43 protein-coding genes and 1 pseudogene are annotated in these 52267 nt (G+C 71.3%); 25 read left to right on the plus strand and 19 right to left on the minus strand.

Translation table 11 applies throughout. The annotated features are described in order from the left end of the window. Nucleotides 1-1128 (plus strand): annotated as a pseudogene (locus OM076_RS38100) (hypothetical protein); the annotation flags it as partial. Here OM076_RS38100 and OM076_RS38105 read toward each other — a convergent pair. Next, nucleotides 1119-1706 (minus strand): FHA domain-containing protein, encoded by a 588-nt coding sequence (locus tag OM076_RS38105; RefSeq protein ID WP_270045425.1) that lies wholly within the window; start codon nucleotides 1704-1706, stop codon nucleotides 1119-1121. The pseudogene OM076_RS38100 and the gene OM076_RS38105 overlap by 10 nt on opposite strands. 74 nt (nucleotides 1707-1780) lie before the next feature. On the opposite strand from OM076_RS38105, the gene OM076_RS38110 reads away from it, so the two are divergent. From OM076_RS38110 to OM076_RS38130, 5 genes are all read left to right on the plus strand, one after another. Then, a complete protein-coding gene (locus OM076_RS38110; protein WP_270045426.1) occupies nucleotides 1781-3352 on the plus strand; it encodes an HDOD domain-containing protein in 1572 nt (523 codons plus the stop codon). Beyond that, on the plus strand, nucleotides 3349-4689 hold the full coding sequence (locus tag OM076_RS38115; protein WP_270045427.1) for a sensor histidine kinase: 1341 nt from the start codon (nucleotides 3349-3351) through the stop codon (nucleotides 4687-4689). Before OM076_RS38110 ends, OM076_RS38115 begins: the two co-directional genes overlap by 4 nt. A 91-nt stretch (nucleotides 4690-4780) precedes the next feature. After that, nucleotides 4781-5449 (plus strand): response regulator transcription factor, encoded by a 669-nt coding sequence (locus OM076_RS38120; protein WP_028062315.1) that lies wholly within the window; start codon nucleotides 4781-4783, stop codon nucleotides 5447-5449. A gap of 73 nt (nucleotides 5450-5522) precedes the next feature. Further along, nucleotides 5523-6059: an RNA polymerase sigma factor gene (locus tag OM076_RS38125; protein WP_270045428.1), complete on the plus strand. Its 537-nt coding sequence runs from the start codon at nucleotides 5523-5525 to the stop codon at nucleotides 6057-6059. Then, nucleotides 6056-6730, plus strand: a complete 675-nt coding sequence (locus tag OM076_RS38130; protein ID WP_270045429.1) for a hypothetical protein — start codon at nucleotides 6056-6058, stop codon at nucleotides 6728-6730. Before OM076_RS38125 ends, OM076_RS38130 begins: the two co-directional genes overlap by 4 nt. Here OM076_RS38130 and OM076_RS38135 read toward each other — a convergent pair. From OM076_RS38135 to OM076_RS38145, 3 genes are read right to left on the minus strand one after another with little or no spacing between them, the layout of a single operon-like run. Then, a complete protein-coding gene (locus OM076_RS38135) occupies nucleotides 6719-7270 on the minus strand; it encodes a YqgE/AlgH family protein (protein ID WP_270045430.1) in 552 nt (183 codons plus the stop codon). The genes OM076_RS38130 and OM076_RS38135 overlap by 12 nt on opposite strands. A 13-nt stretch (nucleotides 7271-7283) precedes the next feature. Then, complete coding sequence (locus OM076_RS38140; RefSeq protein ID WP_270045431.1) at nucleotides 7284-8804, minus strand: hypothetical protein; 1521 nt, start codon at nucleotides 8802-8804, stop codon at nucleotides 7284-7286. A 34-nt stretch (nucleotides 8805-8838) separates the two neighbouring features. Next, the gene (locus tag OM076_RS38145; protein ID WP_270045432.1) at nucleotides 8839-10005 is read right to left on the minus strand and encodes an aldo/keto reductase; all 1167 of its coding nucleotides are present in this window, start codon (nucleotides 10003-10005) and stop codon (nucleotides 8839-8841) included. Between the two features lie 231 nt (nucleotides 10006-10236). Between OM076_RS38145 and OM076_RS38150 the strand changes: the two genes are divergently transcribed. Then, a complete protein-coding gene (locus OM076_RS38150; RefSeq protein ID WP_270045467.1) occupies nucleotides 10237-11796 on the plus strand; it encodes a S8 family serine peptidase in 1560 nt (519 codons plus the stop codon). Then, nucleotides 11793-12545, plus strand: coding sequence for a GDSL-type esterase/lipase family protein (locus tag OM076_RS38155; RefSeq protein WP_270045433.1), 753 nt, complete (start codon nucleotides 11793-11795; stop codon nucleotides 12543-12545). The genes OM076_RS38150 and OM076_RS38155 overlap by 4 nt, the downstream gene beginning before the upstream one ends. Here the strand turns inward: OM076_RS38155 and OM076_RS38160 are convergent. The 3 genes from OM076_RS38160 to OM076_RS38170 are packed head-to-tail and all read right to left on the minus strand — an operon-like array spanning nucleotide 12451 to nucleotide 15627. Then, nucleotides 12451-13104, minus strand: a complete 654-nt coding sequence (locus OM076_RS38160; RefSeq protein ID WP_270045434.1) for a DUF3159 domain-containing protein — start codon at nucleotides 13102-13104, stop codon at nucleotides 12451-12453. The genes OM076_RS38155 and OM076_RS38160 overlap by 95 nt on opposite strands. Before the next feature lie 3 nt (nucleotides 13105-13107). Next, nucleotides 13108-14019, minus strand: coding sequence for a class I SAM-dependent methyltransferase (locus OM076_RS38165; RefSeq protein ID WP_270045435.1), 912 nt, complete (start codon nucleotides 14017-14019; stop codon nucleotides 13108-13110). A gap of 21 nt (nucleotides 14020-14040) precedes the next feature. Beyond that, nucleotides 14041-15627 (minus strand): S8 family serine peptidase, encoded by a 1587-nt coding sequence (locus tag OM076_RS38170; RefSeq protein WP_270045436.1) that lies wholly within the window; start codon nucleotides 15625-15627, stop codon nucleotides 14041-14043. Between the two features lie 107 nt (nucleotides 15628-15734). Between OM076_RS38170 and OM076_RS38175 the strand changes: the two genes are divergently transcribed. Further along, nucleotides 15735-16103 (plus strand): MmcQ/YjbR family DNA-binding protein, encoded by a 369-nt coding sequence (locus OM076_RS38175; RefSeq protein WP_270045437.1) that lies wholly within the window; start codon nucleotides 15735-15737, stop codon nucleotides 16101-16103. A gap of 49 nt (nucleotides 16104-16152) precedes the next feature. On the opposite strand, the gene OM076_RS38180 is transcribed toward OM076_RS38175, so the two are convergent. Continuing rightward, entirely contained in the window at nucleotides 16153-17367 is a 1215-nt protein-coding gene (locus OM076_RS38180; protein WP_270045439.1) for a 4-alpha-glucanotransferase, read from the minus strand. Nucleotides 17368-17398: 31 nt separating this feature from the next. Between OM076_RS38180 and OM076_RS38185 the strand changes: the two genes are divergently transcribed. The 5 genes from OM076_RS38185 to OM076_RS38205 are packed head-to-tail and all read left to right on the plus strand — an operon-like array spanning nucleotide 17399 to nucleotide 25603. Then, nucleotides 17399-19336 (plus strand): alpha-1,4-glucan--maltose-1-phosphate maltosyltransferase, encoded by a 1938-nt coding sequence (locus tag OM076_RS38185; protein WP_270045440.1) that lies wholly within the window; start codon nucleotides 17399-17401, stop codon nucleotides 19334-19336. Nucleotides 19337-19341: 5 nt separating this feature from the next. Further along, nucleotides 19342-21021, plus strand: coding sequence for a maltose alpha-D-glucosyltransferase (gene treS, locus OM076_RS38190; protein WP_270045441.1), 1680 nt, complete (start codon nucleotides 19342-19344; stop codon nucleotides 21019-21021). Continuing rightward, the gene (locus tag OM076_RS38195) at nucleotides 21018-22397 is read left to right on the plus strand and encodes a maltokinase N-terminal cap-like domain-containing protein (RefSeq protein WP_270045442.1); all 1380 of its coding nucleotides are present in this window, start codon (nucleotides 21018-21020) and stop codon (nucleotides 22395-22397) included. Before treS ends, OM076_RS38195 begins: the two co-directional genes overlap by 4 nt. A gap of 8 nt (nucleotides 22398-22405) precedes the next feature. Then, entirely contained in the window at nucleotides 22406-24601 is a 2196-nt protein-coding gene (gene glgB / locus OM076_RS38200) for a 1,4-alpha-glucan branching protein GlgB (protein WP_270045443.1), read from the plus strand. 39 nt (nucleotides 24602-24640) lie between these two features. Further along, a complete protein-coding gene (locus OM076_RS38205; protein WP_270045444.1) occupies nucleotides 24641-25603 on the plus strand; it encodes a GGDEF domain-containing protein in 963 nt (320 codons plus the stop codon). A gap of 111 nt (nucleotides 25604-25714) precedes the next feature. Here OM076_RS38205 and OM076_RS38210 read toward each other — a convergent pair whose 3' ends face one another. Then, nucleotides 25715-26929 (minus strand): phage tail protein, encoded by a 1215-nt coding sequence (locus tag OM076_RS38210; protein WP_270045445.1) that lies wholly within the window; start codon nucleotides 26927-26929, stop codon nucleotides 25715-25717. 39 nt (nucleotides 26930-26968) lie between these two features. Here OM076_RS38210 and OM076_RS38215 point away from each other — a divergent pair, with 39 nt between their 5' ends. Then, nucleotides 26969-27892 carry a nucleoside hydrolase gene (locus OM076_RS38215; RefSeq protein ID WP_270045446.1) on the plus strand — a complete coding sequence of 308 codons (924 nt, stop codon included), beginning with the start codon at nucleotides 26969-26971 and terminating at the stop codon, nucleotides 27890-27892. 19 nt (nucleotides 27893-27911) lie between these two features. Here OM076_RS38215 and OM076_RS38220 read toward each other — a convergent pair whose 3' ends face one another. Continuing rightward, nucleotides 27912-29870, minus strand: a complete 1959-nt coding sequence (locus OM076_RS38220) for a choice-of-anchor D domain-containing protein (protein WP_270045447.1) — start codon at nucleotides 29868-29870, stop codon at nucleotides 27912-27914. A 58-nt stretch (nucleotides 29871-29928) separates the two neighbouring features. Here OM076_RS38220 and treZ point away from each other — a divergent pair, with 58 nt between their 5' ends. From treZ to OM076_RS38235, 3 genes are read left to right on the plus strand one after another with little or no spacing between them, the layout of a single operon-like run. Beyond that, nucleotides 29929-31656, plus strand: a complete 1728-nt coding sequence (treZ, locus tag OM076_RS38225; protein WP_270045448.1) for a malto-oligosyltrehalose trehalohydrolase — start codon at nucleotides 29929-29931, stop codon at nucleotides 31654-31656. Beyond that, a complete protein-coding gene (gene glgX, locus OM076_RS38230; protein ID WP_270045449.1) occupies nucleotides 31656-33773 on the plus strand; it encodes a glycogen debranching protein GlgX in 2118 nt (705 codons plus the stop codon). Before treZ ends, glgX begins: the two co-directional genes overlap by 1 nt. Further along, nucleotides 33770-35740, plus strand: coding sequence for an alpha-amylase family glycosyl hydrolase (locus OM076_RS38235; protein ID WP_270045450.1), 1971 nt, complete (start codon nucleotides 33770-33772; stop codon nucleotides 35738-35740). The genes glgX and OM076_RS38235 overlap by 4 nt, the downstream gene beginning before the upstream one ends. On the opposite strand, the gene OM076_RS38240 is transcribed toward OM076_RS38235, so the two are convergent. Both OM076_RS38240 and OM076_RS38245 read right to left on the minus strand, forming a co-directional pair. Then, nucleotides 35726-37774 carry an FG-GAP repeat domain-containing protein gene (locus OM076_RS38240; RefSeq protein ID WP_270045451.1) on the minus strand — a complete coding sequence of 683 codons (2049 nt, stop codon included), beginning with the start codon at nucleotides 37772-37774 and terminating at the stop codon, nucleotides 35726-35728. The genes OM076_RS38235 and OM076_RS38240 overlap by 15 nt on opposite strands. Before the next feature lie 55 nt (nucleotides 37775-37829). Continuing rightward, nucleotides 37830-38960: a branched-chain amino acid ABC transporter substrate-binding protein gene (locus tag OM076_RS38245; protein WP_270045452.1), complete on the minus strand. Its 1131-nt coding sequence runs from the start codon at nucleotides 38958-38960 to the stop codon at nucleotides 37830-37832. A 40-nt stretch (nucleotides 38961-39000) separates the two neighbouring features. Between OM076_RS38245 and OM076_RS38250 the strand changes: the two genes are divergently transcribed. After that, nucleotides 39001-39453 carry a hypothetical protein gene (locus OM076_RS38250; RefSeq protein WP_270045453.1) on the plus strand — a complete coding sequence of 151 codons (453 nt, stop codon included), beginning with the start codon at nucleotides 39001-39003 and terminating at the stop codon, nucleotides 39451-39453. On the opposite strand, the gene OM076_RS38255 is transcribed toward OM076_RS38250, so the two are convergent. Then, a complete protein-coding gene (locus OM076_RS38255) occupies nucleotides 39413-40870 on the minus strand; it encodes a GGDEF domain-containing protein (RefSeq protein WP_270045454.1) in 1458 nt (485 codons plus the stop codon). The genes OM076_RS38250 and OM076_RS38255 overlap by 41 nt on opposite strands. Nucleotides 40871-40880: 10 nt before the next feature. Next, a complete protein-coding gene (locus tag OM076_RS38260; protein WP_270045455.1) occupies nucleotides 40881-41318 on the minus strand; it encodes a GNAT family N-acetyltransferase in 438 nt (145 codons plus the stop codon). An 18-nt stretch (nucleotides 41319-41336) separates the two neighbouring features. On the opposite strand from OM076_RS38260, the gene OM076_RS38265 reads away from it, so the two are divergent. Beyond that, nucleotides 41337-42539: a glycosyltransferase family 4 protein gene (locus OM076_RS38265; protein WP_270045456.1), complete on the plus strand. Its 1203-nt coding sequence runs from the start codon at nucleotides 41337-41339 to the stop codon at nucleotides 42537-42539. On the opposite strand, the gene OM076_RS38270 is transcribed toward OM076_RS38265, so the two are convergent. Further along, nucleotides 42496-42996, minus strand: coding sequence for an acyltransferase (locus OM076_RS38270; protein ID WP_270045457.1), 501 nt, complete (start codon nucleotides 42994-42996; stop codon nucleotides 42496-42498). The two genes, OM076_RS38265 and OM076_RS38270, sit on opposite strands and share 44 nt — an antisense overlap. 38 nt (nucleotides 42997-43034) lie before the next feature. Between OM076_RS38270 and OM076_RS38275 the strand changes: the two genes are divergently transcribed. Further along, on the plus strand, nucleotides 43035-43364 hold the full coding sequence (locus tag OM076_RS38275; protein WP_270045458.1) for an STAS domain-containing protein: 330 nt from the start codon (nucleotides 43035-43037) through the stop codon (nucleotides 43362-43364). On the opposite strand, the gene OM076_RS38280 is transcribed toward OM076_RS38275, so the two are convergent. Next, nucleotides 43337-44581, minus strand: a complete 1245-nt coding sequence (locus tag OM076_RS38280; RefSeq protein WP_270045459.1) for a clostripain-related cysteine peptidase — start codon at nucleotides 44579-44581, stop codon at nucleotides 43337-43339. The genes OM076_RS38275 and OM076_RS38280 overlap by 28 nt on opposite strands. A 155-nt stretch (nucleotides 44582-44736) precedes the next feature. On the opposite strand from OM076_RS38280, the gene OM076_RS38285 reads away from it, so the two are divergent. Then, nucleotides 44737-47163, plus strand: a complete 2427-nt coding sequence (locus tag OM076_RS38285) for a M6 family metalloprotease domain-containing protein (protein WP_270045460.1) — start codon at nucleotides 44737-44739, stop codon at nucleotides 47161-47163. A gap of 51 nt (nucleotides 47164-47214) precedes the next feature. On the opposite strand, the gene OM076_RS38290 is transcribed toward OM076_RS38285, so the two are convergent. Further along, nucleotides 47215-48114 (minus strand): thioredoxin domain-containing protein, encoded by a 900-nt coding sequence (locus OM076_RS38290; protein WP_270045461.1) that lies wholly within the window; start codon nucleotides 48112-48114, stop codon nucleotides 47215-47217. A 2-nt stretch (nucleotides 48115-48116) separates the two neighbouring features. After that, nucleotides 48117-49019, minus strand: coding sequence for a Dyp-type peroxidase (locus OM076_RS38295; protein WP_270045462.1), 903 nt, complete (start codon nucleotides 49017-49019; stop codon nucleotides 48117-48119). A 60-nt stretch (nucleotides 49020-49079) separates the two neighbouring features. Here OM076_RS38295 and OM076_RS38300 point away from each other — a divergent pair, with 60 nt between their 5' ends. From OM076_RS38300 to OM076_RS38310, 3 genes are all read left to right on the plus strand, one after another. Continuing rightward, on the plus strand, nucleotides 49080-50747 hold the full coding sequence (locus OM076_RS38300) for a DEAD/DEAH box helicase (RefSeq protein ID WP_270045463.1): 1668 nt from the start codon (nucleotides 49080-49082) through the stop codon (nucleotides 50745-50747). A 78-nt stretch (nucleotides 50748-50825) separates the two neighbouring features. Next, entirely contained in the window at nucleotides 50826-51224 is a 399-nt protein-coding gene (locus OM076_RS38305; RefSeq protein WP_270045464.1) for a hypothetical protein, read from the plus strand. Next, on the plus strand, nucleotides 51221-51889 hold the full coding sequence (locus tag OM076_RS38310; protein WP_270045465.1) for an HAD family hydrolase: 669 nt from the start codon (nucleotides 51221-51223) through the stop codon (nucleotides 51887-51889). Before OM076_RS38305 ends, OM076_RS38310 begins: the two co-directional genes overlap by 4 nt. Before the next feature lie 103 nt (nucleotides 51890-51992). Here OM076_RS38310 and OM076_RS38315 read toward each other — a convergent pair. Then, nucleotides 51993-52267 (minus strand): hypothetical protein (locus OM076_RS38315; RefSeq protein ID WP_270045466.1); only part of this gene is annotated, 275 nt, incomplete at its 5' end.

The raw sequence follows: 52267 nt of genomic DNA on the forward strand, positions 1-52267 counted from the left end.
GCCGGGGGCCGCCCGGCGGGGTTGTGGCCCGCGGGCGAGGCGGCGCCGCCGGCCGGGACCGATGCGCCCGCGGACGAGTGGCCCGCCGCCGGCGCGGCGCCACCCACCGGAACTCGTCGCCGCCGGCCGGCGGCCGCCGTGCGCTGGGCGTTGGCCGGCACCGCCGCGGTAGCCGCGGTGGTCGTCGCGGTCGTGCTGCTGGGCGGGGGCGGCAACCCCGTCGCGCGCCCCACCCCGACGCCGACCACGACCGCGACGCCCGCCGCGCCCGCCGTCGCGCGGGTCGCGAAGACCATCACCGGGGTCAGCGATCGTCCCAACGGCGTGGTGCTCGCAGGCGGCGACCTGTGGGTCTCCAGTGCGCGCCAGCCGCGGCTCACCCGCATCGAGGCGGCGACCGGCACCGAGCGCGACGACCATCCGAAAGTCGGCGACGACGTGACGGCGATCACCGCGTTCGACGACGACGTGTGGGTCACCGTCGGGTCGACGCGTGAGGTGCTCAAACTCGACGGGCGGACCGGGAAGGTCCGCACGCGCTGGACGGTCGAGGGCACGCCCGTGCGGCTGGCGGTCGACGAGAGCGGCGCGTGGGTCGGTACGCAGGCTCAGGACGACGGTCCAGGCGTCCTGCGCCACTACGACCTCGCGGGCCATCCGATCCAGACGCTCACCGTCAACGAGGGGATCGGCGGGCTGGTCGTGGGCGGCGGGGCGACGTGGGTCATCAAGGCGCGCACGAACAAGGTCGCGCGCCTGCTGCCCGGTCAGACCGTGCTCTCCGACTGGGCCGCGCTGCCCGCCCCGGCGGCCGCGATGGGCTACGACGACGGCGCGCTCTGGGTGACGCTCGACGAGGACGCGATCGCACGGATCATCGCCGCCGGCGGCAACCTGCGGACCGCTGCGGCCGGCCGCAGTCCCGCGCAGTCGGTGCTCGCGGGCGGGCACCTGTTCGTCGCCAGCCGCAACGACGACACGGTCGTGGTGCTCAACCCGGCCACGCTGAAGCTGGTCGGCGAGCCGATCGGCGTCGGCGCCAACCCCTACGCGATGGTCGCCGACGAGCGCTCGGTGTGGGTCACCGGCCTGGGCGACAATACCCTCACTCGCCTCGACTACCGGTAGACAAGGTCCAGCGCGCGGGCGGCGAGCGCGGTGCGCTTGGCGTTCTGCGGCAGATCGGTCAGCTCGAAGCGCTCGAACAGCGCCGCCAGCGTGCCCTTGACCGTGTCCACGGAGATCCCGAGCTCGTCCGCGATCTCGCGGTTGGTCGCCGGAGCGGAGCCCGGGCGCTCGAACACGGGGCGGCACAGCGCCTTCAGCAGCCGCCGCTGCGCCGGGGTCACCCGCACGGCATCGGTGCCGGGACGCACCGGGCGGGTCGCGGGAGCCGTCGCCGGGCGCTCCTCCTCACAGACCGTCAGGGCGCAGGAGCCGACCTGCACGACGTCCCCCACCGCGAGTCGCTTGCGCCCCCGCACCCGCACGCCGTTGACGAACGTGCCGTTGTGGGAGAGGCCCTCATCGCAGATGACCCAGTCGTCGCCCATGTACACGAGCTCGGCGTGCAGCCGCGAGACCTCATCGTCCCAGGACAGCGCGACGTCGCTGCTGGGCCGCCGCCCGACGGTCTTGCGGGGAGCGTCGGCGGTCAGTTCGTGGCGGTGGCGGCGGCCGTCGGGATCGTGGAACTCGAGGAACACTGAAAGCGATGGTCGCGTGCCCCGCCGCACGGGTCGTCCCACCAAGGTGTGAAGCGGGTGACACCATTGCTCGGATGATCGCGGCGCTCGTGCTCGCAGTGGTCCTGATCGCGGTCGTGGCCATCGCGGTCACTCGCGTGCGCGCACTGGAGGGCGAGCGCCGAACGCTCGAGTCCGAACGCGCCCGGCTCGCCGCCGAAGGAGAGCAGCTGCGCGCCCAGCTCGCCGAGCGCCGGCGCGACGTCGACGAGCTGATTCCGTACCGCGACGCCGTGGATGCCGCGGAGGACTGGATCTGGGCCACCGACGAGGACGGCACGGTGCGCTTCTCGAGCCCGGCGGCAGGGGCGCTGCTCGGCCGCGACGAGCTCCTCGGCGTCGCGCTGAGCGAGCTCACGCACCCCGACGACCAGGCCGTCGGCTGGTCCGGCGTGCTGCGGCGCAAGCACGCCGACGGGAGCTGGCGCACGGTCGATTCGCGGTCTGTCCGCGCCGGCCGCGGCTGGCAGGGGATCGATCGCGACCTGACCGCGGCGCCGCCCGCCAGCGCGACGCCCGGCGTGGCGGTCGTGCGGTTGCCGGTGGTCGACGGTCGCCGCGAGGTCATCGCCTACGAGCTGATCGGCGACGGCGACGTGCTCGGCGGGTTCTCGCCTGCGGCGTTGCTCGAGCTCGGGGCCGGCCGGCCGGTGTGGGTGGGGCTGGACACGGCCGCTCCGCCGGAGCTGGACCGCTCCCGCACCGTGCTCCAGGTCACCCCGTCGACCCCCGTCGAGCAGGCCGTCGCGCTCACCGCGCAGGGGTTCGCGCTCGCGCTGGACGGGTTCGACGGGGCGGCGGAACTGCTCGACCACTGCGGCATCGTGAAGGTGGGCGTGGCGGGGCGGGAGGATGAGGATCTCCGTGCACTGCTGGCTGAGCCGGCCTCCCGCGGGCTCACCCTGGTGGCCACGGGCGTCGCCGGCGCGGAGGAGTTCACCCGCTGCCGCCTGCTCGGGTTCTCGCACTTCCAGGGCGAGTTCTTCGCCCGTCCCGCGGGTGAGCAGGGCGGCGGCGGGGCGATCGGCTCGCTCCAGGCGCTGGGCGAGCTCACCACTTCCGACGCCTCGTTCGAGCAGCTGGAGCGGATCATCTCGGCCGACGTCGGCCTCTCGGTCGGCCTGCTGCGCCACGTCAACAGCGCGTTCTTCGCGCTCCCGCGCAAGATCGACACCGTCCGCGAGGCGCTGACGCTGCTCGGCCCGCGCGCGGTCCGCCGCTGGGCGACGGTCGTCGCGCTCTCCTCGGTGCCCGAGGCGCCCGACCAGCTCGTGGCCCTGGCGCTCCTGCGCGGGCGCATGTGCGAGCTGCTCGGCCGCGGGATGAGCGAGGAAGAACGTGACCGCCTCTTCACCGTTGGACTTTTCTCGGTCGCGGACGCCCTCCTTGACGCCAGCATGGAGCACGTGCTCGAAACGCTCCCGTTCTCCGACGAGATCACCGGCGCGCTGCTGCGCCTCGAAGGCCCACTCGGTCGTACCCTCGGCACCGTGCTGCGCTATGAGCAGGGCCACTTCCCGGAGACGGGCGATCCGGCGGAGTTGGCCGAGGCGTATCTCGGCGCCCTGAAATGGGCGGACGATGCTGGACGCTGGGTTGCGCAATGAGTCGCATGCCGCTGCGGTTCAAGCTCACGCTGGCGTTCACCGGCGTGATGGCGGTGCTGCTGACGGGGGCCGGGATCGCGCTCAGCCTGCTGGTCGCCGAGAACCTCGACTCGACGATCGACGACGGGCTCGCCGCGCGGGCCGGGGACGCCGCGGCGGTCGTGGGCGCGCGCACGGGCCAGGCGAAGCTCGCCAACACGGGTGAGACGTTCGCCCAGGTGCTCGATGGCACCGGGAAGGTCGTCGATACGACCCCCAGCGCGGGTGAGGCGTCGCTGCTGGATCGGGCATCGCTCGCCAAGGCGCGCGAGGGCATCGTGACCGTGGAGCGCCGGACGGACGACGGCGCGGCGATCCGCCTGCTCGCGCGGCCGGTGACGGCGGAGAACACGCAGGAGATCGTGGTCGTCGGCGAGCCGCTGGCGCAGCGCGAGCGAGCGCTCGGCGCGCTGCACGCGCTGCTGGCGATCGGCGGGCCGATCGCGCTCCTGATCGCGTCGTTCGTCGGCTACATCCTCGCCGCGGCCGCGTTGCGACCGGTCGAGCGGATGCGACGACACGCCGCCGCGGTGACGGCGGCGGGGACGAGCGAGCGCCTTCCCGTCCCGCCCACCAACGACGAGATCGGCCGCCTCGGGCGCACGCTGAACGAGATGCTGGCGCGGCTGGAGGTCGCCTTCAAGCGCGAGCGGGCGTTCGTGTCGGACGCCTCGCACGAGCTGCGCACGCCGCTGGCGATCCTGCGCACCGAGCTCGAGCTGGCACTGCGGGGCAAGCACACGCAGGAGGAGCTCGAGGACGCGCTGCGCTCGGCCGCCGAGGAGTCCGAGCGGCTGTCGGGGCTAGCGGACGACCTGCTCGTCATCGCCCGGTCCGACCAGGGGCGGTTGCCCGTCCGGCCCGAGCCGCTCGAGGCGGGCGAGGTCCTGGCGCGCGTCGCCGGGCGCTTCCAGACGCGTGCGCGCGCCGAAGGGCGCCCGCTGACGGCCGATCCGTCGCCCGGCGTGACGGTCAACGCCGACCTCGCGCGGATCGAGCAGGCGCTCGCGAACCTCGTCGACAACGCGCTCACCTACGGCCACGGGACGGTGCAGCTGAGCGCTCGCACCGAGAACGGGCACGTCGAGCTGCACGTCTACGACGAGGGGCGAGGGTTCCCGCCGGACTTCCTCCCGCGCGCCTTCGAGCGCTTCACGCGCGCCGACGAGGCACGGACGCGTGGCGGCACCGGTCTCGGGCTCGCGATCGCCGCCGCGGTCGCCGGCGCGCATGGGGGCAGCGCACATGCGGAGAACATCGAGGGCGGCGCGGATGTGTGGATCGCGTTGCCTTCATAAGAAGCAACTCATGAGAACCCTCTCATAATTCTCATCTTCAACTCATGACGGTTGCGCATGATGCTTTCACCCCTACTCTGAGGAACCGTTCATGCGCGTGCTGGTGGTCGAGGACGAGATCAAGATGGCGAGCCTGATCCGGCGGGGTCTGCGCTCGGAAGGACTTGCGGCTGACGTGGCCATCAAGGGCGAGGATGCCCTGTGGATGGCGGGTTCAACGGGCTACGACGCCATCGTGCTCGATGTGATGCTCCCGGGCATCGACGGCTTCGAGACGTGTCGCCGTCTGCGTGAAGAGGGCATCTGGTCGCCGGTGATCATGCTCACCGCCCGCGACACCGTCGAGGACCGCGTCGCGGGCCTGGACGGCGGCGCCGACGACTACCTCGCGAAGCCCTTCTCCTTCGCGGAGCTCCTGGCGCGCCTGCGGGCGCTCGCCCGGCGCGGCCCGGTGGAGCGCCCCGCGGTGCTCGAGGTCGGCACGCTCAAGCTCGACCCGGCCGGCCGTCGCGTGTGGCGCGGCGACACCGAGGTCAGCCTGTCGGCCAAGGAGTTCCAGCTCCTGGAGACGTTCATGCGGCACCCGGGCGAGGTGCTCTCGCGCTACCAGCTGCTCGAGCACGCGTGGGACTACGACTATGAGAACCGCTCGAACATCGTCGACGTCTACGTCCGCTACCTGCGCGACAAGATCGATCGCCCGTTCGGCGTGAACCAGCTCGAGACCGTTCGCGGCGCGGGCTACCGTCTTCGGGACTAGGTCCCGATGTCGCCCCGCGGCCTGGTCTGAGGCCGCGGGAACCTCCTGACGGGAGGCGGTGTATTAGGAGGCGGTGGCTCGAGCGCTGACCGAGGGCGAATTGGTCGCCCTCGCCCGCCGTGGAGATGGCGACGCGTACGCGTCGCTCGTCCGCGCGCACTCGGACATCGCCTTCCGCACCGCCATGCTGATCACCCAGGACGCCGCCGAGGCCGAAGAAGCTGCCCAGGACGCGTTCGTCAAGGCGTGGCGGGCACTCGGGCGCTTCCGGGACGGTGAGCCGCTCCGGCCGTGGCTGCTGACGATCGTCGCCAACGAGGCGCGCAATCGCAAGCGCTCCGCCGGCCGGCGCCAGGCACTGGCGCTGCGCCTGATCCCGCACGCCGACACCGACTCGGCCGAAGCCGCGGTGCTCGCCGGCGAGACCCGTGCGACCCTGCTCGCCGCGCTCGGCCGGCTGCGTGACGACGACCGTCTGGTCCTCGGCTGCCGCTACCTGCTCGAGCTCAGTGAGGCCGAGACCGCCGCCGCGCTCGGCGTTCGCAAGGGCACGGTCAAGTCCCGCACGTCACGCGCGCTCGAACGCCTCCGCGGGGAGGTGACCCCGTGAGCGACCTCGAGACCGCCCTGCGCGAGCTGGACGTGGAGTGGCCGGACACCCCCGACCTCTCCCATGCCGTTCAGGCTCGGATAGCCGAACGACGGAGGAAGGTCTCATGGCGCGCCCGCATCGCCTACTTCGCCGCCGCCCTCGTCCTGCTCGGCGGCGGCACGCTCGCGGTCTCACCCGCCGCGCGGTCCTCCGTGCTCGAGTGGCTCGGGTTGAAGTCGGTCGAGATCAAGCGCGAGGCGCCGAAGCCGGTCATCGGGCGCGAGCTCGACCTCGGGACGCCGCTCGCGGCGCCACCGAAGGGCACCCGCATCCCGCAAGCACTCGGCGCGCCCGACACCGCGTACGACACGATCCTCCCGGACGGGACCCACACCGTCTCGCTGGTCTACACAGGCCCGCCGAAGCTGCTCATCCAGGTCTTCCGCGCGCGGGCGACGCCGTTCATCGAGAAGACGCTCGGCCAGGGAGCGACCGCCGAGCGGGTCGCGAACGGCTACTGGATCACCGGCGCGCACGGCTTCGCCTACCAGTCCGCGAAGGGGTTCGGCTACGAGCAGCAGCGGCTCGCCGACCGCACGCTGCTGATCGAGCGCGACGGGCTGCTCATCCGCGTCGAAGGCAACACGACGAAGGCGCGCGCCCTCGCGATCGCGGCGTCAATTCACTGACGGGTCCGGCGGCATCGTGGCCAGCAACGCGTAGCGCTGGCCCTTGCGGCGCAGGACCGCGGCCCACAGGTCGCCCGGCTCGAGCGTGAAGATCTCCTCGCGCTTGGGGGGCTCGATGATCCACGCCTCCTCGGCGAGCTCGTCCTCGAGCTGGCCCGGGCCCCAGCCGGCGTGCCCGGCGAACACCCGGGCGCGGCGGATCGCGCCGCCGAGCGCCTCCGGGTCGTCGGCGTCTGAGCCGATGAACCCGAGGTCGTCGTCCACCAGCGCGCCGGCCAGCTCCGGCCGGTCGAACTCCGCGAGCACGATCACGGCCGTCTCCGCCACCGGTCCGCCGACGTAGACGGGCTCCTCGTCGCCGGCCAGCCATGACAGGTCCGGCACGGCCTCGCCGACCGTCGACGCGGCGGGGCGATTGAGCACGAGGCCCATGGCGCCCTCGTCGGTGTGCTCGGCGATCAGGACGACGGTGCGGACGAAGTTCGGGTCGCGCAGGACGGGCGATGCGAGGATGAGCTTGCCACGCAGCGACTCGGCCATCCCTGCATTGTGCCTAGTGGCGCACGGTCTTGGGCTTCTTCTTGGCCGCGGCCCGCCGCTTGGCGGCCGCCTTACGCTTCGCCGCCGCGGCCTTGCGCTTCTTGCTGGCCTTCGCTTTGACCGCGGCCCGCTTGCCCTTCTTGGACGTCGAGGTCGCCGCGCGGTTGAGGCCGGAGGCGCCGACGGTGGAGCTCGGGGCGGACGCGGCGCTCGCGCTGCCGTCCTCGTTGGAGGCGACCACGGCGACCCGCAGGCGCCGGCCGAGGTCCTCGCTGGAGACGACGTAGCTCGCGCCGGTCGCGGAGTCGATGTCCTCCCAGCCGGAGGCGATTAGGCGCTGCCACTGGTACGTGTAGGCCGTCGGCGAGTTGGTCCACACGCCGACACGCGCGGTCAGGGTCTGGCCACGGCGCGTGGTGCCGGCGACGGACGGGGCGGTCGTCGCGGCCGGCGGCTCAGGCACCCACAGGGAGCCGCCGCCACAGGCCGGCGCGACCTCGCCGCACCCGGCCAGGAACGCCGAGTCGTACGTGTTCCAGTGCGTCGCCAGGTAGGAACCGGGAGCCGGCGCCGGGTTGAAGTAGTCGTCGTGGCCGCAGTCGTAGTTCTGCGGGATGGCGCCAGGAAGGCCGGCGCAGTCCTGCTGCATCGGGTGCGCGGCACCGCCGTCCTCGACGTAACACATGACGTCCGCGCCCTGCCAGCAATGGCCGTACTGCGGCGAGCTGCCGCCGGCCGGCTGCGTCGAGTGCGGCGCGCCCCACTGGACCGCGCCCAGGTTGTGCGTCATCTCGTGCAGGAAGCCTTCAGGCCACCAGCCCCAGCGCGCGCTGCCGGGGGCCGCCGCGCCGTCGCGGCTGAAGAGGATCGAGGTGAGCCCGCCGCGGTTGTGGATGTTCGCGGCGCCCTGGCGCTCGCCGGTCGGGCCCATGACGGTCTCGCCCAAGCCGTACTCCTGCGTGGAGCCGGAGAGGCCGTCGGCGATCACGATCGCGTTGCGCGGCCCGGCGGCGGCGCCGAGCGCGCGCTGGACGGCGCCGGAGATCGCCGAGAAGTTGTCGGCATAGGAGGCGCGGGACCCTGGCAGCTGGACCGTTTGGATGTCCACGAACTGGGGCCCGCAGCCGGTGCCCATGTCGAAGCGGAGGCCCTTCGTGCCGCCGTCCTGGGCGGAGAGGAACCGCTGGACGATCGCGACGTTGGCCTGGATCGCGTCCTTCCAACCCGCGAACCGGTCAGGCCGGTCGGCCGCATAGGCGTAGACCACCTTGAACTGCGCCTTCGTGGCCGGCGTGACGGGGGCGTTGTCGGCGCCCGTCTCGTCCCCGCACCAGCCGGTCGGGAGCCCGTCGGGTCCGTCGCCGGCGGCCGCCTGAGCGGTCGACACGACGTCGGCGAGGTTGACGTCCTGCAGCTGCGTGCGCGTGTCGCGGTGCGTCAGCAGGTTCGGGTCCTTGTGCGGGACGGCGAAGGTCGGCAGCGCGAGCAGGGCAAGCGCGAAGGCGGCAGCTCCTATGGGACGAAGGCGGATCATCGTGCCCCGGTTGATCGACCCGGGGCATAGGGGCTTAAGCCGCCCTGGACAGATCTCTGAGTGGCTCGATCCCCCAGCGGCCCGCCAGTGCGCTCAGTTCCGGGGTGATCGGCCAGCGGTCCGGCTGAGGTTCACCTTCGAACTCCGGCGCCGCGCCCTTGAGCAGCATCGAGCCGCGGTTGTCACCGATCGAACGGAGCGTCGCGACCTCCTCGGCGCTCAGCACGCTCGGCCCGCGGACGGCGGCCAGCTCGGCACGCTTGTCCTCGATCGACTTCGCGCTGCCGGACTCCTCGATGAGCGTCGGCGCGACACAGTGCACGGGCCCGTGCGCCAGGTTCCAGTGGCAGGCGAGCTGGAGCATCGTCAGCCCGTGGCGTTCGGCGATCGGCCGCATCGCCTCGAGCTTTGCGCGACCCGCCTCGACCCAGCCCGCCGGGCGGAACCCGCGATGGTCGTGGCGTCCGAACGCGTGCCCCTCGAGGACGTCGTCGTGGAAGAGACCGCCGTAGTCGACGACGCGGGTGATGACCTTCACGCCGTGGCGCTCGGCGGCAGGCAGCACGAGCTCGCCCGGCCACGGCTCGAGCGGGTTGAGGATCACCATCGCCCAGTCGATCCGGTCGCTGAAGCGCTCCAGGCAGTCGATCACATCGAGCGTGAAGCCGTTCGCCGGGCCCGGGGCGACGCCGAGCATCCGCGTCAGGCCGTCGGCCTGCACCGCCGAGAACGCGTCCCACACCGCTTCGTTCGTATAGCCCGTCCGGTCCGGGTTGTGAAGCAGCAGGAGATCGAAGGAATCGACGCCGCAGCGCTCCAGGCTGCGCTCCGTGGCCATCCGCACGTAGTCCGCGTAGCCCTCGGGTCCGCGCAGCCGCGGATCGGTGAACCGGGGGAAGCCCTTGGCACCTTCACGCTGGCCCGTGTAGAAATCGTGTCCGATGGCGCCGACGATGGCGAAGTCCGAGCGGGGGATACCGGCGAGCGCGTGGCCGAGCAACGTGTCAGCGGCGCCCGCGCCATAGGTGTCCGCAGTTATGACGGTCGCGATACCCTCATCCGGGCGGAGCAGGGCAGCGAGCCGATCATCGTCGATCGGTTCCCCAAAGTGCATGAAGCGCCCGCCGCTCCATGTCCCAACGGCGGCATTCGTCAGCTCAGGCCAACTTTCCCCATCAAAGTGTTCACTCAAGGCCCCCATGGAATGGCCGATGATACGAGGGTGACGCACTCGCGTTCGGGGTTGGCGTGCGCTGTCGCGCTTCTTTGCGCGATCGGCTGTGCCCTGCCCGCGCTCGCTCACGCGAAAACGGACACACCGACGCTCGACGACCGCTACACCCAGCAGTGGTCGCTCTCCAACGTCGAGTCGAAGCTCTATCCCGGGGCGATCGCCGACTCCGACATCGACGCTCCCGAGGCCTGGGAGATCATGGAGGGCCAGGGTGTGACGGTCGGCGTGGTCGATCAGCTGGTGTATGCCGCGCACCCGGACCTGGCGGGCCACGTCGAACCCGGGCAGGACTTCACGGAGGCGGACTCGTGCACGGCCGGCGATCCGGCCGGCGCAGATGACCACGGGACCATGATCGCGGGCATCGTCGCCGCTGGGCGCGACAACGGGGGCATCATCGGCGTCGCGCCGCTGGCGCACGTCATGCCGCTGCGGGCGATCGACAACTGCGGCACCGGGAAGCTGCCGTGGATCATCAAGGCGTTCGAGTACGCGGGCGCCCACGACATGCCGATCGTCACGGCCTCGTTCGCCAGCGATCCGCTCGATGGCCCGAACGCGGACACCAACCAGGAGTTCGTCAAGGTCTTCGACCGCTATCCCAACACCCTGTTCGTCGTCGCCGCCGGCAACGAGGGCAACGACAACGACGATCCCGCGCATCCGGTCTATCCGTGCTCGACCAAGCGGCCCGGCTCGGACCCGGACATCGCGAACCTGATCTGCGTCGGCATGACCGACACGATGGACAAACCCGCCTGCTGGGGAAACATCGGGCAGACCACCGTCGATCTCTTCGCTCCCGGCGTGTCGATCCTGAGCACGGTCCGCGGCGGCTTCGGCGGCTACATGTACCGCAGCGGGACGTCGATGGCGGCGCCGATGGTCGCCGGAGCCGCGGCGATCGTCCTCTCGACCGAGCCCCAGCTCGGCGCTGCGCAGCTGGCGCAGCGGCTCAGGGACAGCGTGGACCCCAAGCAGCCGCTGGAGCCGTTCTCCGTCGCCGGTGGCCGCCTCAACGCGGCGCGCGCGGCGGGCGCTCCGGGCCGGCTCAACAGCGGTGGCGGCGAATCCGTGGCCTGGGCCTCATGTGACCGCGACCACGACTCGTTCCGCGACGACTCCGGCGCGGATCAGTGCCCGGGCGTCCCGGGCTCGGTGCGCGGCTGTCCCGACAGCGACGGCGACGGCCTGGGCGACTCCACCGACAACTGCAGGTCGATCGCCAACGCCGACCAGGCCGATGCCGACTCCGACGGCGTCGGCGATGCCTGCGACGCGATGCCGCGAGGCACCGACGACGACGGGGACAACCGACCGTTGCTCGACGATCTCTGCCCGCTGCAGCCCGCCTTCACGGCCGACGGCTGCCCGGCGATCGACCAGCACCAATCCGGCGACCCGAAGAACCCGATCGCGACGCCCACGCCCACGGTGACCCCCACCGGCGCCGCCGTGATCGTCTCGCTCAAGGCGAAGGTGACCCCCAAGAGCTGCCCCAAGAGCACCCCGAAGTGCGCGCGGGTGGCCAAGGTCACGGTCAAGCTCTCGCGGCAGGCGAAGGTCGCCCTCAAGCTCGAGCAGCAGGTGCGCAAGCGCGGCAAGCTCGTCTGGAAGCGCGTGAGCGTGCAGTCGATGTCGGCGAATGCGAAGGGCACCACCCTGACGGTTCGCGGCAAGCGCGGCCAGCCTCGGTCCAAGTACCGCGTGACGGCGACGCTGGCCAACAAGGCCAAGGCCGTCAGCTTCACGGTGTGAGCCGGCTCGGGGTTCTCGCCTTCGGTGACTCGATCACCAACGGCGGTGGCGAGCTCCAATGGGGCGTCGCGCTGCAGTCCTGGGCGCTGTGGGTGGCGCGGGGGCTCGGCCTGGCGTTCACGACCTACGCCGTCGACGGCGCGAGCGCCGAGCACGTCGCGCACGCCCAGCTGCCGGCCTTCCTCGCCCGCACCGCGACCCCCGACGGGCGCTACGACCTCGGATGCCTCTACGTCGGCGTCAACGACGTCCGTAGACCCGATTGGGACCCTGCAGCGTTCGCCGCCGACCACGCGTTCGCGCTGGACGCACTCGCGGCGCGCTGCGACCGCCTGCTGGTGGTGACGCTCCCGGAGGACCTGGGGCGCCCGCGGGCGCCGGGTGTGGCGGAAGCCAACGCGATCGTCGAGGCCGCGGCACGGGCGCGTGGGGCGCTGGTGCTCGACCTCCGCGCGTTCGGGGCCCGCAACCTCGTGATGGTCGACCACGTCCATCCGACCGCGTTCGGGCAGGTGTGGATCGCCGAGCGCGCGCTCGACGTGCTGGCGGCGGACGGGATGGACGTCCGCGTGCGGCCCTCGACCCTGATCTCGCCCGCCGGCGGGACCCGCAAGCAGCGGCTGCAGGGCGACTGGACCTACGTCTACCGGCGGCTCAAGGAGCAGGCTCGGGCGCTTCGGGCTGGCGCGGGTCCGGTGCGCCGAGTTGCTCGAGCCGCTTCGGCACGAACCGGTAGCTCAGGAACATGAGCAGCCCGAACGCGGGCCAGCCCATCGCGACCGACGCCGCGGCCAGCCAGCCGACGCGCCCGGTCGCGATCAAAACGGCGTAGACGGCGGCGCGGAAGCCGAACAGCGCGGCCCAGGCCAGCGTCAGCTCGGTCATCGCGCGGCGGACCGCGGGGAGCTTGGCCCAGCCCGGCTCCGCACGGAACAGCGCGGCGACGAGGAACCCCGTGATCGGCTGACGGATCACCGCCGAGCCCGCGAACACGATCGCGTAGCCGGCCTGGATGAGCGCCCGGGGGACGAAGTAGGTCTCGGCCTTGCCGGTGCGCCAGGCGATCACCGCGGAGATCACGGTGACGAACAGCCCGCCGAGCACATTGACGACGGTCTTCTTGCGCACGACCCGCTCGACGGCCATCACCACGCCGAGCGCGATGGCGACGATCGCGGCGGTCTTGAGGCCCCAGATCGCGTAGACGACGACGAACGCGATCGGCCCCGTGCCGGTGTCCAGCATCGCGCGCTTGTCGCGCAGGATGTCGACCGGGCTGGGCGGGTGCTCAGGGGGCGGCTGGGACACGCCTCACCCCGGTTTGCGGGCCGCGACCATCAGGTTGTAGAAGATCCGCGGCGGCAGGCGCGGCTCGAGCAGCTTGCGGTCCACCTTCTGCAGGAAGATATAGCCGTTGTAGGCGTACTTGATCCAGCCCCACGGGATGCTCTGCGGGTCGGCTGAGGACTCCAGCGTGCGGTTGAACCAGCCGAACCAGTTCGCCAGCAGTTCCTCGCCCTGGACGCGGACGTCGGCGAAGCCCGCCGCCTTGGTGTGGCGCTCGAGGTCGGCCGGCACGAAGGCGTGGACGTCGACGAAGGCCTCGAGCGCATGCTCCTGCTCGTCCGTGCCGCCGTCGTGGGTGGGTGCGGGGCTGGCCCGGACGAGCTTGCGCCACAGCGGCCCCGCCTTGAGCCCCGCGCGCTTGGGATAGGCGGCGATGCGATCGCCTGAGCGGCTCGGCTCACCCGCGAAGAACAGCGTCCCGCCCGGCTTGAGCACCCGCTTGAACTCCGCGAAGCAGGCGTCCAGGTCGGGCAGGTGGTGCAGCACGGCGTGGCCGAGGACCAGGTCGAAGCTCTCGTCCTCGAACGGCAACTGGCTCGCATCGCAGGCCGCGGTCTCGACCTCGAGCCCGAGCTGGAGCGCGTTGTGCTCGAGCGTGGCCAGCATGCCGGGGCTGATGTCCGTGCACGTCGCGTGCTTCACCACGCCGGTCTGCAGCAGGTTGAGGCTGAAGTAGCCGGTGCCGGCGCCGATCTCCAGCGAGTTGGCGAACGGGCCGGGGCGCGGCCCGAGCAGCTTCGTGATCTTCCCCAGCACCTGCTGATGGCCGATCTTGCCGAACGAGATCCCCCATTTGGAGTCGTACGACTCGGCCGCCACGTCGTGGTAGCGACGGTTGACGTCCAGGATCTCGTGCTCGGTGGGCGGGGCGACCATGGGCGGTCATGAATGTAGCCGTCAGGGCGTGGCGGAGGCAGCGATCCAGCGCAGGATCCGGGCCAGATCCGGCTGCGGGGCGCCGCGGGTGACGAAGCCCAGCGTGGTGCTCCCGGCCAGCGGCGTGAAGGTCAGGCCGGCCGGATCGCTCGCGGTCAGCGGGCGGTCGACGAGTCCGGCGTCCACGATCCCGCGCGCGGCGTCGGCGATCCCCATGTCGGTCCCGCCGCCGACGAGCGTGAAGCGGGTGGCGTGCGGGCGGGCGTCCAGGACCTCGGCGACCGCCGCGCCGGCGACCGTCGACCCGCTGAGGGCGATCGTGGCCGGCGCGGGCGAGGTGCCGCCGACGCGGGCCTTGGCGGAGGCGATACGGCGGCCGGAGGCGTCGAGGCCTTCCGCGAGCAACTGGTGACCCTTGAAGTTGCGCAGGACGAGCGTCAGCGGGGAGCGCTTGCCGCGCAGCACCGAGACCTCCTCGCCGTCGAGCCGCACGCGCACGTCACTCACGGCGCCGCTCTTGGTCATCTGGACGCGGATCACCCGGCCGCGCCGCTTGGCCGAGAGGATGCGGACCGTCGGCGTCTGGCCGAGCGTCGAGATCGCCGCGCGAGCGTCCTGCGCGGCGGCCTGGACCGAGCCCAGCGCGTCGACGTAGCCGGGCTTGCCCGGGGTCGGCGGGCGGACCGCGTGCTCGAGCAGCAGGCCGCGCAGCTGCTGGGCCGAGAGCCCCGGCGCCACCGACGCCATCAGCGCCGCGACGCCGGACACGTGCGGCGCCGCCATCGAGGTGCCCGAGCGCGTCTCATAGCCTCCGTCCTTCGCCGTCGAGACGACGCCCTCGCCCGGCGCCGCGACCGGAACGGTCAGCGGGCCGAAGTTCGAGAACTGGGGGATCGCCTCGCCGTCGTCGGCGGGTGCGGTGGCGGCCACGCCGACGAGGTTGTCCGAGGGGATCGAGACCGGGTACAGCGGCCGGCGGTCGACGTTGCGGCCCATGTTCCCGGCCGAGCAGACGATCAGGACGTTCGCGGCGGCCGCCTCCTTGACCGCGGCGCGGACCTTGGGGTCGTCGGCCGTCGTCTCAAGGCTGAGGTTGATGATCTGCGCGCCGTTGGCCGCGGCGTAGCGGATCCCGTCGGCCAGCATCTTGGTCGAGCCGGACCCGCGCGAGTCGAGGACCCGGACCGTCATCAGCTTGGCCTTGTACGCGACCCCCACGACGCCCTGGCCGTTCTGCGCCGCCGCGATCGTCCCCGCGACGTGCGTCCCGTGTCCGTCCTGGTCATTGAGTGAGTGCTCACCCGTAAGGTCCACGCCATGAATGTCGTCGACGTAGCCGTTGCCGTCGTCGTCCTTGTCGTTGCCCGGGATCTCGGTGGGGTTCGTCCACAGGTTCGGGGCGAGGTCGGGGTGGCTGAGCCGGATGCCCGAGTCGACCACGGCGACCATGACGCCCGCGCCCTGGGAGAGCTTCCACGCCCCGGGCAGGTCGAGCACGGTCTGCGGCGACGCGGCCCACTGCTCCACGGGCGACGGGTCCGCGATGGCAGGCGCGGCGGACGCGGCCAGCGGCAGCACCGCGAGCAACGCGACGAGAGCGCGGGCCATGGCCCGACGCTAAAGCGTGCGCACTCAGGCACATCGAACCGTAGAACGGACGATCGCGTCCGGACGCCGCGCGCCCAGGTGCGGAGTAGTTCGCATACTGACAAGCGATGACCGAGCTCGACCGTGTCCGCGAGCTCTGTCTCGCCCTGCCAGAGGTCACCGAGCGCCTCAGCCACGGCTCGCCGACCTGGTTCGTCCGCGGCAAGAAGACGTTCGTGATGTACCTCGACGACCACCACAGCGACGGTCGCCTCGCCCTCTGGTGCGCCGCGCCTGAAGGCATGCAGGAGGCCCTGATCGCGGGCGAGCCGGAGCACTACTTCCGCCCGCCGTACGTCGGTCACCGCGGCTGGATCGGCGTCCACCTCAACCGCGGCCTGGACTGGAACGAGATCGCGGGGGCGATCGAGGACGCCTACGCCGAGGTCGCCCCGAAGACCCTCGTCGAGCGCGCCCGGTCGGCACGCGACGCGTGAGCGTCGAGTTTCTCGCGTACAGCTCGCGAAACTCGACGCTCGCGGGCGTTCAGGTCCGGCCGGCCTCCTCGGACGCCGCGCGCAGGCGCTTGGCGACGTCGGCGCTCGGCAGCTCGGAGAGCTTCCAGCCCCAGGCGCCGACGCTGCCGGGCTGGTTCATGCGGCCTTCGGAGCCGAGTCCGAGCGCGTCCTGGATCTGGATCATCGCGATCACCGCCGGCGAGCGGAAGACGAGCCGGATCAGCGCCCAGTTGGGCTCGTCCTCGATCCCGTGGCGCGCGAGGGCGGCGTCGACGAGGGCGTGCTGGGCGGGGCTGATCGACTCATACCAGCCGCGGATCGTGTCGCTGTCGTGGGTGCCGGTGTAGACGACCTGGTCGGCCGAGTTGTTCTCCGGCACGTGGACCGTGTGCTCCTCGCCGGGCGTGAAGCCGAACTGCAGCACGGACATCCCGGGCAGGCCGAGCGACTCGCGCAGCCGCGTCACCGGCGGAGTGATGACGCCGAGGTCCTCGGCGATCAGGGGTAGCTCGCCGAGCGCCTCGCGGGCGGCGTCGAACGGCGCGCGGCCCGGGCCGCGCTTCCACGCGCCCTCCAGCGCGTACTCGGCGTCCGCGGGCACCGCCCAGTAGGCGACGAAGCCGCGGAAGTGGTCGATGCGGGCGAGGTCGAAGAGCTCGAAGACGCGCTTGAAGCGCGCGGTCCACCAGCCATAGCCCTGCTTGCGCAGCTCGCGCCAGTCATACAGCGGGTTGCCCCACAGCTGGCCCTTGTCGGTGAACGCGTCCGGCGGCACGCCCGCCACCGCGCCCGCCTTGAAGATCTCCGGGTGGGCGAGCTGGTCGGCGGAGCCGGCGGCGACGTAGATCGGGATGTCGCCGATCAGCTTCACACCGCGCTCGGCGGCGTGGGCCCGCAGCGCGGTCCACTCGCGGTCGAAGCGCACCTGGTCGTCGATCGCGTCCTCACCCGCGAACGCGAGCCAGTCCTCGATCCAGTCGGCGGCACGATCGCGGAAGTCGATCCGTTCCGCCGCGCTGACGGGAGCCCCGGGTGAGCCCAGCAGCTTCGGCGAGGCGGCGAAGGCCGACGCCGACTTGTAGGGGGAGTCGTGCTCGTCCGGCGGCCCGAGCGGGAGCATCTGCCACCACGTCTGACCCGCCGAAGCGAGCCAATCGACCCAGGCGTAGGCGTCCGGACCGAGGCGTCCGGACGGCAATGAGGTCGGGTGCAGCTGCACCCCGGAGGTACGAGAGAGGTTCATGTGATCCAGTTGTCGGATACTCCACGGCGAGATGCCCGCACCGAAGCGCAGCGAAGCTCCGAGCCGGATCAGGATCGCAAAGCCGGCGCCAGTCCTCGATGGTGGGCGGTACGCGGTCAAGCGCACCGTAGGCGACACGGTCGCCGTCTCCGCCGATATCTTCCGTGACGGCCACGAGAAGCTCCGCGCGGTCGTGAAATACCGGGCCCCGGATGGGCGACGATGGCTCGAGAACGAGCTCCACACCGTCGACGCCCACATCAACGGCGTGCGCTGGGCGGGCGAGTTCACGGTCGAGACGCCCGGCCGCTGGGAGTTCACGTTCGAGGCGTGGACGGACCGCTGGGCGACCTACCACGACGAGCTGCGGCGCAAGGTCGAGGCCAACCTCGACGAGGACCTCTCGGGCGAGATCTCCGAGGGCGTCGTGCTCCTCGCCGCCGCGCTGGAGCGGGCCGAGGGCGATGGCCGCGGCTCGATCCAGCACGCGCTCCACGTGCTCTCGGACGCCGGCGCGCCGTTCGCGCAGAAGTTCGACGTCGCCCTCGGGCCGGAGCTGTTCGACGCGATGGAGACGTTCTCCGAGCGCGAAGGCGTGACCGCGCTCGACCCGGCGATCCCGCTCGAGGTCGACCGCGTGCGCGCCCGCTTCAGCGCCTGGTATGAGCTCTTCCCGCGCTCCTGGGGCGGGTTGAAGGCGGTCGAGGCACGCGTCCCGGAGATCGCCGGCCTCGGGTTCGACGTGCTCTACCTGCTCCCATTCCACCCGATCGGCGTCAAGAACCGCAAGGGCCGCAACAACACGCTCGTCGCCGGCCCGGACGACCCCGGCTCGCCCTACGCGATCGGCAGCGCCGAGGGCGGGCACTTCGCCGTGCACCCCGAGCTCGGCACCCAGCAGGACGTGCGCGACCTCTGCCGGACCGCCCACCACCACGGGATGGACGTGGCACTGGACATCGCGCTCAACGCCAGCGCGGACCACCCCTGGCTGACCGAGCACCCGGAGTGGTTCCAGCAGCGCCCCGACGGCACGCTGAAGTACGCCGAGAACCCGCCCAAGCGCTACCAGGACATCTACAACTTCAACTGGGACACGCCGGAGTGGGAGTCCCTGTGGCAGGCCTGGCTGGACGTCTTCCTGCACTGGGTCGACGCCGGGATCAAGTTCTACCGCGTCGACAACCCGCACACGAAGCCGTTCCCGTTCTGGGAATGGATCATCTCCGAGATCCACAAGGTCGACCGCGACGTGGTCTTCCTCGCGGAGTCCTTCACCCGCCGCGCGGTCATGCGCGAGCTGGGCAAGCTCGGCTTCACGCAGTCCTACACGTACTTCACGTGGAAGAACTCGCGCCACGAGATGATCGAGTACTTCAACGAGCTCGCCTGGGGCGAGGAGAAGGAGTACTTCCGGCCGAACTTCTTCCCGGTCACGCCGGACATCCTGCACGCGTACCTCGTCCATGGCGGTCCGCCGGCCTTCGTCGCCCGCCTCGTCCTCGCCTCGACCCTGAGCCCGAGTTACGGCATCTACTCCGGCTTCGAGAACTTCGAGAACGTGCCGGTGCGCGAGGGCTCCGAGGAGTACATGAACTCAGAGAAGTACGAGATCCGCCAGCGCGATCTCGACGGCCCGCTGCTGCCGATGATCCGGCGGATGAACGAGATCCGGCGCGAGAACGTCGCGCTGCAGCACCTCTCGAACGTGTTCTGGCTCGAGGGGCAGAACGACCAGTTGCTCGCCTACGCCAAGCAGGAGCCGGGCAACACGATCATCTGCGTCGTCAATCTCGACCCGCACGACGCGCAGGTCGGGAGCGTCACCATCCCCGCCCACCTCGGCACCGCGCCGGTCTTCGTCGTCGAGGACCTGATGACCGGGGCCCACTACGACTGGCGGATCGGGGCCAACTACGTCCGCCTCGAGCCGTGGGGCGAGCAGGCCCACATCCTCAAGGTGCTCTAACTCACATGGCCACCGGCACGCGCAACGACCCCGGGCACTGGTTCGAAGCCCAACCGCTGTGGTTCAAGACCGCGGTGTTCTACGAGATCCACACGCGGGCGTTCTTCGACGCCAACGGCGACGGCTCGGGCGACTTCCGCGGCCTCACCGAGAAGCTCGACTACCTGCAATGGCTGGGCGTGGACTGCATCTGGCTGCTGCCGTTCTTCAAGTCCCCGCTGCGCGACGGCGGCTACGACATCTCGGACTTCTTTCAGATCCAGCCCGACTACGGCACGGTCGACGACGTCCGCGACTTCATCGAAGCCGCCCACCAGCGCGGGATCCGCGTGATCGCCGACCTCGTCATGAACCACACGTCGTCGGACCATCCGTGGTTCCAGGAGGCGCGGTCGAGCCCGGACAGCCCGAAGCGCGACTGGTACGTCTGGTCCGACACGCCCAACAAGTACGAGGACGCGCGGATCATCTTCACGGACACCGAGGTGTCCAACTGGACGTGGGACGACCAGGCCCAGGCCTACTTCTGGCACCGCTTCTTCAGCCACCAGCCGGACCTCAACTTCGACAACCCCGAGGTCCAGGAGGCGATGCTCGAGGCGCTGCGCTTCTGGCTGGACCTCGGCATGGACGGCTTCCGCCTGGACGCCGTGCCGTATCTGTATGAGCGCGAGGGCACCAACGGCGAGAACCTGCCGGAGACGCACGCGTACCTGAAGCGGGTGCGGGCCGAGGTCGACGCCAACTACCCCGACCGGGTGCTGCTGGCCGAGGCCAACCAGTGGCCGGCCGACGTCGTCGAGTACTTCGGCGACGGCGACGAGTGCCACATGGCCTTCCACTTCCCCGTGATGCCGCGCATGTTCATGGCGGTCCGGCGCGAGGAGGCCAACCCGATCTACGAGATCCTGCGCCAGACGCCGGACATCCCGGACAACTGCCAGTGGGGCCTGTTCCTGCGCAACCACGACGAGCTGACGCTCGAGATGGTCACCGACGAGGAACGCGACTACATGTACGCGGAGTACGCCAAGGACCCGCGGATGAAGATCAACGTCGGCATCCGCCGGCGGCTGGCACCGCTGCTGGACGCGGGCCGCGACGAGATCGAGCTGCTGCACGCGATCCTGTTCTCGTTGCCCGGCTCGCCGGTCCTCTACTACGGCGACGAGATCATGATGGGCGACAACGTCTATCTCGGCGACCGCGACGGCGTGCGCACGCCGATGCAGTGGACGTCGGATCGCAACGGCGGCTTCTCCCGCGCCGACTTCGCCCAGCTCTACGCGCCGCCGCTGATGGACCCGGTCTACGGCTTCCAGGCGGTCAACGTCGAGGCCCAGATGCGCCAGCCGTACAGCCTGCTGCGCTGGCTGAGGCGCTTCATCTCGCTGCGCAAGGAGCATCCGGTCTTCGGGTTGGGTACGTACGAGCCGCTGCCCCCGTCGAACTCCCGGATCTTCTCGCACATCCGCTCCTACGAGGGCGACGTGATGCTGTGCGTGCACAACCTCGCGCGCTCCGCGCAGGCGGTGGAGCTGGACCTCTCGGCCTACCGCGGCTACTCGCCGGTGGAGATCTTCGGCCGCTCGCGCTTTCCGCGCATCGGCGAGCTCCCCTACCTGCTGACGCTGGCGCCCCGGGGTTTCTATTGGTTCCAGCTCGTGAAGGACGAGCCTGAATGACCGATCTCTCCTTCCTGGACGACCAGGTGCTGAACGACTGGATCGTCGCCCAGCGCTGGTTCGCCTCAAAGACCCGCGAGGTCGCCTCGATCGAGATCGTCGACCGCGTGACGCTGCGCGAAGAGTCCCCGGTGCTGGTGCTGTGCCTGGTGGAGGCACGGTTCCCCACGGGGACGCACGAGACCTACCAGGTCCCGCTCGGGCTGCGCCCGGTGTCCGAGGGCTGGAGCGAGCGCGTGATCGTCGAGGCCGACGGCTGGACGGTCTACGACGCGCTCGCCGATCCGGCCGCGGGGCGCGAACTGCTGCACCGGATGCGCTCCAACAGCGAGTTCCAGGTCGGTCAGGACGAGTTCATCTTCCGCTGGGCCCCCAACGCCGCCGCTGGGTTAGGTGGCACGGTCGACGTGCGCCCGGTGGGCGTGGAGCAGTCCAACTCCTCGATCGTCTTCGGCGATCAGCTGATCATGAAGGCCTTCCGCAAGGTCGAGCCGGGCGTGAACCCGGAGCTCGAACTGCTGCGGTTCCTCTCGGCCCACGGCTTCCCGCACATCGCCTCGCTGGCCGGCTGGTACGAGGTCGAGGGGCGCCTGATCGACGCCACTTTGGGGATCCTGCAGGAGTTCCTGTTGGGCTTTCGCGACGGCTGGGAGCTCGCGCTGGACGAGCTCGCCACCGATCCGGACGCGCTGCTGGACAAGCTCGAGGCGCTCGGGGTCGTGATCGGCGAGCTGCACGCGGCGCTGGGCTCGGACAACTCCGATCCCGCGTTCTCGCCCGACGAGCCGTCGATGGAGGCGCTCTCGATCCTCACCGCGGACGTCGACGAGCAGATCGAGCGGGTCTTCCTCGATCTGCCCGAGACCGAGGCGACGGCGCCGATCCGCGGCCGCGGCCAGGACGTGCGCGAGAAGCTCTCCACGCTCTCGCACGTCAATGCCGGCGGGAAGGTCATCCGCACCCACGGCGACCTGCACCTCGGCCAGACGATGCTCGGCGAGCGCGGGTGGGTGGTGCTCGACTTCGAGGGCGAGCCCGCGCGGCCGCTGCCCGAGCGGCGCCTGAAGCGCTCGCCGCTGCGCGATGTGGCGGGCATGCTGCGCTCCTTCTCGTATGTGACGGCGGGTGCGCGTATCCTCCGCGGAGTCGAGACGCCTGAGGGCTGGGAGCAGGCCGCGCGTGAGCGGTTCCTCACCGGGTACCACCAAGCTGTGGACTCGTCTCTCCTGCCCCCTGGCCAACAGGCCACGGACCAGCTGCTCGCGGTCTTCGAGCTCGAGAAGGCCGTATACGAGTTGCGGTACGAGCTCAACAATCGTCCCGATTGGGTCGCGATCCCCGTTGCGGGGATCGTCCGGCTCCTCGACTCGGAGTAGGAGTGCACATGAGTGACGCCGACCAACTGATCGCCCGCCAGCACGCCAATCCACACGCCTACCTGGGCGCGCACCCCGAGAACGGCTCCGTGGTCGTCCGGACCTTCCGGCCGGCGGCCTCCACGGTCGAGGTGGTGGCGCCCGACGGCAAGCATTCCGCGCTCGAGCAGGTGCATCCGGGCGGCATCTTCGAAGGGCACCTCAAGGGCGTGAAGCTGCCCTACGCCTACCAGCTCGAGGTCAATTACGGCGATTCGGGCACGATCACGATCGACGACCCGTACCGGTTCCTGCCGACGATCGGCGAGCTCGACGTCCACCTGCTGGGCGAAGGGCGCCACGAGGAGCTCTGGGACCGCCTCGGCGCGCACGTGCGCGAGCTCGACGGCGTCGTCGGCACGGCCTTCGCGGTCTGGGCGCCGTCCGCGCGGGCGGTCTCGGTCGTCGGCGACTTCAACTTCTGGGACGGGCGCATCCACCCGATGCGCTCGCTCGGCTCCTCCGGCGTCTGGGAGCTGTTCCTGCCCGGGGTGGGCGAGGGCGCGCACTACAAGTACGAGATCCTCGCGCCCGACGGCGAGATCCGCTTGAAGGCCGACCCGGTCGCGTTCGAGACCGAGCTCCCGCCCAAGACCGCGTCGGTCGTCCACGACCCCAAGCACGAGTGGCTGGACGAGGCGTGGGTGGCGGAGCGGCGCGAGTCCAGCGCGCTCGAGGGCCCGATGTCGATCTACGAGGTCCATCTCGGCTCCTGGCGGCTGAACCCGCTCGAGGGCAATCGCGCGCTGACCTACCTCGAGCTGGCCGACGAGCTGTCGGCCTACGCCAAGGACATGGGCTTCACCCACATCGAGCTGCTGCCGGTGATGGCGCACCCGTTCACCGGGTCCTGGGGCTACCAGGTGACGGGGTACTTCGCCCCGACGCCGCGGTTCGGATCGCCCGACGACCTGCGCGAGTTCGTCGACCGCCTGCACCAGAGCGGGATCGGCGTGATCCTCGACTGGGTCCCGGCGCACTTCCCGCGCGACGACTTCGCTTTGGCGCGCTTCGACGGGACCGCCTTGTACGAGCACGCGGACCCGCGGCGCGGCGCGCACCCGGACTGGGGCACGCTGGTCTTCAACTACGGGCGCCACGAGGTCCGCAACTTCCTCGTCTCCAACGCCCTGTTCTGGCTCGAGGAGTACCACGCCGACGGCATCCGCGTGGACGCCGTCGCGTCGATGCTCTACCTCGACTACTCGCGCGAAGCGGGCGAGTGGGTGCCGAACCAGTACGGCGGCAACGAGGACCTTGACGCCGTTGGGTTCCTGAAGGAGTTCAACGAGGTCGTCTACTCGCGCTCGCCGGGCGTGATCAGCGCCGCCGAGGAATCGACGGCCTGGCCGGGTGTCTCACGGCCCACGTACCTCGGTGGGCTCGGGTTCGGCTTCAAGTGGAACATGGGCTGGATGCACGACACGCTGGCCTACTTCCAGCACGACCCGATCTACCGGCGCTACCACCACCACGAGCTGACCTTCAGCCTCGTGTACGCGTTCACGGAGAACTTCATCCTGCCGCTGTCGCACGACGAGGTGGTGCACGGCAAGGGCTCGCTGCTGACGAAGATGCCCGGCGACCGCTGGCAGAAGCTCGCGAACCTGCGCTCGCTGTACGCCTACATGTGGGCGCATCCCGGCAAGAAGCTGCTCTTCATGGGCCAGGAGTTCGCGCAGGAGGTGGAGTGGAGCGAGAACCGCTCGCTCGACTGGCACCTGCTCGAGAACCCCGAGCACGCGGGCATCCAGTCGCTCGTGCGTGACCTGAACGCCGCCTACAAGGCCGAGCCGGCGCTGTGGGAGATGGACTTCGACGGCAACGGCTTCTGGTGGACGGAGGCCAACGCGGCCGACGACAACGTGATCGCGTTCGCCCGGCGCACGAAGGACTCCGAGCGGGTCGCGCTGTTCGTCGGCAACTTCTCACCGGCGGTGCGCGACAACTACCGCATCGGGCTGCCACGTGGCGGCCGCTGGCGCGAGGCGGTCAACACCGACGCGACGTACTACGGCGGCTCCGGCGTCGGGAACATGGGCGGCGTCGATGCCGAGGCGATCGGTTGGCACGGCCAGCCGTTCTCCGCGGAGGTCACGCTGCCGCCACTTGCAGCGCTTTGGCTCATCCCGGACGCTGACGACGGGCCTGAAGAAGACGCGTAACCCGCCGACTACGGGGGCGTGGACGATGAGCGCCGCCTCATGGGACCGGTTTCAGGCTTGCTCTGGTTGGCCGGCGTCGGCGTGGCTGTCGTGGGCCGGCTGTTGCCCGAGTCGCCCAAGGCCCATCCCGTGCTGTTCTGGGGGCTCGTCGCCCTCACGGTCGTCTACGGGGTGGGCTGCCTCACCCGCCTGATCCCTTGGCAGCGCGTGTCCCTCGCCGGACACGCGGTGGCCGTGGCGCTGCTGCAACCGCTGGTGATCGTCGCGCTGTGGCTGACCGGCGGCGCCGAGTCCTACATGGCGCCGGTGCTCGTGCTGCCGATGCTCTACGTCGCGTACTTCTTTCCGCTGCGGTACGCGTTGCCGCTCGCGGTGCTCGAGGTCGCGACCTACGCCTCGCCGCTCGTGACGACCGCGAGCAAGCACCAGTTGATGCTCGGTCGCTCGATCGGCTACGCCGTGGCGTACGCCGGCGTCCTCGCCGTGATCCAGTTCCTCAAGCGGCGCCTGGTGAGCGCCGAGCGCCACCAGCACCGGATGGCGCGCGTGGACCCGCTCACGGGCCTGACGAACCGGCGCGGCTTCGACGAGGCGCTGAGCGACGCGCTCGCGACCGGCGAACGCTTCACGCTGCTGCTCGCCGACGTCGACTCCTTCAAGCAGATCAACGACCGCTTCGGCCACACCACGGGCGACCGCGTCCTGCGCGAGGTCGCCGCCCACACGTCGGCGGCGGTCCGCGCGGGCGACTGCCTCGCCCGCATCGGCGGCGACGAACTGGCCCTCGTCGCCCCGGGCGCGGGCTCGGACGCGGCCCGGCGCCTCGCCGAGGCCCTGCGCACCGCGGCCACCCACGTCGACCCAGGCGACGGCCCCGTCTCACTCACCGTCTCCTACGCCGTCTACCCCGAGGACGGCACCGACCGCTTCACGCTCATGCGCTCCCTCGACCGCGAGCTCCACCTCCAAAAAGACGCCCGCCACAACCTAAGGCCCACCTAAGGGGCCAGACCCCTTAGGTTCCCTTTAGGTGCTCGATCCCGCCGCAGAGCCGTTTCGACGGCGGGCTCAAACCTAAAGCGCGGATAAGGGGCCAGACCCCTTAGGTGGGGGTTATCTTTTCGGGACGGTGAGGGTGCGGGAGGTGCCCGGGACGTTGGCGCCGCCGTTGCGAGCGATGACGACCACGCGGTAGTTGGTCGCGCGGGTGCGGCGTGAGACTGCCGAGATGCGGTAGCGGGAGCGGGTGGCGTCGAGGGCGCTGACCGTCCCGCGCTTGTAGAAGCCCCACTTGCCCGAGGCCGTCTGGCGCTGGAGTGAGACGCGCCCATTCGGGACGGCCGGCCAGATCGCGCCTTCGATGCGGACGCGCTTGCCGCGCAGGCGCTTGGTCTTCAGCCCCACCTTGGCCGCCACCGAGGCGGTCGTGACCGGGCTGTAGACCGGCACCGCGGTGCGGGTCACGACCCGCAGGTGCGTCGTCAGCAGGAGCGCCGGCACGGTGAAGTTGAACGCGCCGCCCGAGTTCGCCGTCACGGTCGCGATCTGGGCGTACGGGGCGCTGTAGGGCCAATCCTGCTTCTCGAGCGCGACCGGGGTCGAGCCGGCGCCGCTGACGCTGCCCGCGATCGTCAGCCCGCTGCCCCACACCGGGCGGATCGTGGACGGCGTGATCGCGACGCCGGTGGGCGCCTTGGGCGTCGTGAAGCTGCGGCTGCCGCCGCGGGCGATGCCCGCCGGGCTGGTGGCGACGGCGCGGAAGTAGTACTTCGTCCCCGCCTTGAGGTCGCCGATCGTGGCCGAGACGGACACGGTCGATCCGCCGGCGCCGACCGTCTGCTCAGGCGTCGCCGCACCGTAGGCCGTGGAGGTCCCGTACTCGAAGTGCATGGTGGTGGCCAGCGAGCGCGGGTTCACGCCCGCGTTGAGGGTCGCCCCCAGCGCGCTGACCGCCGTGGCCGCGCGACTGCTGATCGACGGAGCGGCCGCGGGCGACGCGGTCTTGAAGGTCTTGTCGGACCCGCGCGCCACACCCGCCGCGTTGGTGGCGACGAGCCGGAAGTGGTAGGTCGTGTTGTTCGTCAGGTTCGAGAGCGTCGCCCGCGCGCTGACGTCGGTGGTCCCGGAGCCCGCGTCCACCGCGGCCGTCGTCAGCCCGTAGGACGACGATGTGCCGTACTCGAACTGGTAGGTGGTGGCGTCGCCGCCCGGGTTGAGGGTGCCGGTGACGGCGGCCGAGCCCGTGGTCACAGACTCTGCACCGCCCGTGGTGGCGGTGGGAGCGGCCTGTGCCAGGACGGCGCTGAGGAGGAGGGCGGCGATCTGCATGACAGCGTTCGAACACGCGAACCGCCAAGATGATGCGCAATGCCGAAGCCGGTGATCATCGACTGCGACCCTGGCCACGACGACGCGATGGCCCTCATGCTCGCAGTCGCCAGCCCTGAACTCGAACTGGTGGCCGTGACGACCGTCGCGGGAAACCAGACGCTCGACAAGGTGACCGCGAACGCCATCCGCGTGCTCGACGTCGTGCAGGCCGACCACATCCCCGTCGCCGCGGGCGCCGATCGCGGCCTCATCCACACCGCCGAGGCGGCCGGGGAGGTCCACGGCGAGACGGGGCTCGACGGTCCCGATCTCCCGCCGCCGTCACGCGCCCCGGAACCGCTGCACGCGGTCGAACTGCTCGCCCAGAACCTGCGCGAACGCCCGCTGACGCTGATCGCCATCGGGCCGCTGACGAACATCGCACTCTTCATCGCCACCCACCCCGAGCTGCGTGGTCAGATCGAGAAGCTCGTGATCATGGGCGGCGCGATCGGCCTCGGCAACGTCACGCCGAGCGCCGAGTTCAACGTCTGGGCCGATCCGGAGGCCGCCCACCGCGTCTTCACCTCCGGCCTGGACATCACGATGGTCGGCCTCGACGTCACCCACCGCGCGATGCTCTCCGCCGAGCGCGCCGACGCCCTGCGCGAGACCGGCCACGCCGGAGCGGTCGTCGCCGACCTGCACCGCTTCTACCGCCAGTTCCACGAGAAGGTCTACGGCCACAGCGACACCCCGGTCCACGACGCGCTCGCCGTCGCCCACGTGATCGTCCCCGAGGTCATCACCACCCAGCAGCTGCCGGTCGAGATCGACATCACCCACGGTCCCAGCCGGGGCCGGACGGTGGTCGACCAGCTCGGGCGCACCGGCGCACCCGCGAACGCCCACGTCTCGGTCGACGTGGACGCCGCGGGCTTCATCGACCTGCTGACCGGGCGGATCGCCTCGCTGAGCTGAGCTGAGCTGAGCCTCAGGCTCAGCCGGTGAACTTCGGGTGCGGGGCCTGCTTCGGCGCGAGCGGGATCAGCAGCACGATCCGCTGTGTGCGCGTGGTCGTCTGGCCCGACCCGAACGTCGTGTTGATCGTCAGCGTGGCGGTCATGCGGCGCTTGCCGGCCTTCTGGGCGGCGCGGACGAACGACTTGGGCAGCGTGAGCTTGAGCGTGCGGACCTGACCGCCCTTGACGCTGATGTCGTCAAAGCGCGCCAGAACCTGGGTCTTCGCGGCCGCGGCCGCGGCGACGGCGCGCAGGCGGCGGCTCTCGATGTCGCCGGCCCGCAGCTTGAGCGAGCCGTCGACCTTGCAGACGTCACCCGCGGGGCAGGTGAGCGGCAGGGAGACGGTGTTGTCGACACGGCTCACCGTCGCCTTGCCGCCGGCCTTCGGCGACAGCGCGGCCCCGTCGGCCGGGGGCGTCGGGGTGGGCGTGGGCGTGGCCGTGGGGGTGGGCGGAGCGGCGGCCGCGGTGCCGGTGCCGGTCAGCGTCACCGAGTGCGGGCTACCGGGAGCGCTGCTCTCCACGGCCAGCGAGGCCGTGTGCGCGCCGGTCCGAGCCGGCGCGAAGGCGAACCGGACCACGCAGGTCGCGTCCGCGGCGAGCGTGGCGCCGCAGTCCGTGCCGGCGAGCGTGAAGGCGCTCGCGTCGGCGCCGGTCAGCGCGAGGTTCGCGAGGGCCAGCGCGCCGGCGCCGGTGTTCTTGAGCGTCACGCTCTGCTCCGCGCTGGTCTGCCCGGTCGTGACCGAACCGAAGTCCAGGCCCGCGGCGGACAGCCCCAGCCCGGGCCCGCCGACCGTGAACGTGACGCTGTTCTCCGAGCCCAGGCGCTCGTCGTTGCCCGAGTAGACCGCTTGAAGAGTGTGCGTGCCCGTCGTGGCGGGCGCGGTCGTGGCGCAGGTCGCCGTGGCGGCGGGGGCCGTCGCCGCGCTGAAGGCCTGGTTCTGGCATCCGGGGATCGCGACGCCGTCGAGCTTGAAGCTCACCGTGCCTTCGCCGCTGCCGACCGCCGCCGGCGTGACGACGCCGTTGAAGGTCACGTTGCTCGAGGGCGCGACCGCCGTCACGGGCGCTTCGGCCACGGTCACCGTGGCGAGCTTCGCGTAGGTGATGACGACGCTCGGCACGTGGCTCGTGTTGAGCTGGCCCGTGCAGGTGATCGAGACATCGCAGTAGCTCGAACCGCCGCCCCCGCCGCCGCCGAGAAAGGCCGACGAGTAGCCGTGGCCGCCGGTGCCGCCGCCGCCGCCGAAGTAGCCGGCGCCGCCACCGCCGCCGCCGGAGCCGTCCGCCACGCTCAGCTGACCACCGTTGCCACCGTCGCCGCCGGCCAAGGACGAGCCGCCTTGGCTGTTGTTGCCGAGGGAATAGCCTGCGGCCCCGAGGCCCGCGGCGACGTCCGTCGCCGGGTGGCCGATGCTGTAGCCCGAAAGGCCGTCCCAGTCCAAGCCGGACGTCGCCGCCGTGGACGGGGGATACGACGCGTTGCCGCCGGCCGCCCCGGTCGAGCCCAGGAGCCCGTCGCCGCCGGTTCCACCGCCGCCGCCGGCGAGCACGTACTGCGCTCCGGCGGCGCTGACCGACGAGTAGCCGCCGCCGTCGCTGCCGTCGTCAAGATCGTTCCCGAACTGATTCATAGCCAGACCGCCGGAGCCGCCACCGGCGTTGACGCAGACGGTGTACGACCCGCCGGGGGTGACCGCGAACGAACCCTGGACCACGGCGCCCTTGCCGCCCACGCCGCCGCCGCCGTTGGCACCGGTGGCCTTCACCGTGACGAGGCTGACGCCGGTGGGCGCGACGAAGGTGCTGCCGCAGCCCTGCGTCGTGTAGGTCTTGACCACTTGGCCGGGCGGAGGATCAGCCTGGGCGGCTGCAGCCGGCAGTGCGAGCAGTGCTGCGGCCGTGGCGAAGGCGAAACGGAACGGATGGGATCGCATACCTCCGGAGATCGTCTGCGCGGGCCGCACCTTGAAGCCGTGCCAAGATGCCGCCCCGATGCCCGCCTACCCCTTCGAGCGCCCGCTCGGCGCCTTTCCGCAGCGCAACGGGCGCACCGAGTTCCGCGTCTGGGCGCCGAACCCGGAGACGATCGCGCTGCGCCTCAACGGCTCAGACCACGCGCTCGAACCCGCGGGCTTCGACATCTTCGAGGCGACCGTCGACGCCCAAGCGGGGGACGACTACGCGTTCGTGCTCGACGGCGTCGAGCTGCCGGATCCCTGCTCGCGCTGGCAGCCGCAGGGCCTGCGCGGGCCGTCGCGGGTCGTCGACCCGCACACGTTCGAATGGACGGACGGCGGCTTCCGCCCGCCCGGGCTGGCCGACAGCATCATCTACGAGCTGCACGTCGGCACGTTCTCCCCGGAGGGCACCTTCGCCGGCGCGATCGGGTACCTCGCCCCGCTGGCCGAGCTCGGGATCACGACGATCGAGCTGATGCCCGTGGCCGAGTTCCCGGGCGAACGCGGCTGGGGGTACGACGGCGTCTACCAGAGCGCCACCCAGTCCTCCTACGGCGGCCCGCTCGAGCTGCAGAAGCTCGTCGACGCCGCCCACGCCCTCGGCCTGGCGGTGATCCTCGACGTCGTCCACAACCACGTGGGCGCGTCCGGGACCAAGGCACTGCTGGCCTACGGGCCGTACTTCACCGACAAGCACCACACGCCATGGGGCGCCGGGCTCAACGTCGACGACGAGCAGTGCGACGCCGTCCGCGAGTGGGTATGCCAGAGCGCGGAAGGGTGGGTGCGCGACTTTCACATCGACGGCCTGCGCCTGGACGCGATCCACGCGATCGTCGACTCCAGCCCCGAGCACCTCGTGGCCGAGATCGCCCGCCGCGTCCACGCCGCGCGCCCCGGCGCGCTGGTGATCGCCGAGTCCGGCCTCAACGACCCGCGGGTCATGCGCGTCCCTGAGCTGGGCGGGCACGGCTGCGACGCCGCCTGGGCGGACGACTTCCACCACGCGCTCAGAACGCTCCTGACCGGCGACACCGATGGCTGGTACGCCGAGTTCGACTCGCTCGCGCTGCTCGCGAAGGCGTTCAAGCGCCCGCACGTCCACGACGGGACCTATTCCGCGTTCCGCAAGCGGCGCTTCGGGGCAAGCGCCGCTGACGTGCCGCCCGAGCGCTTCGTCGTCTTCTCCGCCGACCACGACCAGATCGGCAACCGCGCCTTGGGCGACCGCCTGCCGGTCGAAACCCGCGCGCTGGCGGCGTTCTGCACGCTCCTGTCACCCTTCACGCCCATGCTGTTCCAGGGCGAGGAGTACGGCGAGCGGGCGCCGTTTCAGTTCTTCTCTGACCACATCGATCCCGAGATCGCCGACGCGACCCGCGAGGGCCGCCGGCGGGAGTTCGCCTCCTTCGCCGAGTTCAGCGGCGAGGAAGTGCCCGACCCGCAGGATGTGGCGACCTTCGAGCGCTCCAAGCTCACCCGCACCGGCGAGCCCGACGGAATGCTCGAGCTGCACGCGAATCTGATCCGCGCTCGCCGCGAGCTCGTACCGCCAGGGGATGTGGACGACGTGACCTTCGACGAGCGCCAAGGCTGGCTGGCCGTGCGCCGCGGCGAGTACACGCTGCTGGCGAACTTCGGGCGCGCCGCGGTTCACGTGCCGCGTGAGCGCGCGGAGGAGGTCATCCTCGCGACCCACGAGCCGACCGTCGAACCCGGCTTCGTCGTGCTCGCCGGGCTCTCCGGGGCGCTGGTGCGCTGATGGAGGTCTGGCCTGGGGCGCCGTTCCCGCTCGGCGCGACGTGGGACGGCGAGGGAACGAATTTCTCGATCTTCTCCGAGCACGCGGAGCGCGTCGAGCTCTGCCTGTTCGATGGGGATGGCGACGCGGAGACCTGCGTCGAGATGACCGAGCGCACGTCGCTGAACTGGCATTGCTACCTGCCCGGCGTGCACGCGGGCCAGCGCTACGGCTTCCGCGTCCACGGGCCGTACAGCCCGCAGACCGGCCATCGCTTCAACTCGGCCAAGTTGTTGCTGGACCCGTACGCGAAGTCGATCGAGGGGCCGATCCTCTTCGACAAGGGCAACGTCCACCCGTACGTCACGACGGGTGGCGAGGACGACGATCTGACGCCCGATGACTCCGACGACGCCGCGGCGATCCCGAAGTGCGTGGTCATCGATCCGCGCTTCGACTGGCAGGACGACCGCCCGCCGAACACGCCGCTGGCCGACAGTGTCATCTACGAGACACACGTCAAGGGCTTCACGATGCAGCATCCGGACGTCCGCGAGGACCTGCGCGGCACCTACGCCGGGCTCGCGTCCGACGCCGCCGTCGGCTACCTCAAGCAGCTCGGCGTGACCGCGATCGAGCTGCTGCCAATCCACCACATCGCCGACGAGGCCTTCCTCGCCGATCGCGGGCTGACCAACTACTGGGGCTACAGCACGATCGGCTTCCTCGCCCCGCACTCGCCGTACGCCGCCACCGGCAAGGCCGGGCAGGAGGTGCGCGAGTTAAAGGGCATGGTCAAGGCCCTGCACAAGGCGGGGATCGAGGTGATCCTCGACGTGGTCTACAACCACACCGCCGAGGGCAACCATCTCGGCCCGATGCTCTCGTTCCGCGGCGTCGACAACGCGGCCTACTACCGCCTGGTGCCGGACGATCTGCGCCACTACATGGACTACACGGGCACGGGCAACACGCTCAACGTGATGCATCCGAGCGTGCTGCGGCTGATCATGGACTCGCTGCGCTACTGGGTGATCGACTGCCACGTCGACGGCTTCCGCTTCGATCTGGCGAGCGCCCTGGCCCGCGAGCTCTACGACGTCGACCGGCTCTCGGCCTTCTTCGACGTCATCCATCAGGATCCGGTGCTCTCCCAGGTCAAGCTGATCGCCGAGCCGTGGGACGTCGGGCCCGGCGGCTACCAGGTGGGCAACTTCCCGGTGCTGTGGTCGGAGTGGAACGGCATCTACCGCGACACGATGCGGGACTTCTGGCGCGGCGAGGCGCACGTCGGCGAGTTCGCGCAGCGCCTCACGGGCAGCTCCGACCTCTATCAGGACGACGGCCGCCACCCGTTCGCCTCGATCAACTTCATCACCGCCCACGACGGCTTCCCGCTCGCCGATCTGGTCTCGTACAACAACAAGCACAACGAGGCCAACAAGGAGGACAACCGCGACGGGACCGACGACAACCGGTCCTGGAACTGCGGTGTCGAGGGGCCGACGGACGACCCCGAGATCCTCAAGCTGCGCGCCCGCCAGCAGCGCAACTTCCTGGCGACGCTACTGCTGTCGCAGGGCACGCCGATGCTGCTCGGCGGCGACGAGTTCGGCCGCACCCAGGGCGGCAACAACAACGGCTGGTGCCAGGACTCCGAGGTCTCCTGGTTCGACTGGACCTTGCTGGAGACCAACGAGGCGCTGCTGGAGTTCACGCGCAAGCTGATCGCCCTGCGGCGCGCGCACGCGGTCTTCCGCCGCCGCCAGTTCCTGTTCGGGCGCGAGGTCGAGGGCTCCGGCCTTCCCGACGCGGCCTGGTTCGCGATGGACGGCGAGCGGATGCGCGACGAGGAGTGGGGCGGCTCGGTGCCCGTCGTCGGCGTGTTCCTCAACGGCGAGGAGATCGCGTCCCCGGACTCGCGCGGGCGTCAGGTGCTCGACGAGTCCTTCCTGCTGCTCTTCAACGCCCACCACGAGGACCACGCGTTCACGCTGCCCGAGAAGGCGTTCGGCGAGGCGTGGACCGTCGTGTTCGACACCGCCGAGGACGGGATCGGCGTCCAGGAGATCTCCGCGGGCGCGGTGGTCGACCTGGTCCACCACTCGCTGGTGCTGCTGCGCCGCGTCTCTCAATGACGGAGTTCCGGGCGACGTACCGGCTGCAGCTGGGTCCCGGGTTCGGCTTCGCCGAGGCGGCCGAGCTCGTCGGCTACCTCGCCCGCCTCGGCGTGTCTCACGTGTACCTGCCGCCGTCCTTTCAGGCGCGCGAGGGGTCCACGCACGGCTACGACGTCGTCGACCCCACGTCGATCTCGAAGGAGCTCGGCGGCCAGGAGGCCTTCGACGCGCTGGTCGAGGCGGTTCGGGGCGCCGGCCTGGGGATCGTGCTCGACATCGTCCCCAATCACATGGCGACCGACGCCGCCAATCGCTTCTGGGCGGACCGGACGCTGCGCGAGCAGTTCTTCGACATCGACCCGGTCACCGGACGGCACCGCCGCTTCTTCGACGTCGACCACCTCGCCGCGCTGCGCCAGGAGGACCCGGAGGTCTTCGAAGCCACCCACGCGCTGGCCCTGCGGCTGGTCCGCGAGGGGATCGTCGACGGGCTCCGCATCGACCATCCCGATGGGCTCGCCGATCCCGCCGGCTATCTGGAGCGGCTGCGCGCCGGGGGCGTGGAGCACGTCTGGGTGGAGAAGATCCTCGACCCCGGCGAGCAGCTGCGCGATTGGCCGATCGACGGCACCGTCGGCTACGAGTTCCTCAATGACGCCTGCGCGCTGTTCGTCGATCCGGCGGGCGAAGCGCCGTTGACCGACCTGTGGGTGGAGGTCGCGGGCGACGACCGGCGCTTCGGCGAGCTCGCGTTCGAGGCCAAGCTCGAGCAGACGCGGACGACGTTCGTGCCGGAGGTCGAGCGGCTGCTGCGCGACGCACCTTCGCGGGTGACCGGGCTGGAACGCGCGCTGGCGTCGTTTCCGGTCTACCGCACCTACGTGGAGCCGTGGACGGGGCGCGTGGAAGCAGCCGACCGCGAGGCGATCTCCGACGCCGGCCTGTCGACCTCGATGGCGCGGGTGCTCGCGCTCGAGACGCCCGGGTGGGACGCGTTCGTCACCCGCTTCCAGCAGACCACGCCGCCGGTGATGGCCAAGGGCGTCGAGGACACCGCGTTCTACCGCTACGCGCGGCTGCTGGCCTTGAACGACGTGGGTGGCGACCCGTCGCGGTTCTCACTGAGCGTCGACGCCTTCCACGCCGCCAATCACGCGCGGGCGGAGCGCTTCCCGCGCAATCTCTTGGTCACCCAGACCCACGACACCAAGCGCAGCGGTGACGTTCGCGCGCGGATCGGCGCGCTGGCGGGGATGGCCGACGAGTTCGCGGCGCACACCCGGACGTGGCTCAACGCCTGCCGGTCTTTGACCTCGGGCGGCGCGCCGACGCCCGTCGAGCAGCACTTCATCTTCCAGACGCTGCTCGGGGTATGGCCGATCTCCGCGGAGCGGCTCGCGCAGTACCTCGAGAAGGCGATGCGCGAGGCCAAACAGCACACGACGTGGATCGCGCCGGACGAGACCCACGAGGCCGCGGTCCAGTCCTTCGCCCGCGCCCTGCTCACCCACCGCGACTTCCTGCGCGACTTCGTGCCGTTCCAGGAGCGCGTGGCCGAGGCGGGCGACCGCGCCGCACTTGGCCAGCTCCTGCTCAAGCTGACCGTCCCGGGCGTGCCCGACATCTACCAGGGCGACGAGCTGCTGCGCCTCTCGCTGGTCGACCCGGACAACCGCCGCGCCGTCGACTGGGACGAGCGCCGCGCCGCGCTCGACGACCCGCCGCCGAAGCTCGACCTGATCGTGCGCGCGCTGGCCCTGCGGGCCGAGCGGCCGGACGCGTTCACCGGCGACTACGCGCCGCTGCCCGCCGGCGACCGCGCCGTCGCGTTCGTGCGCGGCGGCACCGTGCTCGCGGCGACGCTGCTGCGCGGCGCGCCGGTCTCGCTCGCGCTCCCGCCGGGCGAGTGGCGCGACGTGCTGGGGGAGCAGACCGTCTCCGGCACGCTCACCCTCGACGGCATCGCGCTGCTAGCGCGCGGCTAGCCGCGACCTGACCGCCGGCGCCCGGCGGGCGCGGACGGTCAGCGTGATCGTGAGGGCGCGCTGGCCCGCTGCGGTGACCCGCACGGTGAGCTTCGTGCCCACCGGAAGTGCCCGCTTGGTGAAGCTCGCCAGCGAGAGGGTCCCGGCGGCGACGTCGCGGCGGGTCAGCGACGTGCGCGAGCAGCCCTTGCGGCAGGCGACGGTCACGGTCGTCAGCCGCGGCAGGCCTTCGAGGCGCAGGGCGGTGAAGCGGGTGCTCGTGCGGCCGGCGTGCTGCTTGGCGACGAGCCGGACGGCGAGCAGGCGCGGTGCCGCCAGCGGGAGGGCGACCGGTGGGTTGGGCGGGAGAACGACCGGGCCGGGGCTCCCCAAGCCGAGCCCCGTGACGGTGAGGCGGCGCGGCGCGAAGAGGCTGTCGGCGTCGATGATGACGTCGACGGCACGCAGTCCGCTCGCGCTCGGCGCGAACCGGACCATCACGCTGCACGTCTCGCCCGGTGCGACCCGCTTCCCGGTGCATCCGTCGTCGGAGGGCTGCAACTCGTCCCCGACGCTCACGGAACGGATCGTCGCGGGGCGCGGACCGTTGTTGAACACGCGCAGCGGGAACGCCGCGCCCGCCACGCCCACGGCCACCGGCGGCATGGGCGGCGGCTGCAGCTCGATCGCGCTCGCGGTGTCGACCGTGGTCACCGCTTCCGCGCTGCCGAGCTCGTGGCCGCCCGCGTCGAGGGCGACGGCGCGCAGGCGGTAGTCGCCGTCGGCCCAGGCGTCGATCCGGGTGATGCCGGAGCGGGGGTTCACGACCAGTTCGCGCTCGGCGCCGGGACCCGTCAGGTGCAGTCGCAGCTGGGCCGCCTTTCCGAACAGCCGCGTGAGGTCGAACGCCTTGTCCTGCGTGCGGGCGGGTGCGGACAGCGTCACCGCCGGCGTGTGGTTGCTCCAGACGCGGAGGCCCCAATCGTCGCCCGCACTGTCGCCGATCAAGAGGTCCGTCTGCCCGTCGCCGTCGAAGTCGCCGGCCGCGAAGCCGAACGCGTGCGCGCGGTCACCGAGCGGTTGGACGAGCGGGTCGCCGAAGCGACCGCCTTCGAAGCCGGGCAGGATCACCAGACGCGCTTGCCCGGCTTCGGTGGTCGCCACGGTCGCGAGGTCCGTGAGGCCGTCGCCGTTGAAGTCACCCGCGAGCAACGTGCTCGCGGTGCCGCCGAGCAGCTTGGACTCATAGCCGTGGTCCGGGTCGCCGGCGTGCGTCACGACCACCCGCTCGCCGTAGTCGTCGATCGCGGCGCGGTCGACGTCGCCGTCCCCGTCGAGGTCGAGCGTGAGCGGCGCGCCGAACGCGTCGCCGGAGCCGTAGGACTCGACCGCCGGCGCCAGCCCGCTCGCGCCGCCTGCGAAGTACGAGCTGCCGAACTGGTTGTGGATCGCGAGCGCGTCGAGCCGTCCGTCACCGTCGAAGTCGGCGACCTCGAGGTCCTTCGGCGTCGCGAGCGTGGCCAGGCCGGTGACGGTGAAGCCGCCATCGGATTGCCCGCTGGCGATGTTCAGCACATCCGCTGGGAAATTGACGTAGGCGAGGTCCGCGCGCCCGTCGCCGGTCAGGTCGCCGATGCCGAGCTGGCCCGACTTCTCGCGCTCGAACGTGGGCGTGAAGCCGCCGGTGGCCGTGGCGCGCAGCACCGTGAACCCGAACGTCTCCTCAGCGACGATGTCACGCCGCCCGTCGCCGTCGAGGTCGACCAGCGCGACGCGGTTGACGGTGCCGTCCACGGAGTACGTTCCCGCGACGTCGTAGCCGCCCTGCGGCTTGCTCAGGAGCACCTTGATCGCGGCCTGCCACCCGGTGCCGCTCGCGAAGACGATGTCGGATCGGTCGTCGCCGTTGAGATCGGCCACGGCGGGAGCGGGCCGCCACTCCGTCGCGATCGGCGCGCCCGCGGGCACGAACGCGGGCGTCTGCGCCCGCGCGGTACTCACGACACCGCCGAAGGCGGCGAGGACCAGCAGGGTGGACCATCCGTGGCGTCCCAAGCGGAGCGGGAAACTAGAGCGTTACTCCTGACTCGTCAAGCCCGGCGCCAACCGGTCAAGCGGCGGTGATGGCGCCGTTGAAGACCAGATTCCTGCCTTTCACGCCGTAGAGGCCGTAGGAGCGCAGGGTGGTGTCGCCGTTGGCGTCCAGGGAGTAGGTGCCGAGGACGCTCGCGCGGTTCTGGACGCCGGTGCGCAGCCAGCCGAGCAACGCCTCCTTGGTCGCACCCGCCGCGTTGGCGCCGTCGAGGATCAGCTTCATCACCTCGTAGCCGTAGAGCTTGTACGGATCAGCGTTGGCGAAGCTCGCGCCTCCCGGGTAGGCGCTCGGAGCCAGCGTCGAGACCGTGACCGTCATCCGCTTGGCCACGGACGCGCTGATGTGGTCTGTGAAGCCGGACTCGGCCACGCCGTCTGAGCCGAAGAGCTTCGCCTTGCGGCTCACACGGTTGAACATCCGCGTGGCGCCGTTGGCCGTGATTCCGGTGTAGGCGATGCAGTCGCCCTTGATCGAGGAGAAGCGGCGCGTGCCGCGGCGGATCCTGGTCGTGCTGGCCACCTTCATCCCCAGCCGTGCCGCGGAGCGGCGCATCAGCGTGCCCATGCCCTTGCCGTAGGTCTCACCGTCGTGCACGGAACCGATGCGCTTGCAGCCGGCGTCGCGCATCGCGGTCGCGAGCGCGTCGGCCTGGACCTGGTCGTTGGGCATGATGCGGAAATAGGTCCGCTCGCCGGTCGGGTAGTACTTGTCCGGCTCGCCCGGGTTCGCGCCCGGGCCGTCTGTGGTGAGCCCGATCGCGGTGTTCGAGGGGCTGATGACCGGGACCCCGGCCTCGTTGGTGATCGGGATCATGACCGCGGCCGCGCCGGAGTTGAACGGGCCGAGGATCGCGAGCGTCGAGTCGTCCTGCGCCGCTCGCCGGGCATTGCGGGCGACCAGTTCGGGAACCCAGGAACCCGCCCGCTTGGTGGCGTCGTTGAGCGTGACGAACTTGATCGCCTGGCCGCCGGCCATCCCGCCGGCTTCCTGAAGCGCCTGGCGCGCGCCGTCGTTGACCGCCTTCGTCTGCGTCGATGCAGGGCCGCTGAGCGGCAGCGACGAGTAGATCGTGCGCGTCTGGCCCTGGGCGGTCGCCGGGATCGCCGCCGACGCGATCAGGACACCCAGAATGATTGACCGTTTCATGTGTTCGGCTGGTACCCCGGTCGCTCTAAACTGAGTCCCGATGGATCGCAGTGCCGCGGAACGCCTGGTGAGGAAGGATCTCGACGGGACGACCGGGATCGGGAAGCCCATCTCGAGCCGGGCGCGCATGTCCCAGCGCACGGTCGAGGCCTACCTGAAGGCCGGCGTGCGGCCGCGCTGGATGGAGCGGATCTCGGAGATCGACCACTCGATCGCCGCGCAGAAGCGGCGGCTCGCCCGCTCGCACCGCGCCTTGAGCGAGGAATGCGGAGAGGACCGCGCGCTGTTCGCCGAGCGCTGGACCGGGTTCGCCCAGCGCTGCCGCTTCGAGGAGCTCAACGAGCTGATCACGCAGCACAACGACTGGTACCCGATCGAGCGCGACCTGCCGATGGACCTGCGCACGCGCGACTACGTGCTCATCAACGGCCGCTCGTACCGGCGGCAGTTGCTCAGCCCTCAGTGGGTGCTGGAGCAGTTTCCGGCCGAGTAGCCAGCTTGGTGCGGTCGCGGCCGCCGACCTTGGCCTCGTAGAGGGCGGCGTCGGCGCGCGCCAGCAGCTCCGCCGCGGACTCGCCGCGGTCCCAGAACGCCACGCCCGCCGAGCAGGTCTGGCCCTCGGTCACCGCTCCGCGGAGCCGGTCGACGAGCGCGACGGCGTCGGCCTCCGTGCACCCGGGCGCGATCAGCGCGAACTCCTCGCCGCCGTAGCGCGCGAGGCTGTCCGTGGCGCGCAGACAGCCCTGCCAGGCGCCCGCCACCTCGGTCAGCAGCCGGTCGCCGGCGGGATGGCCGTGCGAGTCGTTGAACGCCTTGAAGTGGTCGAAGTCGAACATCGCGAGGGCGACCGGGTTGCCTTCGCGCTCGGAGCGTTTGAGCTCACGCGTGAGCTGCTCGTCGAACGCGCGCCGGTTGCCGATGCCGGTGAGCGCGTCGACGCGGGTGAGCTTCTCGAGCTCGAAGAGCGTGGTCGTGCGCTCGATCGCCACGGCCGCCTCGCTCGAGAGCAGCTCGATCAGCGACAGCTCACGGTCTGGACGCTCCGCGGGCTCCTGCTTCCAGAACACGGTCAGCACGCCCACCGCACGCCCGCCGGCGAGCAAGGGCGCGAACAGCGCCGCGCCCCAGCCGGCGACGCCGAGCAGCTGCGCCTTGGCGCGATAGATCGTCTGGTTGTTGTCGAACGCCTGGCGCGATGCCGCTCCGTGCCCGGGCGGGAGCTCCGCGCCCACGACGTCGGAGCCGACCGCGGAGGTGGCGCGCAGCATGCCGTCCGGCGTCGCCGTCCAGAGGATCGACCCGTCCGCGCCGGCGAGGTCGCGGGCGGTCTCGCACAGGTCGCGCTCGAGCTCGGCGGCGTCCGAGACCCGCGCCAGCCGGCTCGTCGCCTCCCCGAGCCGGCGCAGGGTGCCCGCCTCGTCGGCGCGCTCTCGCTCCCGGCGGGCGAGCTCGACGTGGGCGGTGATCGCCGCCGCGAGCACCCGCAGCGTCTCCAGGTCGTCACGCGTCGGCGTCTTCGGTTCCTCGCCCGCGATGCACAGCGTCCCGATCCGCTGCCCGCCCGCGGTGACGGGCGTTCCGGCGTAGAAGCCGAGGCCCATGGTGTTGTCGGCGAAGCGCGGATCAGCGGCCGTGTCGGGGACGACGAACGGCCCGTCGCCACCGATCGCGTGGGCGCAGAAGGAGTCCGCGCGCGGCGCCTCGTCGCCGTTGGCCATCCCGGCGCCCGCCTTGGTCCACTGCCGGTCGGAGTCGACCAGGTTGAACGCGGCGATCGGGGCGCCCAACAGGCGGGCGGTCAGCGCGACGAGCTCGTCGAACGCGGGGTCCGGCCCTGACCCGAGCAGACCGGTCCCGCGGAGTGCTGCGAGACGCTGCGGCTCGGTTTCAGCAACGGGAGCGGAATCCATGACCCGTGGGTCATCGTAGGGACCAGGCCATTCGGTGGTCCGGCTCGTGCTCCTCGTTGTCGGCCCCGTCGGTACTACGGGTGATCGCGAAACCGTGGGCCTCGTAGAACGCGATGGCGCCGGCGTTGCGCTGGAAGACCCAGAGCTCGAGGTCGGCGTTCGCCGCCTGCGCCGCCCGCAGCAGGGCGGACCCGTGACCCTGCCGGTGGTGGGCGGGATCGACGTAGAGGTGGTCCACCTCGTTGCCCGACAGCGCCAGGAAGCCCACCACGGCGCCGTCGGCCTCGGCGACGGTCACACCCCCGCCTTGCACGACGCGGGCGTAGAACGCGTGGTCCTCCGCGTCGGTGTGGAGCTTGGGCAGGAACGCCAGCGAATGGTCGCGGGCTGCCTGGAAGACCTTCGTGACGGCGGCGGCGTCGGCGGGCTGCGCGGGTCTCAGCGACATGACGCTAGGGTGCCAGAGGTGCGGATTCTGACGCTCTCGTGGGAGTACCCGCCGATCGTCGAGGGCGGCCTCGCGCGGCACGTGCGCAAGCTGTCCGAGCAGCTCGTGCGCGATGGCCACGAGGTGCATGTCGTCACCCGCGGCGGCGGGCGGCTGGAGTCGGTCGAGGATCGCCACGGCGTCGTGGTGCACCGCGTGCGCGAGCCCGAGTTCCCCAAGGACGACCTCGACGCGTTCATCGCGTGGGTCGAGCACATGAACGAGGACATGCTGGCGGCGGGCGCGGAGCTCGGCGGCGGCTTCGACGTCGTCCACTCGCACGACTGGCTCGTCGCGAGCGCCGGCCGGTCGCTGGCGCGGCGGCGCCGGGTGCCGTGGCTCGTCACGGTCCACGCCACCGAGTACGGCCGCCACCAGGGGTGGGTGGACAAGCACCCGCAGTCGCACATCCACGGCGTCGAGCGGCGGATGGCGCGCGGCGCCGACCACGTGATCACGTGCTCGCACTTCATGCGCGAGCAGGTCGCGGACGTCTTCGGCGTGGCGCGGGCGCGCATCAGCGCGATCCCGAACGGCATCGACCCCTCGGACCTGCAGCCGGTGGCCGATCTCCCGCGCCTGCGCGCGAAGTTCGCGGCGCCCGACGAGAAGCTCGTGCTCCTGGTCGGCCGGCTCGTCTACGAGAAGGGCTTCCACCTCGCGCTGGACGCGCTGCCGGGGCTGATCCGGCGGGTGGGGAAGGTGCGCTTCCTGATCGCCGGCTCGGGCACCGCCGAGGCCGAGCTCAAGGAGCAGGCCGAGCGCCTGGGCCTGATGGAGCACGGCACGTTCGTCGGCTGGACCGGCGACGACGTCCTGCACTCGCTCTACCGCATCGCCGACCTCTGCCTGGTGCCGTCGATCTACGAGCCGTTCGGGCTCGTGGCGCTGGAGGCGATGGCCTCGGGCTGCCCGACGATCGTCGCCGACACCGGCGGCCTGCGCGAGGTCGTGCCGCGCGGGCGCCGCGTGGGGCTGCGCTTCCGCGCCTCTTCCGTGCGCTCGCTGGAGCGGATGGCGCAGCAACTGTTGACCGACGATGCGCTGCGCGAGCGCCTCGTGGCGGAGGCGAGCGAACACGTCCTGCGCTTCGACTGGGCGGAGGTCGCGCGCGAGACGACGGGCGTGTACGGGCGCCTCATCGCCTCCCGCCGCCGCCTGCGCCGCGCGGCGACGACCTGACCGGCGCGGGCTTCGGCTTCGGCGGCGCCGGGACGACCGCGTAGGGCGCGATCTCCTCGCCCGGCGCGACCCGCGCGCCCGGGCCCAATGAAGCGTGCGGGCCCAGGACTGCGCCCGCCCCGACCGTGATCGGCGCGCGGCGCAGCGGCTGTGCGCGGACCGGTGTCTCGACGTCGTCCCAGGTCGGCGCGGCGTCGTTGAGCGCCGCCCAGTGGCCGATCCGTGCCCGCTCGCCGATCTCCACGCCCGCGTGGGCGACGATCACCGCCCGCTCGCCCACGGCGACGCCCGCACCGACCCGGATCTCGCCGGCCACCGCCTCGATCCGGCAGTCCGGACCGAGCGTCACGCCGGGCCCGAGAATCACGCGCGCGCCCGGCGCGACCCGCACGCGCGCGCCGGCGCCGACCCGCACGGAACGCGCGGCGACGAGCCGCCCACGCGAACGCGCCCGCATCGCCACGACTCTCACCATTTCAAACACGGCGCGATACGGTGGCAGCGATCGAACGCTTCAGCACCGCATCCCGGCGCATCGGCGAGACGACGCACATCGAGGTCCACGGGGAGCTCGACTGCTCGACGGTCCCCTGGCTGGAAGGTCGCATGGACGCCGTCCTCCACGACGGCCACGGTCCTGTCGTCCTCGACCTCAGCGACCTGCGCTTCATGGACGTCTCCGGCCTCCGGCTCGCCGTTCGCCTCAAGGCCCGCGCGCAGCTGCACGGCGTCGACCTGTCGCTGATGGAGGGTCCCGCGCCCGTCGAGCGGGTGTTCGAGCTGACCGGCATGCGCCCCTACGTGCCGCGCACCGCGCGCCGGTAGGAGCGCAGGAACTCGTCCCAGCCGTGGCGCTGGGCGAAGCGCAGGTCCTTGTAGTAGGGCGAGATCTCGTCGGTCGGGGCCGGGAGGTACGCGGTCACGCCGCCGCAGTGCTCGACGCTCTCGCCGAGGTTCGCGTTGGCGACCACGAAGTCGCCGCCCGGCTTGAGCGCGTCGAGCACCTTCTTCGCCGCGGTCTTGACCGCGCTCTCGAACGGCTGGGCGCGCACCTGCTCGCAGAAGGTGCGCAGGTCGATCAGCTCGCCGTCGAAGCGCGTGCTGCGGGTGTGGGCGCGCAGCAGGCGGGTGGCGTCGACGTCGTCGTCCTTGATCACCCGCCGCAGCGCCATCGTGAAGGCGTCCACGGCGGTGGCGAACGGCTCGATCCCGGCGCTGTGGATCGCGCACATCGTCACCGGCCACATGTCCTCGGAGTGCTTGTAGGACTCGACGTAGCGCTTGACGACGACCCGCCCGAGGCCCGCGCCGTCGAGCGTCGGATTGGAGCGCAGGTCGGCCAGGATCTTCTCGTAGGGCCAGCCGTCGCCGGGCTCGAGCTCCTCGGAGGAGACGACCGCGCGGACGTCCTTCTCGCTCTGGTAGGCGACCTCGAGGCAGCTCATCAGGCACGCGTCCATCCCCAGCAGGTCGACCGGGCGGCCGAGCACCTCGTGCGCCTGCTTGAGGACGTTGCCGAGCTCGATCGTGTCGAGCGAGTGGCCGGTGCCGTCGTCGGACGCGATCGCCCGCAGGCGCGCGTTCGGTTGCGTCAGCGCCGCCTCGACCGTCGGCTTGAACAGGCTGCGGCCGATCTGGGAGGACCCGCGCGCGTCCAGCTCGCGCGCGCTCACGCCCGCGGACTTGACGCTCGAGTAGAGCTCGTCGAAGTCCAGCGGGTCCCAGCCCGAGCCGTGGTTCCAGATGATCAGCGCATAGCGCTCGGCGGGCGCCTTGGCCTTCGACCAGCGGATGAAGTCCACCATCGTCTGGGGGGAGCCCGAGTCGACGTCGCCGCCGAGGTTCTCGCGCAGCTCGTTCTTTCCGTCCTTGCTGATGACCATCCGATGTGCGGCCTGCTGCTCGAGCCGCTTGACGAAGACCGTCACCTTCAGCTCCTCGCCGGACCCGACCTTGCGCATCTCGGCGATGTCCTTGCCGGCGAATGACGTGAGGTTGTTGTACCCCGCCACGTAGACCATGAAGGTCCATTTCGCGCTCATGCGCTTGACCCTACAAGTCGTGGAGATCGCTCCACGACTCGTTGACATCTCATGAAGAGAACATGAGGATGAAATGGGGTTCAAGAGACGGAGGGTCTTGCATGCGTGTTCGAGGGGTAGTGGCGGCCGCCGGGATGGCGGCCGCAGTGTTTGGCGTGGGCTCAACGGCGGTGGCGGCGCCGCCCGCGCCGCTGGATCCGCAGAACTGGTCCTTCCAGGACAACCTGACCTGGGGCGACTACAAGAAGCTGCCCGGGCCGGACTATTCGGACCCGGCGATCCAGCCGACGGTCAAGAAGTGGAAGGTGGCGATCGTCCTCGCGGACTTCAAGGACCGCGACTTCATCGTCACGAAGGGGGCGGGGTCGACGATCTGGGGGACGCCGACCGCGACGGCCAACAACATCCCGCGCGAGCAGGTCGGCCAGTTCTACGCCGACTTCCTCAACAAGCCGTCGGCGACGAACAACTTCCAGACCATGAACCGGTACTGGATGGAGGACTCCTTCGGCAAGTACGGCGTCGAGCTGACGCCGTTCGGCCCGTACCGGCTGGACCACAACGCCTACGAGTACTTCATCTCGGCGTACGCCGGCACGACGCAGAACACCTACTGCCCGACGCCCGCGGCGACGCCGTGCAACCGCAACATCCGGACCGACCTGCGCGCGGCGTGGGCGGCGGCGGTCGGCGAGGCCAAGATCGCGGAGTACGACAACATCTTCTACACGGTCGCGGGCGAGGACCAGAGCTCGACGTGGCAGGAGTTCGGCGAGATGAAGTTCCTCTCGCAGGACACCGTCACCGACGCGTTCGGCCCCAAGGCCTACGACCCGACCAAGACCGTCAACTGGGCTCCCACGCGGTACGTGCCGTGGTCCTCGTGGGCGGTGGCGACGAACATCTGGCCGAACGCCTCGGGCAACACCTCGACCGAGGCCGAGAGCTCCGGCATGGCCGTCTACGCCCATGAGCTCTCGCACAACCTGAGCATCCCGGACAACTACAACAACCCGTTCGCGGCGACCCCGCAGCGGACGGCCTCCGGCATGTGGGACATGATGAGCCGCGGCTCGTTCAACGGGCCAGGCGGCCAGCACACCCGCTTCCAGATCCCGCCGACCCAGGGCGGCGCCCTCGGCGCCCAGCACAACCTGCGCAACAAGCGCTTCCTGAACTTCATCGGCGACGGCGACATCCTGCGCCTGAACCGCGGCGGCCTGGCGCAGTCAGGCGTGGCCGTGGCCGAGGTCAAGGCCCGTGAAGTCGCTCCGAATGGCGATCTCGCCGGCGTGCGCGTCCTGCTCGACGGCGGAGACAAGAACCCGGCCTGCCGGTACCACACGAACCCGACGTGTGAGGGCCCCTGGTTCACCTCGGCCACCGGCACGGGCGTGACCGCCGGGTTCAACGACTACACGATGGAGGTCGTCCAGCAGGTCGGCTCGGACTCCTACGCCCCGGGCCACGGCGTCCTCATCGGCAAGTCGAAGAACTCGAACTCGTCCTGCGGTTCCTTCTCCTGCTTCGTCTGGTACATCGACTCAAACCCGCAGGACATCAACCAGATCGACTACCTCAAGGCCGACGGCACCCCGGTCAAGGCGACGATCGGCGACGAGCGCCAGACCAACGACGGCTCGTTCAACGCCGGCCTGAACTCGGGCTCGACGTACGAGTACAAGGCGGAGGCCAACCGCCTCCAGTTCTACGTCATCAACAAGCGCACGGACGCCGACGGCATGCTGCGCTACACGGTCGCCGTGCGCTCGCTCGACGGCTCCGGCCCGCAGACGCGCGGCGTGGCCTTGGCCACCCCGCAGCGGGGGACGACCGAGGGCTTCGCCTCCTGCACGTTCCCGCTGACGAACACGGGCGCGGCGGCCGCCGTGCCTGCCGGTGTGCACCCGCAGGACGCGACCGCGTTCCTGGGCAGCGACGTCTACCGCCTCGCGGCGACCGCGAGCGGCACGGGCTGGACCGCACACCTCAAGAACGCGCTCGCCACCGCGAAGTTCGGCGAGACGATCCAGGTGCCGGTCTACATCGACAAGGCCGCCGGTGCGGCCGCGTCGGGCTCGGTCACGCTGACGGCGACGTCGGAGAGCGACGCGACCAAGACCGTCTCGGCGACCTGCACGACCACCGACGGCACGGTCGGCGGCAGCGTCCCCGCGACGCTCGCGCTGACGATGGGTACGCCGGCCTCGTTCGGCGCCTTCACGCCGGGTCTCGGGAAGGACTACTTCGCCACCACGACGGCGAACGTCATCTCGACGGCGGGTGACGCGGCGCTGAGCGTCGCCGACCCGAGCACGACCAACACCGGCAAGCTCGTCAACGGCACGTTCTCGCTGCCCGAGACGCTGCAGGCCAACGCGGTGCTGGGGACGACCTCCAACGGCGTCTACGCGCCGGTCGGCGGTGCCGCCACGCCGACGACGCTGCTCACGTGGGCCGCTCCGGCGTCCAACGCGGGCGTGACGATCGGCTTCAAGCAGCCGGTCAAGTCCACTGACGCGTTGCGCACGGGGACGTACAGCAAGACGCTGACGTTCACGCTGTCGACGACGACTCCGTAGGGGTACTGGCGGGCGGGGCCGGGTTTCCGGTCCCGCCCGCGGGGATGGCGTCTACGCCGCAGCGGCGAGCGCGACAGGCGCCGGCGGCACCCACAGCGCGTCGTGCCCGAACGGCAGGCGCGTGGCAGCGCCGTCGCCGATCGCGGCGATCAGGGCGTCCTCGGCCTTGTTGAGGTCCGGGGTGAACTTGTCGACGGTCATGATCAGGGCGACCTCGGCGGTCGTCAGACCGTCCGGGAAGGCCGTCAGCACCTCGGCGGCGTCCTCGGCGGGCGCGCGGCGCTCCAGCGACTGGTCGAGGTTGGCGATCAGCACGTCGTAAGCCTCGAAGGACTGGAACCCGCCGGCCTCCAGGGTCACGCCCTGGGCGTTCTTGAACTTCAGGCTCGGCGCCGTGTAGCGGACGCGGCCGTCGGAGTTCGCGTGCTTGTTCTGGAACTCGGTCGGGCTGTTGGCGGCGGTGCGGGCCTCGTCGCGGTCCTTGGCGAACAGCGCCTCGGTCTCGGGCTCGCCGGCGGCGGCGATGATCGCCTCGGCGTCGATGCCGGGGACCCAGCTGATCGCCTCCAGCAGGTCCTTGGCGTCCTCGAGGTCGAGGGTGCTGGTGAACTGCGCGAACTGGAGCGCACGGAAGACCGCGTACTCACGCTCGGGGGCGAGCCGGCGGGTGGCGACGACGACGCGGCACATCGGCCACGTGCCGTGCACCTTCTCGCGCGGCTCGGTGGCGAAGGGCATGCCGCGCTCGCGGAAGCTGCGGAAGCCGCGGGCCTGGCCGGCGGCCGTGTAGCCGCGGGACTCGTAGACGGCGCCGTTCTCGGTCAGGCCGATCATGACGTCGCGCCACTGAAGTTGATCGCCGTAGCGCCATTTCAGCGCGGCGAGTGCAGGGGAGGCCGACCAGGCCCAGGGGCAGCCGGGATCGGTGAAGTGGGTGACTTGGAGAGACACGATCATTGAGCGTACAACAACGGATGCGCCGGCCCGGGAGGGATGGCGAAGACGGCGCTTCCTCTCGCAGTGGTGTGCGGATGGAGGGCGTCGAGTTCTGACAGGCGCCGTTGGAGCGGGACGTACTGGCGGCGCGGGTCCTGCATGAAGGCGAGGAAGAGCAGGCCGTCGCCGGTGTCGTCGCCCCGTCTGAGGATCGTCACGCCGGTGGTGCGTGGCGCGGCCTGGACGATGTGGGCGTGGGCGGGGAGGTGTTGCAGGTCGGGCTTCTCGAACAGGCGGGTGCCGCCGAGCGGCGCGCCGGTGCGCTTGTCGCGGCCGATGATCTGCTCCTGCTCCGGCTCGCTCAGGTCGTGCCAAGTGGGTTGGACCGTGATGTCGCGGACGACGAGGTAGGTTCCGCCGACCATCCAGGTGCGGTCGCTTTTGACCCACACGTGGCGGTCGAGGTCGAGCGGGCGGCGCGGGTTCATCGTGCCGTCGCGGAAGCCGAGCGCGCCGTTGGGGGTTCTCTGGCCGTGGCGCTGCCAGCGGGGCGTGCCGAAGCGGGTGAGGGCGTCGGTGGGCTCGGTTGACGCGATCAGCACACAGGCGGCGCCGCCGCAGCGTTGCGGGTCGAGGTCGTCGCCCGCGAACGCCGGGAGGGGTTTGAGGCCGACGGGCGCGTCGCGCGTCGTGAAATGCTCGGCGCCGAACCCGAGCGTGACCGTCATCCCGCCTGTGCGCATCAGCTCCTCGGCGAGGTCGGGCCACTCGGGGGCGGGCGCGTCGAAGGCCCCGATCATCCCGTAGGTCAGGTGCGGGCCGGCGACCCCGGGCGGGTGGGGGTTGTGAAGGCTCGGGGGCGTGGAATCCGGCCGGTACGTCCGCTTCGGCCCCCGCTCATGCACCGGAACTCGTCGCACCTACCGGCATTTTCGCGCGTCGTCGCGACGTCCGGCGCGGCGCATAGTTTCTTCGGTCCCGTGACGTACGAGATCGATGCTCCCCCCCGCCCCACGGCGGGCCGCTCCCTGCCGTCCTGGCCCACCGCTCGCCCCCTGCGCGCGTGGCAACAGGCCGCCGCGGCCTCCGTGTTCGACTTCGACGGCGAGGCCTTCCTCGCCTCGGCGACCCCCGCCGCCGGCAAGACCACCTTCGGGCTGCACGTCGCCCACCGCATGCTCTCCGAGGGGCGGGTGGCGCGGGTGGCGGTCGTCGCCCCGACGACCCACATCTGCCGCCAGTGGGCGCTGGACGCCGCCCGCTACGGCATCCACCTCGAGCCCAACCGGCCCAACAGCGCCGGACCGGAACCGCGTGACCGCCACGGCGTGGCGGTCACCTACGCGACCGTCTCGGCGGGTCCCGAGGTCCATCGCCGGCGCGTCGCCGAGCGGCCCACGCTCCTGATCGCCGACGAGCCGCACCACATGGGCGAGGACGCCTCGTGGGGGCGGACGACGATCGAGGCGTTCGGTCGCGCGCGGTTCCGGCTATTGCTCTCGGGGACGCCGTTTCGCTCCGACAACTCGCCGATCCCGTGGGTCGCGTACGACGAAGAGGGCGTCTCGCGCGCGAATTACGACTACGGCTACACGCAGGCGCTGGTCGACGGCGTCTGCCGGCCGGTGACCTTTCACACGTACGGCGGCGACATGGAGTGGGTCAGCGACGGGCGGGTGCGCCGGGCGGACTTCGACGTCGTCCTGCCCGCCCCGGAGGCCGCGCGCCGGCTGCGGACCGCGCTTGACCCCGATGGCGACTGGATCACCCACGTGCTCCGTGACGCCGACGAGGAGCTGCGGTCGATCCGCGCGGGCGACCATAAGGACGCCGGCGGGCTCGTGATCGCGATCGACAAGGAGCACGCCGAGAAGCTCGCCGACCGGCTGGGCAAGATCACCGGCGACCGGCCGGACATCGTGCACTCCGACGCCGCGGACGCGTCGGCGCGCATCGCTCGCTTCTCGGCGGGATCGGCGCCGTGGTTGGTGAGCGTGCTGATGGTCTCCGAGGGCGTGGACGTCCCGCGCCTGCGGGTCGGCGTGTATGCCACGACGGCGCGCACGGAGCTCTTCTTCCGCCAGGTGATCGGGCGCTTCATCCGGCGCACGCCCTCGCCCAAGGTCCAGATGTCGCACGTCTTCCTCCCCTCGGACCCGCGGCTGAAGAAGCTCGCGGTGGAGATCGAGGAGGAGCGCAACCACGCGCTGGACCTCGGCCCGGTGGGTGAGCAGGTGGCCGAGCGTGGCGAGCGGGGCGAGGCGGGTGAGGCGTTTCGCGCCCTGTCCTCCTACGCCCGCCGCGACGAGGAGGTCCTGCAGACGACCCAGCCGGGGGACGCGCTGCAGCTCTTCGCCGAGCCGGCGCCGGCGGTTTCCCCCGCTCTGGCGGCGTTCACGGTGACGCCGGCGGCAGCGGTGGCCGCGGCAGCGTTCGAGCCGGAGACGGCGTTCGAGAAGCGCGAGCGGTTGCGGGCCGAGCGGGCGGTGCTGGTCGGGACGATCGCGAGGCGGACCGGCGAGGAGCACCGCGTGATCAACGCGCGGGTCAATCGCGAGGTGGGTGCGGCGTCGGTCAACAAGTCCACCGACGAACAGCTCGAGCGGGCGAACCGGTTGCTGGAGAAAGAGGCCGCCCGGCGGCGCTAAGCGGTCGCGCGAGCGTCGACTTTCTCGCGTACAGCTCGAGAAAGTCGACGCTCGTGTGGTGTGGGTAGCCTCGCGGGCATGGACGAGCTCCCTGAGTGGCCGGCCGGCACGGTCGCGGTGTTGTCGACCGGCGCGGGTGAGCCGCACGCGATCCCGGTCTCGACGGCGGTCCGCCGCGGCCCGCGGGAGCTCGTGCTGGCTCTGGCGCTGCGGCGCGAGTCCTTGGCGCGGCTGCGCGACGACCCACGCTGCGCGGTGACGGTGCTGGCGGCGGGCGATCTCGCGTTCACCGCGGTGGGTGTCGCGGTCGTGGAGGACGAGGGCCCGCGGGTGGCGGTCGTGCGCGTCGACGTCTCGCGCATCCAGGACCACGGCAACGCGACCTTCGTGATCGACGACGGCGTGCAGTGGCGCTGGACGGACGACGACGCCGCCCGCAACGACGCCGAGGTCCGCGCCCGGCTGTCGTCGTCGTGAAGGCCGCGGTCTTCGACTTCGGCGAGACGCTGCTCAGCGAGGAGCGGGCCTGGGGCGTGTGGGCGGACTGGCTCGGCGTCACCCACCAGGAGCTCTTCGCCGCCCTGGGGGCGACCGTCGAAGGCCGCTACCCGCACCGGCACGCCTTGGAGCTCTGCCGGCCGGGCTTCGATTTGTCACGCGCCTTCGCCGAGCGCGAGGCGGCGGGCATTCCGCGCCACGAGGAGCTCTACGACGTCTACCCGGACGCTGTCGGTGCGCTGGATCGGCTGCGCGCGGCGGGTGTGCGGGTGGGGTTCGCGGGCAACCAGCCGGCGGGCGCCGAGTCGTCCCTGGCCGGCCTCGTCCAGTCCGGCGACCTCGTCGCGACCTCCGCCGCCTGGGGCGTCGCCAAGCCCGACCCCGCCTTCTTCGCGCGGATCGTCGCCGAACTCGACCTCCCACCCGCCGAGATCGCCTACGTCGGCGACCGCGTCGACTACGACATCCTCCCGGCCGCCGCGGCGGGCATGTTCACCGTCCACCTCCGCCGCGGCCCCTGGGGAATCATCCAAGCCGCCTGGCCCGAAGCGTCCACCGCCGACGCCACCGCCGCCAACCTCGACGAGGCCACCACGGCAATCCTGAAGGGGTCAGACCCCTCAACATTGCAAACGGCGGTGTAGAGCCAAAAGAATTGTTGAGGGGTCTGACCCCCCTTTGGAGAGGAACGCGCGGAAGCCGCTCCCGCCGCCGACACGGCGGGAGCGGCCTCGCGATCTGGAGCGGCTAGGCCGCGGGTGCCGTGGCGCCGCCGGAGGCGGCGTCCGCGGCCGGGGCCGGAGCCGACTCGGCCGGTGCCGGGGCGGGCGTTTCGGCGGCGGGAGCCTCGGCGGCCGGGGCCGGGGCGGACTCGGCGGGCGCCGGGGCCGGAGTTTCGGCGGCCGGTGCCGGGGCGGGCGTTTCGGCGGCGGGGGCCGGGGCGGACTCGGCGGGTGCCGGGGCGGGAGCCTCAGCGGCCGGAGCCGGCGCGGACTCGGCGGGTGCCGGGGCGGGAGCCTCGG

Source organism: Solirubrobacter ginsenosidimutans (assembly GCF_027587205.1).

Coding starts and splice junctions, on each gene's coding strand:
- glgX (WP_270045449.1), top strand. CDS start 31,656: ATGGAGGTCTGGCCTGGGGCGCCGTTCCCGCTCGGCGCGACGTGGGAC.
- treZ (WP_270045448.1), top strand. CDS start 29,929: ATGCCCGCCTACCCCTTCGAGCGCCCGCTCGGCGCCTTTCCGCAGCGC.
- OM076_RS38115 (WP_270045427.1), top strand. CDS start 3,349: ATGAGTCGCATGCCGCTGCGGTTCAAGCTCACGCTGGCGTTCACCGGC.
- OM076_RS38150 (WP_270045467.1), top strand. CDS start 10,237: ATGGAGGGCCAGGGTGTGACGGTCGGCGTGGTCGATCAGCTGGTGTAT.
- OM076_RS38255 (WP_270045454.1), bottom strand. CDS start 40,870: ATGGATTCCGCTCCCGTTGCTGAAACCGAGCCGCAGCGTCTCGCAGCA.
- OM076_RS38170 (WP_270045436.1), bottom strand. CDS start 15,627: ATGGCCCGCGCTCTCGTCGCGTTGCTCGCGGTGCTGCCGCTGGCCGCG.
- OM076_RS38220 (WP_270045447.1), bottom strand. CDS start 29,870: ATGCGATCCCATCCGTTCCGTTTCGCCTTCGCCACGGCCGCAGCACTG.
- OM076_RS38205 (WP_270045444.1), top strand. CDS start 24,641: ATGGGACCGGTTTCAGGCTTGCTCTGGTTGGCCGGCGTCGGCGTGGCT.
- OM076_RS38175 (WP_270045437.1), top strand. CDS start 15,735: ATGACCGAGCTCGACCGTGTCCGCGAGCTCTGTCTCGCCCTGCCAGAG.
- treS (WP_270045441.1), top strand. CDS start 19,342: ATGGCCACCGGCACGCGCAACGACCCCGGGCACTGGTTCGAAGCCCAA.
- OM076_RS38145 (WP_270045432.1), bottom strand. CDS start 10,005: ATGGGGGCCTTGAGTGAACACTTTGATGGGGAAAGTTGGCCTGAGCTG.
- OM076_RS38270 (WP_270045457.1), bottom strand. CDS start 42,996: ATGCGGGCGCGTTCGCGTGGGCGGCTCGTCGCCGCGCGTTCCGTGCGG.
- OM076_RS38245 (WP_270045452.1), bottom strand. CDS start 38,960: ATGAAACGGTCAATCATTCTGGGTGTCCTGATCGCGTCGGCGGCGATC.
- OM076_RS38195 (WP_270045442.1), top strand. CDS start 21,018: ATGACCGATCTCTCCTTCCTGGACGACCAGGTGCTGAACGACTGGATC.
- glgB (WP_270045443.1), top strand. CDS start 22,406: ATGAGTGACGCCGACCAACTGATCGCCCGCCAGCACGCCAATCCACAC.
- OM076_RS38135 (WP_270045430.1), bottom strand. CDS start 7,270: ATGGCCGAGTCGCTGCGTGGCAAGCTCATCCTCGCATCGCCCGTCCTG.
- OM076_RS38110 (WP_270045426.1), top strand. CDS start 1,781: ATGATCGCGGCGCTCGTGCTCGCAGTGGTCCTGATCGCGGTCGTGGCC.
- OM076_RS38185 (WP_270045440.1), top strand. CDS start 17,399: ATGCCCGCACCGAAGCGCAGCGAAGCTCCGAGCCGGATCAGGATCGCA.
- OM076_RS38140 (WP_270045431.1), bottom strand. CDS start 8,804: ATGATCCGCCTTCGTCCCATAGGAGCTGCCGCCTTCGCGCTTGCCCTG.
- OM076_RS38120 (WP_028062315.1), top strand. CDS start 4,781: ATGCGCGTGCTGGTGGTCGAGGACGAGATCAAGATGGCGAGCCTGATC.
- OM076_RS38280 (WP_270045459.1), bottom strand. CDS start 44,581: ATGAGCGCGAAATGGACCTTCATGGTCTACGTGGCGGGGTACAACAAC.
- OM076_RS38235 (WP_270045450.1), top strand. CDS start 33,770: ATGACGGAGTTCCGGGCGACGTACCGGCTGCAGCTGGGTCCCGGGTTC.
- OM076_RS38180 (WP_270045439.1), bottom strand. CDS start 17,367: ATGAACCTCTCTCGTACCTCCGGGGTGCAGCTGCACCCGACCTCATTG.
- OM076_RS38215 (WP_270045446.1), top strand. CDS start 26,969: ATGCCGAAGCCGGTGATCATCGACTGCGACCCTGGCCACGACGACGCG.
- OM076_RS38210 (WP_270045445.1), bottom strand. CDS start 26,929: ATGCAGATCGCCGCCCTCCTCCTCAGCGCCGTCCTGGCACAGGCCGCT.
- OM076_RS38305 (WP_270045464.1), top strand. CDS start 50,826: ATGGACGAGCTCCCTGAGTGGCCGGCCGGCACGGTCGCGGTGTTGTCG.
- OM076_RS38250 (WP_270045453.1), top strand. CDS start 39,001: ATGGATCGCAGTGCCGCGGAACGCCTGGTGAGGAAGGATCTCGACGGG.
- OM076_RS38260 (WP_270045455.1), bottom strand. CDS start 41,318: ATGTCGCTGAGACCCGCGCAGCCCGCCGACGCCGCCGCCGTCACGAAG.
- OM076_RS38165 (WP_270045435.1), bottom strand. CDS start 14,019: ATGGTCGCCCCGCCCACCGAGCACGAGATCCTGGACGTCAACCGTCGC.